This window comes from Streptomyces sp. NPDC079020 (assembly GCF_044542225.1).
Lineage (GTDB): Bacteria > Actinomycetota > Actinomycetes > Streptomycetales > Streptomycetaceae > Streptomyces.
This window is the reverse complement of record NZ_JBITUB010000002.1, coordinates 651,319-708,989: the sequence shown is the minus strand read 5'-3', so window position 1 is coordinate 708,989 and position 57,671 is coordinate 651,319. Positions and strand designations below refer to the sequence as shown.

Annotated in this window: 40 protein-coding genes and 1 pseudogene (1 of these 41 running past the window's edge); 15 read left to right on the top strand and 26 right to left on the bottom strand. The window is 71.2% G+C overall.

What is annotated here, in order from left to right; genetic code table 11:
• The 3 genes from ACIGJO_RS07010 to ACIGJO_RS07000 form a co-directional block, all read left to right on the top strand.
• Positions 1-1,289: the 3' portion of a PhoH family protein gene (locus ACIGJO_RS07010; protein ID WP_399953161.1), read on the top strand. It extends 34 nt beyond the left edge of the window; 1,289 of the gene's 1,323 nt are visible here — the last part of the coding sequence; the start codon falls outside the window, past its left edge; its stop codon occupies positions 1,287-1,289.
• A gap of 391 nt (positions 1,290-1,680) precedes the next feature.
• Entirely contained in the window at positions 1,681-2,385 is a 705-nt protein-coding gene (locus tag ACIGJO_RS07005; RefSeq protein ID WP_329946322.1) for a lytic transglycosylase domain-containing protein, read from the top strand.
• A 144-nt stretch (positions 2,386-2,529) separates the two neighbouring features.
• Positions 2,530-3,939: an AI-2E family transporter gene (locus ACIGJO_RS07000; protein ID WP_399953157.1), complete on the top strand. Its 1,410-nt coding sequence runs from the start codon at positions 2,530-2,532 to the stop codon at positions 3,937-3,939.
• Between the two features lie 109 nt (positions 3,940-4,048).
• Here ACIGJO_RS07000 and ACIGJO_RS06995 read toward each other — a convergent pair whose 3' ends face one another.
• Positions 4,049-4,582 (bottom strand): alkyl hydroperoxide reductase, encoded by a 534-nt coding sequence (locus tag ACIGJO_RS06995; protein WP_399953154.1) that lies wholly within the window; start codon positions 4,580-4,582, stop codon positions 4,049-4,051.
• A 12-nt stretch (positions 4,583-4,594) separates the two neighbouring features.
• Positions 4,595-5,149: a peroxiredoxin gene (locus tag ACIGJO_RS06990; RefSeq protein ID WP_003966619.1), complete on the bottom strand. Its 555-nt coding sequence runs from the start codon at positions 5,147-5,149 to the stop codon at positions 4,595-4,597.
• Between the two features lie 132 nt (positions 5,150-5,281).
• Here ACIGJO_RS06990 and ACIGJO_RS06985 point away from each other — a divergent pair, with 132 nt between their 5' ends.
• Positions 5,282-6,247 (top strand): hydrogen peroxide-inducible genes activator, encoded by a 966-nt coding sequence (locus ACIGJO_RS06985; RefSeq protein ID WP_399953152.1) that lies wholly within the window; start codon positions 5,282-5,284, stop codon positions 6,245-6,247.
• A gap of 56 nt (positions 6,248-6,303) precedes the next feature.
• On the opposite strand, the gene ACIGJO_RS06980 is transcribed toward ACIGJO_RS06985, so the two are convergent.
• From ACIGJO_RS06980 to ACIGJO_RS06960, 5 genes and pseudogenes are all read right to left on the bottom strand, one after another.
• Positions 6,304-8,697 (bottom strand): ABC transporter permease, encoded by a 2,394-nt coding sequence (locus tag ACIGJO_RS06980; RefSeq protein WP_399953149.1) that lies wholly within the window; start codon positions 8,695-8,697, stop codon positions 6,304-6,306.
• Entirely contained in the window at positions 8,694-9,380 is a 687-nt protein-coding gene (locus ACIGJO_RS06975) for an ABC transporter ATP-binding protein (protein WP_399953146.1), read from the bottom strand. The genes ACIGJO_RS06980 and ACIGJO_RS06975 overlap by 4 nt, the downstream gene beginning before the upstream one ends.
• Complete coding sequence (locus ACIGJO_RS06970) at positions 9,377-9,901, bottom strand: PadR family transcriptional regulator (RefSeq protein WP_399953143.1); 525 nt, start codon at positions 9,899-9,901, stop codon at positions 9,377-9,379. The genes ACIGJO_RS06975 and ACIGJO_RS06970 overlap by 4 nt, the downstream gene beginning before the upstream one ends.
• A 240-nt stretch (positions 9,902-10,141) precedes the next feature.
• Positions 10,142-10,402, bottom strand: a pseudogene (locus tag ACIGJO_RS06965) (hypothetical protein); the annotation flags it as partial.
• Entirely contained in the window at positions 10,399-11,379 is a 981-nt protein-coding gene (locus ACIGJO_RS06960) for an SPFH domain-containing protein (RefSeq protein ID WP_399953141.1), read from the bottom strand. The gene ACIGJO_RS06960 and the pseudogene ACIGJO_RS06965, both read right to left, overlap by 4 nt.
• 222 nt (positions 11,380-11,601) lie before the next feature.
• On the opposite strand from ACIGJO_RS06960, the gene ACIGJO_RS06955 reads away from it, so the two are divergent.
• Complete coding sequence (locus tag ACIGJO_RS06955) at positions 11,602-13,839, top strand: transglycosylase domain-containing protein (RefSeq protein WP_399953138.1); 2,238 nt, start codon at positions 11,602-11,604, stop codon at positions 13,837-13,839.
• A 69-nt stretch (positions 13,840-13,908) separates the two neighbouring features.
• Here ACIGJO_RS06955 and ACIGJO_RS06950 read toward each other — a convergent pair whose 3' ends face one another.
• From ACIGJO_RS06950 to ACIGJO_RS06935, 4 genes are all read right to left on the bottom strand, one after another.
• Complete coding sequence (locus ACIGJO_RS06950) at positions 13,909-15,372, bottom strand: catalase (RefSeq protein ID WP_399953135.1); 1,464 nt, start codon at positions 15,370-15,372, stop codon at positions 13,909-13,911.
• Between the two features lie 189 nt (positions 15,373-15,561).
• Positions 15,562-17,493, bottom strand: a complete 1,932-nt coding sequence (locus ACIGJO_RS06945) for a SpoIIE family protein phosphatase (RefSeq protein WP_399953133.1) — start codon at positions 17,491-17,493, stop codon at positions 15,562-15,564.
• A 370-nt stretch (positions 17,494-17,863) separates the two neighbouring features.
• Positions 17,864-18,550, bottom strand: coding sequence for a DUF402 domain-containing protein (locus tag ACIGJO_RS06940; protein WP_399953130.1), 687 nt, complete (start codon positions 18,548-18,550; stop codon positions 17,864-17,866).
• A gap of 173 nt (positions 18,551-18,723) precedes the next feature.
• Positions 18,724-20,127: a class II fumarate hydratase gene (locus tag ACIGJO_RS06935; protein ID WP_399953126.1), complete on the bottom strand. Its 1,404-nt coding sequence runs from the start codon at positions 20,125-20,127 to the stop codon at positions 18,724-18,726.
• 106 nt (positions 20,128-20,233) lie between these two features.
• Here ACIGJO_RS06935 and ACIGJO_RS06930 point away from each other — a divergent pair, with 106 nt between their 5' ends.
• Positions 20,234-21,769: a ricin-type beta-trefoil lectin domain protein gene (locus ACIGJO_RS06930; RefSeq protein ID WP_399953123.1), complete on the top strand. Its 1,536-nt coding sequence runs from the start codon at positions 20,234-20,236 to the stop codon at positions 21,767-21,769.
• Between the two features lie 113 nt (positions 21,770-21,882).
• On the opposite strand, the gene ACIGJO_RS06925 is transcribed toward ACIGJO_RS06930, so the two are convergent.
• Genes ACIGJO_RS06925 through ACIGJO_RS06905 form a run of 5 tightly spaced genes read right to left on the bottom strand, consistent with a single transcriptional unit; the run spans position 21,883 to position 34,484 of the window.
• The gene (locus tag ACIGJO_RS06925) at positions 21,883-22,605 is read right to left on the bottom strand and encodes a thioesterase II family protein (protein WP_399953120.1); all 723 of its coding nucleotides are present in this window, start codon (positions 22,603-22,605) and stop codon (positions 21,883-21,885) included.
• 57 nt (positions 22,606-22,662) lie between these two features.
• Positions 22,663-23,964 (bottom strand): M18 family aminopeptidase, encoded by a 1,302-nt coding sequence (locus ACIGJO_RS06920; protein WP_399953117.1) that lies wholly within the window; start codon positions 23,962-23,964, stop codon positions 22,663-22,665.
• Positions 23,961-29,915 (bottom strand): MupA/Atu3671 family FMN-dependent luciferase-like monooxygenase, encoded by a 5,955-nt coding sequence (locus ACIGJO_RS06915; RefSeq protein ID WP_399953114.1) that lies wholly within the window; start codon positions 29,913-29,915, stop codon positions 23,961-23,963. Before ACIGJO_RS06915 ends, ACIGJO_RS06920 begins: the two co-directional genes overlap by 4 nt.
• Positions 29,912-33,280, bottom strand: a complete 3,369-nt coding sequence (locus ACIGJO_RS06910; protein WP_399953111.1) for a type I polyketide synthase — start codon at positions 33,278-33,280, stop codon at positions 29,912-29,914. Before ACIGJO_RS06910 ends, ACIGJO_RS06915 begins: the two co-directional genes overlap by 4 nt.
• A complete protein-coding gene (locus ACIGJO_RS06905) occupies positions 33,225-34,484 on the bottom strand; it encodes an MFS transporter (protein WP_399953260.1) in 1,260 nt (419 codons plus the stop codon). The genes ACIGJO_RS06910 and ACIGJO_RS06905 overlap by 56 nt, the downstream gene beginning before the upstream one ends.
• Positions 34,485-34,893: 409 nt before the next feature.
• On the opposite strand from ACIGJO_RS06905, the gene ACIGJO_RS06900 reads away from it, so the two are divergent.
• Positions 34,894-35,904, top strand: coding sequence for a LuxR C-terminal-related transcriptional regulator (locus ACIGJO_RS06900; RefSeq protein WP_399953108.1), 1,011 nt, complete (start codon positions 34,894-34,896; stop codon positions 35,902-35,904).
• A gap of 124 nt (positions 35,905-36,028) precedes the next feature.
• On the opposite strand, the gene ACIGJO_RS06895 is transcribed toward ACIGJO_RS06900, so the two are convergent.
• On the bottom strand, positions 36,029-37,696 hold the full coding sequence (locus ACIGJO_RS06895) for a fumarate hydratase (RefSeq protein ID WP_399953105.1): 1,668 nt from the start codon (positions 37,694-37,696) through the stop codon (positions 36,029-36,031).
• A 255-nt stretch (positions 37,697-37,951) separates the two neighbouring features.
• Here ACIGJO_RS06895 and ACIGJO_RS06890 point away from each other — a divergent pair, with 255 nt between their 5' ends.
• A complete protein-coding gene (locus tag ACIGJO_RS06890; protein ID WP_399953103.1) occupies positions 37,952-38,632 on the top strand; it encodes a DUF1707 domain-containing protein in 681 nt (226 codons plus the stop codon).
• A 157-nt stretch (positions 38,633-38,789) separates the two neighbouring features.
• Positions 38,790-39,161 carry a WhiB family transcriptional regulator gene (locus ACIGJO_RS06885; RefSeq protein ID WP_399953101.1) on the top strand — a complete coding sequence of 124 codons (372 nt, stop codon included), beginning with the start codon at positions 38,790-38,792 and terminating at the stop codon, positions 39,159-39,161.
• 106 nt (positions 39,162-39,267) lie between these two features.
• Here the strand turns inward: ACIGJO_RS06885 and glpX are convergent, their stop codons facing one another.
• Complete coding sequence (glpX, locus tag ACIGJO_RS06880) at positions 39,268-40,299, bottom strand: class II fructose-bisphosphatase (protein WP_399953099.1); 1,032 nt, start codon at positions 40,297-40,299, stop codon at positions 39,268-39,270.
• 160 nt (positions 40,300-40,459) lie between these two features.
• Between glpX and ACIGJO_RS06875 the strand changes: the two genes are divergently transcribed.
• Positions 40,460-40,990, top strand: a complete 531-nt coding sequence (locus tag ACIGJO_RS06875) for a DUF4245 domain-containing protein (RefSeq protein ID WP_399953097.1) — start codon at positions 40,460-40,462, stop codon at positions 40,988-40,990.
• A gap of 169 nt (positions 40,991-41,159) precedes the next feature.
• Here ACIGJO_RS06875 and ACIGJO_RS06870 read toward each other — a convergent pair whose 3' ends face one another.
• The 4 genes from ACIGJO_RS06870 to ACIGJO_RS06855 all read right to left on the bottom strand — a co-directional run bounded on the left by ACIGJO_RS06870 (position 41,160) and on the right by ACIGJO_RS06855 (position 45,118).
• Complete coding sequence (locus ACIGJO_RS06870; protein WP_399953095.1) at positions 41,160-41,750, bottom strand: malonic semialdehyde reductase; 591 nt, start codon at positions 41,748-41,750, stop codon at positions 41,160-41,162.
• A gap of 213 nt (positions 41,751-41,963) precedes the next feature.
• Complete coding sequence (locus ACIGJO_RS06865; protein ID WP_399953093.1) at positions 41,964-42,218, bottom strand: exodeoxyribonuclease VII small subunit; 255 nt, start codon at positions 42,216-42,218, stop codon at positions 41,964-41,966.
• Between the two features lie 43 nt (positions 42,219-42,261).
• Positions 42,262-43,473, bottom strand: a complete 1,212-nt coding sequence (gene xseA, locus ACIGJO_RS06860; protein WP_399953091.1) for an exodeoxyribonuclease VII large subunit — start codon at positions 43,471-43,473, stop codon at positions 42,262-42,264.
• Positions 43,474-43,684: 211 nt separating this feature from the next.
• Positions 43,685-45,118: an APC family permease gene (locus tag ACIGJO_RS06855; RefSeq protein WP_399953257.1), complete on the bottom strand. Its 1,434-nt coding sequence runs from the start codon at positions 45,116-45,118 to the stop codon at positions 43,685-43,687.
• A gap of 60 nt (positions 45,119-45,178) precedes the next feature.
• Between ACIGJO_RS06855 and ACIGJO_RS06850 the strand changes: the two genes are divergently transcribed.
• A complete protein-coding gene (locus ACIGJO_RS06850) occupies positions 45,179-46,168 on the top strand; it encodes a 4-hydroxy-3-methylbut-2-enyl diphosphate reductase (RefSeq protein ID WP_399953089.1) in 990 nt (329 codons plus the stop codon).
• A gap of 38 nt (positions 46,169-46,206) precedes the next feature.
• Positions 46,207-46,944, top strand: coding sequence for a polyphosphate--glucose phosphotransferase (ppgK, locus tag ACIGJO_RS06845; protein WP_399953087.1), 738 nt, complete (start codon positions 46,207-46,209; stop codon positions 46,942-46,944).
• A gap of 54 nt (positions 46,945-46,998) precedes the next feature.
• Here the strand turns inward: ppgK and ACIGJO_RS06840 are convergent, their stop codons facing one another.
• Positions 46,999-47,655 carry a DUF6542 domain-containing protein gene (locus tag ACIGJO_RS06840; RefSeq protein WP_399953085.1) on the bottom strand — a complete coding sequence of 219 codons (657 nt, stop codon included), beginning with the start codon at positions 47,653-47,655 and terminating at the stop codon, positions 46,999-47,001.
• A gap of 288 nt (positions 47,656-47,943) precedes the next feature.
• Between ACIGJO_RS06840 and ychF the strand changes: the two genes are divergently transcribed.
• Positions 47,944-49,032, top strand: coding sequence for a redox-regulated ATPase YchF (gene ychF, locus ACIGJO_RS06835; protein WP_266923379.1), 1,089 nt, complete (start codon positions 47,944-47,946; stop codon positions 49,030-49,032).
• Between the two features lie 1,310 nt (positions 49,033-50,342).
• Here the strand turns inward: ychF and ACIGJO_RS06830 are convergent.
• Positions 50,343-50,606 carry a type II toxin-antitoxin system RelE/ParE family toxin gene (locus ACIGJO_RS06830; RefSeq protein WP_399953083.1) on the bottom strand — a complete coding sequence of 88 codons (264 nt, stop codon included), beginning with the start codon at positions 50,604-50,606 and terminating at the stop codon, positions 50,343-50,345.
• Positions 50,599-50,865 carry a type II toxin-antitoxin system Phd/YefM family antitoxin gene (locus ACIGJO_RS06825; RefSeq protein ID WP_266923385.1) on the bottom strand — a complete coding sequence of 89 codons (267 nt, stop codon included), beginning with the start codon at positions 50,863-50,865 and terminating at the stop codon, positions 50,599-50,601. Before ACIGJO_RS06825 ends, ACIGJO_RS06830 begins: the two co-directional genes overlap by 8 nt.
• Positions 50,866-51,497: 632 nt before the next feature.
• Between ACIGJO_RS06825 and ACIGJO_RS06820 the strand changes: the two genes are divergently transcribed.
• Together ACIGJO_RS06820 and ACIGJO_RS06815 are read left to right on the top strand one after the other, a co-directional pair.
• The gene (locus ACIGJO_RS06820) at positions 51,498-52,541 is read left to right on the top strand and encodes a helix-turn-helix domain-containing protein (protein ID WP_399953080.1); all 1,044 of its coding nucleotides are present in this window, start codon (positions 51,498-51,500) and stop codon (positions 52,539-52,541) included.
• A 337-nt stretch (positions 52,542-52,878) separates the two neighbouring features.
• Positions 52,879-56,268, top strand: coding sequence for a S8 family peptidase (locus ACIGJO_RS06815; protein WP_399953077.1), 3,390 nt, complete (start codon positions 52,879-52,881; stop codon positions 56,266-56,268).
• A 78-nt stretch (positions 56,269-56,346) separates the two neighbouring features.
• Here ACIGJO_RS06815 and ACIGJO_RS06810 read toward each other — a convergent pair whose 3' ends face one another.
• Positions 56,347-57,468, bottom strand: coding sequence for a PP2C family protein-serine/threonine phosphatase (locus ACIGJO_RS06810; protein ID WP_399953074.1), 1,122 nt, complete (start codon positions 57,466-57,468; stop codon positions 56,347-56,349).
• Positions 57,469-57,671 lie beyond the last annotated feature (203 nt).

Here is a 57,671-nt window from a genome sequence, read left to right as displayed (position 1 = left end):
GGCGCACCTACGTTCTCGACACCAGCGTCCTGCTGGCCGACCCCAACGCCATGGCCCGATTCGACGAGCACGAAGTCGTGCTGCCGATCGTGGTGGTCACGGAGCTGGAGGCCAAACGGCATCACCCCGAACTCGGCTACTTCGCCCGGCAGGCCCTGCGCCTGCTGGACGACTTCCGGGTCCGGTACGGCCGGCTGGACGCCCCGATCCCGCTCGGGGATCTGGGCGGGACGCTCCGTGTCGAACTCAACCACTCCGATCCCGGCGTACTCCCCGCCGGCTACCGGTTGGGGGACAACGACTCACGGATTCTCGCGGTCGCGCGCAACCTCCAGGCCGAGGGGTACGACGTCACGGTCGTCTCCAAGGACCTGCCGCTGCGGATCAAGGCGTCCTCGGTCGGCCTTCTCGCCGAGGAGTACCGCGCCGAGCTCGCCATCACCGACTCCGGCTGGACCGGCATGGCCGAACTGTCCATCGCCGGGGAGCAGGTGGACCTGCTGTTCAGTGAGGAGTCGCTGTACGTCCCCGAGGCGGCCGAGCTGCCCGTGCACACCGGGCTGGTCCTCCAGTCCGAGCGCGGCAAGGCGCTCGGCCGGGTCACGGCCGAGGGTCTCGTCCGGCTGGTGCGCGGCGACCGGGAGGCCTTCGGGATCCACGGCCGCAGCGCGGAACAGCGGATCGCCCTGGACGTCCTCCTCGACCAGGACGTCGGCATCGTGTCGCTGGGCGGCCGGGCGGGTACCGGAAAGTCGGCCCTGGCGCTCTGTGCCGGTCTGGAAGCGGTGCTGGAGCGGCAGCAGCACAAGAAGGTGATGGTCTTCCGTCCGCTCTACGCGGTCGGCGGTCAGGAGCTCGGCTATCTCCCCGGCAGCGAGGCCGAGAAGATGAGCCCCTGGGCACAGGCCGTCTTCGACACGCTCTCGGCCGTCGCCGGGCGCGAGGTCATCGAGGAGGTGCTGGGGCGCGGGATGCTGGAGGTTCTGCCGCTCACCCATATCCGGGGCCGTTCGCTCCACGACGCGTTCGTGATCGTGGACGAGGCGCAGTCGCTCGAACGGAACGTCCTGCTGACCGTGTTGTCCCGGATCGGGGCGAATTCACGGGTGGTGCTCACGCATGACGTGGCCCAGCGGGACAACCTCAGGGTCGGCCGTTACGACGGAGTCGTCGCCGTGGTCGAGAAGCTGAAGGGCCATCCGCTCTTCTCCCACATCACGCTCACCCGCTCGGAGCGGTCGCAGATCGCCGCGCTGGTGACCGAAATGCTGGAGGAAGGTCAGATCTGACCTGGCTTGACCCATGGATGCCGCCCGGCGAGCCAAGGAGCTTAGCCGGGCGGCATCGTGCTGCGCCGTCATTTCCGAAAAACGGTTGACCCGAACGAGGTGTGAGCTTTCACACTCGGCACAGAATTGCCTCACGGTGTGCCTGTCCGGCAGAGTCTTGCTTCCGTCAGGCCCCGCATACGGCACATGGGCACCTCAAGAGGCGCCACGCACCACACAACTCAACAATCGCCGTCCGTATGCCGCCCGCGAGCACCACGCGGCACTCCTCCCAGGGGGAGTCGCCCACCGGGCCCGTGCCTCCCGTGACCCAAGCAGTAGGGAGGCCAGTGTCAAGGGCACGATTGCGCCCGCGAGGTCACCTAAGCGGGCGATGCTGGAAGGACACCGTGTGAGCCGGATCTCGGTCCGGGGGTTCGCCGTGGCATCTGCCACTGCGGTCACCACCGTAGGCGCCGTCGTAGGCGTTGCTTCGGGCAGCACTCCCGCTGCCGACGACAACAACTTCGAGGCGACCGCAGCCGACACCACGCTGCTCGCAGACATCCCCGCGGGCCAGCAGGCCCAGGTGCAGACTGCTTCGCTGACGCAGCAGGCCGATGCCCAGGCATCCGCCGCCGACGCCGCCGCGAAGAAGTCCGCCGAGGAGACGGCCCGTATCCAGGCCGCCAAGGACGCCAAGTCGAAGAAGGCGGCGGCCGAGAAGCGGGCCGAGGCCGAGCGCCAGGAGAAGAAGGACCGCGCCGAGCGCGCGAGCCGTTCCTCCGTCCGCGACGCGTCCTCCTTCTCCGCGAAGGGCTCGTACAGCGTGGCCGAAGTCCAGGCGATGGCACGGCAGATGGTCCCCGCGGACCAGTTCCAGTGCTTCAGCAACATCGTGAACCACGAGTCGACCTGGAACTACCGCGCGAGCAACCCGTCCTCCGGGGCGTACGGGCTCGTCCAGGCACTCCCGGGCTCCAAGATGTCGTCCGCCGGCGCCGACTGGCAGACCAACCCGGCCACCCAGATCAAGTGGGGCCTCAGCTACATGGACGGCCGTTACGGCAGCCCGTGCGGCGCCTGGTCCTTCTGGCAGGCCAACCACTGGTACTAGGGGGACGGGCGGAGCCTTCCGAGGCTCGGCTCCCCACCCCGCGAAGCCCTCCACCGTCCAGCGGTGGGGGGCTTCGCGCGTGTACGGTCACCATCGGGCGCCCCGGGGGAGCGATGGGGCGAACGGACGGGGGAAAGGGAAGACATGTCGAAACTGCCCGGTTGGCTCGGCCGCGTCGGCGCCGAACTGACCGATCTGGGCGCACGCCTGGACGAACGGCGGGCGCAGGCCGAGTCGGACGACGACGAGCGCGTGTCACGCGGTCGGGCCGAGGCCGCGGGCGGACCGGCGGACGCCGGGGGCGGCTCCTCGGTACCGGCACCGCCCGCGTACGCCCCCGCCGTCGCCGCCAAACCCGATCCGGTCGCGGCGATTCCCTGGGGGATGCGGGTCGCGGCCGAGGCCGGCTGGCGGCTGCTCGTGCTGGCGGGCACGCTCTGGGTGCTGATGCGGATCATCAGTGCCGTACAGCTCGTCGTACTGGCCTTCGTCGCGGCCCTGCTCGTCACCGCGATGCTCCAGCCGACCGTGGTCCGGCTGAGGCGGCTCGGGCTGCCGCGCGGCCTGGCCACCGCCGTCACCGCCGTACTGGGCTTCGTCATCATGGGGCTGGTCGGCTGGTTCGTGGTGTGGCAGGTGATGGACAACCTCGACACGCTCTCCGACAAGGTCCGCGACGGTATCGACGAGTTGAAGCGCTGGCTGCTCGACAGCCCCTTCCATGTCACCGAGTCGCAGATCAACGACATCGCCAAGAACCTCAGCGACACCATCGGCACCAACACGGAGGAGATCACCTCCGCCGGACTCCAGGGCGTCACCGTGATGGTGGAGTTCCTCACCGGGATGCTGCTGGCGATGTTCTCGACGCTCTTCCTCCTGTACGACGGCAAGCGCATCTGGCACTGGGTGCTGAAGCTCGTGCCCGCCCAGGCCCGGCCGGGTGTCGCGGGCGCCGGGCCGCGCGCCTGGCGCACCCTGACCGCCTATGTACGGGGCACGGTGCTCGTCGCGCTGATCGACGCGATCTTCATCGGGCTGGGGATCTACTTCCTCAATGTGCCGATGGCGGTCCCGCTGGCCGTCTTCATCTTCCTGTTCGCCTTCATCCCGCTGGTCGGCGCCGTGGTCTCCGGGGCGCTGGCGGTGGTCGTCGCGCTGGTCACCGAGGGCGTGTTCACCGCGCTGATGGTGCTCGTCGTGGTGCTCGCGGTGCAGCAGATCGAGGGCCACATCCTCCAGCCGTTCATCCTGGGACGCGCCGTCCGGGTCCATCCGCTGGCCGTGGTGCTCTCGGTCGCGGCGGGCGGCATGATCGCGGGCATCGGCGGTGCGGTGGTCGCCGTACCGCTGGTCGCCGTGACCAATACGGTGGTCGGCTATCTGCGGGCGTACGGCCAGGACGAGGCCCGGCGCCACTCGGCACCGCCGCGTGGCGCCCCGGCTCTCGCGGTGGCCCCGATCCCGGCACCCGGGGCGCCCCCGCAGGACCCGGACGGGGTTCCCGCGGACGCGGCGGACGCCCACGGCGGTCCGCCGCAGCCGGAGAAGTAAGACACGGCCGCCGGGGACCGAGGCCCCCGGCGGCCGGAGAGACGAAAAGAAGGGCCCCGCGGACGGTCGGTCGTCCTCGGGGCCCTTCTCGTTCAGGGGTACCGCTGTGTCACTCGGCGAGCACGGCCTCGGCTTCGAGGGTCACGCCGACCGCCTGGATCACCGAAGCGATCTTGACGGCTTCCTGAATGGTCTCACGATCCACGCCGGCCTTGCGCAGCACCTGCTCGTGGGAGTCGAGGCACTGGCCACAGCCGTTGATCGCGGAGACGGCGAGCGACCACAGTTCGAAGTCGACCTTCTCCACGCCCGGGTTGCCGATGACGTTCATCCGCAGGCCCGCGCGGAGCGTGCCGTACTCCGGGTCCGACAGCAGGTGCCGGGTCCGGTAGAAGACGTTGTTCATCGCCATGATGGCCGCTGCGGACTTCGCCGCGGTGTACGCCTCGGCGGAGAGCTCCGCCTTGGCCTCCGGCTCCAGCTCGCGCAGCACCTTCGGCGAGCGCGAGGCGATCGCGCAGGCCAGGACGGTGCCCCAGAGCTGCTGCCGCGGAAGCTCGCTGTTCCCGATGACCGAACCGAGGTTCAGCTTCAGGTCCTTGGCGAAGTCCGGTATGGCGGCCTTCAGTTCGTCGAGTGCCATGTCTGTGTCAGCTCACTCGCCCGAGAGGAGGGCGACCGGGTCGAGGGTGTTCTCGCCCTTGGTCCAGTTGCAGGGGCACAGCTCGTCGGTCTGCAGGGCGTCGAGGACCCGCAGGACCTCCTTGGGGTTACGGCCCACGGAACCGGCGGTCACCATCGTGAACTGGATCTCGTTGTTCTGGTCGACGATGAAGACGGCGCGCTGCGCGAAGCCGTCCTCGCCCTCGATGCCGAGGTCACGCATGAGCTCGTGCTTCGAGTCGGCCAGCATCGGGAAGGGCAGGTCGGTCAGGTCCGGGTGGTCCTTGCGCCAGGCGTGGTGCACGAACTCGGAGTCACCGGAGAAGCCCAGGATCTGCGCGTCGCGGTCGGCGAACTCCTCGTTCAGCTTGCCGAAGGCGGCGATCTCGGTGGGGCACACGAAGGTGAAGTCCTTCGGCCACGCGAAGACGATCTTCCACTTGCCCTCGTAGGTCTTGTGGTTGATCTGCTCGAACTCCTTGCCGCTCTCCAGCGAAACACAAGCAGTCAGGTCGAACTCGGGGAACTTGTCACCGACAGTGAGCACGCGCTCTCCTTGCAGCGTAGGAATTCCCCTTTTGAGGGAGTTCCTGAGGGTTGGACGAGTCCTACCTTGGCACAGAGTGCATTGATCGCGGAAATAGCTACACTCGGTTGTGATGATCGGAGGTGCCTATCAGTGGCCCAGGGTAATCAGGGCATCAGGCCCAAACAGCCCAGTCTCTCGCAGCTGCGTGCCTTCACTGCCGTGGCGGAACATCTGCACTTCAGGGACGCGGCGGCAGCAATCGGGATGAGTCAGCCGGCACTCTCCGGAGCCGTGTCGGCACTGGAGGAGGCACTGGGTGTCCAGCTCATCGAGCGTACGACGCGCAAGGTACTGCTCTCGCCCGCGGGGGCGCGGCTCGCGGTGCGGGCCAGGGCGGTGCTGGAGGCCGTCGGTGAGCTGATGGAGGAGGCGGAGGCGGTCCGGGCGCCCTTCACCGGGGTGCTCCGGCTCGGTGTGATCCCGACCGTCGCCCCGTATCTGCTGCCGACCGTGCTCCGGCTGGTCCATGAGCGCTACCCGGACCTCGACCTCCAGGTCCACGAGGAGCAGACCTCCTCGCTGCTGGAGGGGCTGGCCGCCGGACGGCTGGACCTGCTGCTGCTCGCCGTGCCGCTGGGCGTGCCCGGGGTGACCGAGCTGCCGCTGTTCGACGAGGACTTCGTCCTCGTCATGGAGAGCAAGCACTGGCTGGGCGGCCGGGCCGACATTCCGCGCGAGGCACTGCGCGAGCTGCCGCTGCTCCTGCTCGACGAGGGGCACTGCCTGCGCGACCAGGCCCTGGACATCTGCCGGGAGGCCGGGCGCAAGGAGGGGGCGCCGGTGACCACCACCGCCGCCGGGCTCTCCACCCTGGTGCAGCTGGTCGCGGGCGGACTCGGAGTCACCCTGCTGCCGCGCACCGCGCTGATCGTGGAGACCGGGCGCAACGAGGCGCTGTCGACCGGGTACTTCGCGGACCCGGCCCCCTCGCGGCGGGTGGCCCTCGCGATGCGGAGCGGGACGGCGCGGCGCGGGGAGTTCGAGGAGCTCGCCGCCGCGCTGCGGGAGGCGATGGCGGCGCTGCCGGTACGGGTCCCGGCCGCCGGACACGGCTGAGGGGCGGCCCGCCCTTGCGCGGCCCGCCCCGTTCCCGTCCGGTGACCCGGGGCGGGCTACTCCGTACGCAGCCCGTCCGGGCGCATCAGGCGCCACAGCGAGGGCAGCGACAGCAGCGTCACCAGCAGGATCAGCCCCGCGCCCGCCCCTGCCATCGGCAGGAACAGGAACCAGTCGGAGACCGTCTTCTCGATCATCCAGGTCAGCATCGCCCCGAGCGCCAGTCCGCCCAGGACCGCCACCGTGAGCCCCAGCGCCACCGGCACCGCGGTCTGCCACAGCACCGACCAGCCGAGCGTGGTACGCCGGGTGCCGAAGGCCACCAGGACCGACAGCAGCCGCTTGCGCTCCCGCAGCTGCTCCAGCTGGGAGACCAGCATGGACGCGGCGATCAGCAGCAGCGTCGCGGTCGCGCCCACCTGGAGGCCGGTCTGGATGCTCGCGTACTGCCGGTTGCGCTCCACCGATTCGATGGTGACGAAGCGCATGGCGGGATCGATCCTGGCCGCCGTGTTGCGTACGTACTCGGCGACGTCCGGAACGCTCTTGTCGACCCGGATCTGGGCGGTGATCGTCGCGCCGGGCAGCTTGCCCGCGTCGATCGCTCCGGTCGTGGCCATGATCCCCCAGTGGACCGTGCCCATCGGGTCCTTGCGGCCCTTCACGGTCGGGGAATCGGCGGGCAGCGTCCACCGCACCGGCTTCGCCTGCCCGGAGCTGATCTCGACCTCCTTGCCCTTGCGGGCGGTCTTGTCGATCCAGGCGGACATGTCCTTGTCGCCCGCCGGGTGGACGACGAACGTGTCGCCGTCCTCGCAGGCGCCGATCCTGGCCAGTTCGCGCAGGGTGTCGCAGGTGCCGACCGTCAGCGAGGTGGTGGGCTCGATCTCGTCCTCGGAGTAGACACCGGGCCTGGTCGCGTACGCCTCCACCGAACCGATGACCACGTCCACGCCCTTGGTGGCGCGGAACTGCTCGATGGCCGAGGTGGCCGCCTCGCCCGTGACCTTCTCGGAGAAGCCGGCGAACTGGGCCCGCGTGGGGTCCTGGCCGGTGATCCGGTTGAAGTCGGCGTTCATCGCGGCGAAGAGCATCTGCAGGGCGATGGCTCCCGCCACCGCCACCGTGACCCCGCTGACCGCGCGTGACGCGGACCCGCTGCTCAACTGGAGCCTGCGGGTGGCGAGCTGCCAGGGCACCGGGCCACCGCGCAGCCGGTTCACACACGCCTCGACCAGCCAGGGCAGCAGCAGCGCGAGCCCGATCAGCACCAGTACGGCACCGGCTGTGATCGGAACCGGGTTCACAGGCTCGTACGCCCCGACCCGGCCCGTGAATCCGAGCACCGCCAGCCCTGCCAGCGGCACCGGCAGCCGCCACCACAGGCGGCGCCCCCGCTCACGGCCCCGGCGTACGACGCCCAGGGGCTCGATCACCACGGACCGCATCGCCGTCAGGGTGACGAGCACGGCGGTCAGCGGCACCGCCACCACGATGAGCGCCACCAGCAGGGGATCGGGCACCAGGTCGGCCGGGAACGCGCTGACGTCCCAGATCTCCACCGCACCGACGAACTGCCTCCCCACCAGGAAGAACCCCAGGCCGATCAGCAGCCCGAGCAGCGAGCCGAACAGCGCCTCCCCGGCCGCGATCCGGCGGGTCGTCCGGATGTCCGCGCCCACCAGCCGCAGTGCGGCCAGTCTGCGGTCGCGGCGGTCGCCGCCGAAGCGCACGGCCGTCGCGATGAAGATCCCGACCGGGACGAGCAGCACGACGCAGACCATGATGCTCAGCAGCACGAGAAGGGGCGAGAACGGCTCGCCCGGACGGTCGTCGCCGTAGCCCGCGATCCGGTACCCGCCATTGGCGGGAGTCAGTGTGCCGCTGCCCGCGTAGTACCGCAGCTCCCCGGGGGAGACCAGGCCCGCGTCCCCGATCGTGCCGATGGTCCGGTACGCCAGGCGTTCCCTGAGCAGGGTGTTCTCCGGTGCGGCCAGCAGTTTTCGCAGGGCGGGCGAGACCAGCATCTCGTCCGGCCCCGGGAAGCGGCCGACGCCCGGCGGCAGGGCCGGGTGCGCACCGTCCGCCCGCATCAGATGACCCGAGACGGTGCGGTCGTGGTACTCGGTCCCGGCCTCGGCGGTCACCACCGAGGTGTCCGACTTCTTCGCCTGGGCGTCGGGGGAATCCGACACCGGGGCCTCGGTCCGGGCCTGTTCGCGGCCGGACCGCTGTTCGAGCATGTGCGGCACGGCGGAGGCGGTCAGCAGCAGTGCGACACCGAGGCCCACCCCGATCCCGGTCAGCAGCGTCCGGGCCCAGCCCTCACGGCCCCCGGCGGCGGCGAACCGGATGCCGAGGCCGAGGTCGCGGAGCGTCGCCGCGCCGCGCGAGGGCGGGGTGGGACGCGGTGGCACCGCGGTGCCCCGCTTCTCGTCGAGCAGTGTCATACGGAGTGCTCCAAGTCGCGGGCCCGGCCGTCGCGCACGGTGACATCACGGTCGGAGTAGGCGGCGACCCGGGTCTCGTGCGTCACCAGGACCACGGCGACGTTGGCGGACCGGGCGGCCTCGGTGAGCAGCTCCATGACCCGCTCGCCGTTCAGGGAGTCCAGCGCGCCGGTCGGCTCGTCCGCGAAGATCACCTTCGGGGAGGAGGCCAGCGCGCGGGCCACGGCGACGCGCTGGCCCTGACCGCCGGAGACCTCGCCGGGACGCTTGGCGCCGAGGTCGTCGACCTCCAGGCGCTCCATCCATTCGAGGGCGGTGCGCTCGGCGGCCTTGCGCTTGACCCCGTCGAGCCGGAGCGGCAGCGCGACGTTCTCCACGCAGGTCAGCTCCGGGACGAGCTGGCCGAACTGGAACACGAAGCCGAAATCGCTGCGGCGCAGGGCGCTGCGCTCGGCGTCGGACATCGCCGTCAGCTCACGGCCCGCGTAGGTGATGGTGCCCGAGTCGGGTGTGATGATCCCGGCGAGGCAGTGCAGCAGGGTGGACTTCCCGGAGCCGGAGGGGCCCATCACGGCGACGACCTCGCCGGGGTGGATGGAGAACGAGGCGCCGTCCAGGGCGGGCGTCGAACCGTAGGTCTTGCGCAGGTCGTGGGCGGCGAGCAGGGAGCCTTCGGGGATCACTTGGCCACCACCTCGGCGAGCCGGTCGAGCCGTGCCGCGGTCAGTTCCAGCCAGCGCAGGTCGGCCTCCAGATGGAACAGCGCGTGGTCGCAGATCAGCTGGTCGGCGAGGTCGCCCCGCCGCTTGCGGTCGGTGAGGATGCGCATCAGGCGCAGGTGCTCCGCCCGCTGGGTGTCGAGCATCTCGGCGGCGCTGCGGCCGGTCAGGAGAGCCAGCACGACCTTGGTGTAGAGAGTCGACTGAAGGTAGGGTTCCGGTTTCTCCGGCTGGGCGAGCCAGCTGGAGACATCCGTGATCCCCGCGTCGGTGATGGCGTACCGCTTGCGCTCGGGACCGCCGTCGCTCTCGACCCCGTCGACGACGACGAGGCCGTTCTTGAGCAGCCGGGACATGGTCGAGTAGACCTGCCCGTAGTGCAGGGGGCGGTCGTGGCCGAACTTCTCGTCGAAGGTCCGCTTGAGGTCGTAGCCGTGGCGGGGGCCGGACTCCAGGAGTCCGAGCAGGGTGTGGCCGATTGACATGCCGAGCACTCTACATGGTGTGTATACCCCGGGTGTATACCCGGGCGTCCGAGGCCCCCGCCGCCCGGGAGCGGGCAGGGGCCTCAGTCCTCAGTCACCGGCGGGACCCGGTCCCGAAGGGCCCGGACCGTCCTGCGGCCCCGGACCGGACCGGGGGCCGGTCCGGGGCTGCGGGCCGGGCCGCTCCTGGGCTCCGGTCCGGGGCTGGGCTCCGGTCCGCTCCTGCGCTCCCGGTCTGTCCCGCGGACCGGGTCCGTCCTGCGCGGCGGCCTTCGGCGGCCGGCCGCGGCGGGCGATCGGGGCGGCCGAGCCGGGCAGCCGGCCCGCCTCCGCCAGCGCCCGGCGCAGCAGGAACTCGATCTGCGCGTTCGCGCTGCGCAGCTCGTCGGAGGCCCAGCGGGCCAGCGCGTCGTGCACCGCGGGGTCGAGCCGCAGCAGCATCTGCTTGCGCTGCTGCGGCCGCGACGCCGGTGCGCGCCGGGGAGGCGTCTGTTCGGTCACTGGTAGAGCGTGCCCGTGTTGAGGACCGGCTGCGCCGCACGATCACCGCACAGCACCACCATGAGGTTGCTGACCATGGCCGCCTTGCGCTCGGAGTCGAGCTCGACGATGTCCTGCTCGGCGATCCGGGTCAGGGCCATCTCGACCATGCCGACCGCTCCTTCCACGATCTGCTGACGGGCCGCGACGACCGCGCCCGCCTGCTGGCGCTGGAGCATCGCGGACGCGATCTCGGGGGCGTACGCGAGATGGCTGAAGCGCGACTCGATGATCAGGACGCCCGCCGCCTGCACCCGGGCGGTGAGCTCGACGGCCAGCTTCTCGGTGATCTCCTCCGCGTTGCCGCGCAGGGAGAGGCCGTCCTCGTCATGGGCGTCGTAGGGGTACTCGATCGCGATGTGCCGGACGGCGGCCTCGGTCTGGGTGGCGACGAACTCCAGGAAGTCGTCCACCTCGAACAGTGCCTGCGCGGTGTCCTCGACCTTCCAGACGACGATCGCCGCCAGTTCGATCGGGTTGCCGTAGGCGTCGTTGACCTTCAGGACGGCGGTCTCGTGGTTGCGGACCCGGGTGGAGATCTTCCGGCTGGTGGTCAGCGGGTTGATCCAGCGCAGCCCGTCGGCGCGGATCGTGCCGACGTACCGGCCGAAGAGCTGGATCACCCGGGCCTCGCCCGGAGCGACCATCTTCACACCGCTCATGCAGAAGAAGGAGGCGATGACGAGCAGGGCCCCGAGGATGAGGAGCGGGATGCCGATCCCGTTGTGCCCGTTCGCGCCCAGTACGGCGCCGAGGATCACCAGGCCGACGCCGAGGAACACGCCCAGCACCGTCAGCAGCAGGCCGACACCGCCCGGGATGGAGTGCGCCGTGACCTCTCTGACCTGCGGGGCGGGCATCTCCGGGGCGTCCGGGACGAGGCCGGGGGGTGCGGTGGCCGGGGCGTCCGTGCCGGGGCGGTCGTGCTGTTCGGTCATGGGGTCCCCCGTTTCGTGCGGCGGTGAGCCGCGCTATCAATGTGATTTCACATTAACGGTTTTCGCAACCCTGTGCACCTCTCGGGAGTCGGTTCCTACGGGAACGGGTGCTGATTGTCACGTCCGGAAAAGACCAAATCACTCGCTTTTCGCTCTCGCCGACGGTGTTAGCTGGCTGGGCTGAGCGGAGCTGGTCGAGCAGAGAAACAGGGAGCAACACCGATGGGTCGAGCGGATGCGCGACGAGCCCCGGCGCGAGGATCGCGCCGGGCTGCGAAGAGCGGCGGCATACGCGGACTCTTCACCTGGAAGAAGCTGCTCGGCACCTTCTTCGGGCTGTGCCTGCTGGTCATGGGGGCCTTCGTGGCGCTCTACGTGTACGTGGACGTGCCCGAGGCCAACGCCTTGGCCGAGCGGCAGAGCAACGTCTACAAGTACAGCGACGGCACGCTGCTCGCCCGGGACGGCAAGGGCGTCAACCGCCAGATCGTGGACCTCGCCGTCGTACCGAAGGCGGTCCAGCACACCTTCGCCGCGGCCGAGAACAAGACCTTCTACGACGACAAGGGCGTCGACCTGAAGGGCACCGCCCGCGGCCTGTTCAACACGCTCAGCGGCAAGGGCAAGCAGGGCGGCTCGACCATCACCCAGCAGTACGTGAAGAACTACTACCTGACCCAGGACGCGACGGTGAGCCGCAAGCTCAAGGAACTCGTGATCTCCCTCAAGGTCGACCAGAAGAAGAGCAAGGAATACATCCTCGCCGGGTACATCAACACCGCGTACTACGGCCGCGGAGCCAGTGGCATCCAGGCCGCCGCGCAGGCGTACTACGGCGTCGACGCCAAGGATCTCGACGTCGCCCAGGGCGCCTACCTCGCCTCGCTGCTCCAGGCCCCCAGCCAGTACGACTGGGCCGTCGCCAGCGAGACCGGCAAGCGTCTGGTGTCCGACCGCTGGGAGTACACCCTCGACAACATGGTCGAGATGGGCTGGCTCGACGCCGCCGAGCGCGCCACGCTGAAGTTCCCCGTCCCGCAGAAACCCAAGCCCGCACCCGGGATGGAGGGGCAGACCGGCTACCTCGTGGAGGCGGCCAACCAGGAGCTGCGGAAGCAGGGACTGAGCGACGAGGCCCGGGAGGCCGGCGGCTGGACCTTCACCCTGAACATCGACAAGAAGCGCCAGAAGCAGCTGGAGAAGTCGGTCGAGGACCAGCTGGAGTCCAAGCTCGACCGCGAGGGGAACAAGGTCGACGCCACCGTCCAGGCGGGCGCCACCTCCGTGAACCCGAAGAACGGCGCCGTGGTCGCGCTGTACGGCGGCGTCGGAGCCACCCAGCACTGGATATCCAACGCCACCCGCCAGGACTACCAGCCCGCCTCCACCTTCAAGCCCCTGGTGCTGGCCTCCGCCCTGGAGAACGGGGCGAAGACCCAGGACGGCGATCTGATCGGGCTGAACACGGTCTACGACGGAACCAGCAGACGCCCCGTCGTCGGCAGCGACACCCCGTTCAAGCCGCAGAACGAGGACGACCGGTCCTACGGTCCGATCTCCGTCCAGAAGGCCCTGAACAGCTCGGTCAACTCGGTCTTCGCGCAGATGGTCGTCGATGTCACCCCCGCCGCCGTGAAGCGGACCGCGCTCGGCCTCGGCGTGCCGGACAAGAACTTCCCCGAGCGCCCCGCGATCACCCTCGGCACGATGAACGCCTCGACCTGGGACATGGCGGGCGCGTACGCCACCCTGGACAACCACGGCAAGCAGGTCACCCCGCACATCGTGAAGTCCGCCGAGCACCGCGACCTCACGGCGAAGACGGTCGACGGCATCGGCAAGCAGGTGATCAGCCGCAAGTCGGCCGACACCGTGACCTCCGGGCTCACCGGGGTCGTCGACGCCGGTTCCGGCCGGGCGGCCAACACCTCCGCGTACGACGCGGCGGGCAAGACGGGTACGTCGGAGGACAACAAGTCGGCCTGGTTCGCCGGCTACACCCCGGAGCTGACCACGGTCGTGGCGCTCTTCGGGGAGTCCGCCAAGGACGGCGGCGGGCAGGTCAGCCTGACCGGCACGGCCAACTCCGGCCGGGCCAACGGCGGTGGCTTCCCGGCGGAGATCTGGGCGGACTACACGCTCAGCGCACTGGGCGGCGGTTCGAACGCACAGTTCGACCTGGAGGACGTCGAGCGCGGCGAGGTGACCGTGACCGAGAGCCCCTCCTCGACGCCGTCCGAGTCCACGAAGCCCGAGGAGACCCCCTCGGCCCCGTCGCAGTCGCCGTCCGGGACGCCCAGCGGCCCGCCCACGGGCGCGACCACCCCGCCGCCCACGCCGACCACGGCCCCGCCGACGGCTCCCACCGAGTCGCCGATCCTGCCCACGGACCCGGGAGACGGCGAGGGCAGGCCCGGCGAGGGGCAGGGAAGCAACAGCAACGATCGCCCCGGACGGTGACGGCCTCCGGGTGAGGACGGGGAGAGGGGCGGTGCCGGCCGGCACCGCCCCTCTCCCCGTCCCGGCGGATCAGCCGCCGTTCACCTTCTTCGCGATCCGGTCGCCGAGGTCCTTGTCCACATTGCGCCAGTACTGGAGCGAACGGTCCAGGACCGGGCGGCTCACCCCGTCCAGCAGATGGCCGGAGGCGTTGGAGACCAGCCGCTCGCGCGCCGCGTCGTCCATGACCTCGCGCACCAGCGTGCCCGGCTGGCCCCAGTCGTCGTCCTCGCTGTGCAGCTTGTACGCCTCGTGGACCATCTCGCCCGCCGTGGCCCAGCCCGCCGGGTCGCCGAACTGCGCGGTGTCGGCCGCCGGACCCCCGTACGAGTTCGGTGCGTACACCGCGCCCGTCCGGGCCGGCTCGTACCGCATCGGGCCGTCCTTCGCGTACGAGCTCCGCCCGAAGCGCGGCCGGTTGGGCGGCAGCTGGGCGTAGTTCGGGCCGATCCGGTAGCGGTGGGTGTCCGGGTACGAGAACAGCCGGCCCAGCAGCATCTTGTCGGGCGACGGACCGATGCCGGGCACCAGGTTCGACGGCTCGAAGGACGCCTGCTCGATGTGGACGAAGAAGTCCTCGGGATTCTGGTTCAGCGTCATCCGGCCGACCTCGATCAGCGGATAGTCGCCCTGCGGCCACACCTTGGTGAGGTCGAAGGGGTTGAACCGGTAGTCCGGTGCCGCGTCGAACGGCATGATCTGGACCTTCAGCGTCCAGCTCGGGTGGTCACCGCGCTCGATCGAGTCGAACAGGTCGCGGCGGTGGACATCGCCGTCGGTCCCCGCCATCGCGTCCGCGTCGGCCTGGGTGTAGAACTCGATGCCCTGGTCGGTCTTGAAGTGGTACTTCACCCAGAACCGCTCGCCGCCCGCGTTCACCCACATATAGGTGTGCGAGCTGTAGCCGTTCATGTGGCGGTACGTCTTCGGGATGCCCCGGTCACCCATCAGCCAGGTGACCTGGTGCGCGCTCTCGGGGGACAGCGACCAGAAGTCCCACTGCATGTCGTGGTCGCGCACCGCGCTGTCCGGGCGGCGCTTCTGGGAGCGGATGAAGTCCTGGAACTTCATCGGGTCGCGTACGAAGAAGACCGGCGTGTTGTTGCCGACCATGTCGTAGTTGCCGTGCTGGGTATAGAACTTCAGTGCGAAGCCGCGCGGGTCGCGCCAGGTGTCGGGGGAGCCCTGCTCACCGGCGACCGTGGAGAAGCGGGCCAGCATGTCGGTCTGCCTGCCAGGCTGGAACAGGTCCGCCTTGGTGAACTGGCTGATGTCGTTCGTCACCTTGAAGGTGCCGTACGCGCCGGAGCCCTTGGCGTGGACCACCCGTTCGGGGACCCGTTCACGGTTGAACTGGGCCATCTTCTCGATGAGGTAGTGGTCCTGGAGCAGGATCGGGCCGTCGGATCCGACGGTGAGCGAATGTTCGTCGCTCTCCACCGGGATCCCGGCATTGTTCGTGGTGTACGGAAGCTGCGGGGTTTCCTCGGTCACGAGCGTCCTCCCGTCGGTGGGGGGTATCGGTCAGGTCGCCTCGTTCACACATGCAGTCAACTCCGGCGATTCCGGACCGGCAACATTTCGGTCCGGTGCGGTGATCCGGTCACCGCACCGGACCCACGCGCCCCAGCACGAAGCGCCGCCCGCCCCTCGGGGCGGACGGCGCCGGATGCCGGACAGGCCCTACTGCCCCCGCGTCGCCATCTCGAACCAGACCACCTTGCCCGTGGAGAGCCGGGTCGCCCCCCAGCGCCTGGCCAGCCGGTTCACCAGGAACAGACCGCGTCCGCCCTCGTCCGTCTCGCGGGCGCGGCGCTGCCTCGGCAGCTGCGGGGAGTCGTCGCCGACCTCGCAGCGCAGGATGTCGGTCCGCAGCAGCCGCAGCGTCACCGGCCGCTCCGCGTACCTGACGGCGTTGGTGACGACCTCGCTCACGAGCAGCTCGACCTCGTCCGAGAGGTCGTCCAGGCCCCACCGGCTGAGCGCCCGGCGGGCCAGCCTGCGGGCCCGTCCCGGGGCGGCGTCCTCCGGTTCCAGGAACCAGTACGCCACATCGCTCGGCGCGATCCCGTCGAAGCGGGCGGCCAGCAGTGCGATGTCGTCGTCCCGGTCACCCGGGCCGAGCATGTCGAGCACGTCGTCGCAGAGCGCCTCCAGCGGCGGCGAGTGGTCGGGGCCGGTCAGCTGGGCGGTGGCGGCGAGGCGCTCGCGCAGCTGCTCGATGCCCGTCCAGACGTCGCGCAGCCGGGACTCGACCAGGCCGTCGGTGTACAGCAGCAGCGTGGCGCCCGCGGGCGCGTCCAGCTCCACGGCCTCGAAGTCGACACCGCCGACCCCGATCGGCGCACCCGGCGGTACCCGCAGCACCTCCGCGCGCCCGCCCAGGTGCAGCAGGACGGGCGGCGGGTGACCGGCGTTGGCGATGGTGATCCGGTGCGCGACCGGGTCGTACACCGCGTACAGGCAGGTCGCCATGCGGTCGCTGCCGAGCCGCTGCGCCTGTTCGTCCAGATGGTGCAGCACCTCCTGCGGCGGCAGATCGAGACCGGCCAGGGTCTGCGCGGTGGTGCGGAGCTGGCCCATGATCGCCGCGGAGGTCATCGAGTGGCCCATCACGTCGCCGACGACCAGGGCGACCCGGCTGCCGGGCAGCGGGATCGCGTCGTACCAGTCGCCGCCGACCCGGGCCGTCTCGGCGGCCGGGAGATAGCGGGAGGCGAGCCGGACACCGGTGGGCTGCGGCAGCGAGTCCGGCAGCATGGTGCGCTGGAGCTCGTCGGCGATGTAGGCCTCGCGCCCGTACAGCACGGCCTTGTCGATGCCGAGCGCGGTGTGGGTCGCCAGCTGGGCCGCGACCAGCAGGTCATTGGCCTCGAACGGGGGCCGCTCGGTCCCGCGCAGGAAGACGGCGGCCCCGATCACCCGGCGCCGGCCGCGCAGCGGGGCGAGGATCGCACGGTGCCCGGTGGGCACGGTGTGACCCGCCCCGAGCAGTTCGGGCAGCGCCGCGCGGGCCGCCGCGGAGTCCCCGAACACCGGCCGTACGCCGCGCAGCACCTCGGCCAGCGCGCCGCCGGGGCGGACCTCGCACAGCTCGGCGGCGGGCAGCAGACCGGCCTGCGGGTCGGTGACGGGCAGCCGCAGGCGCTCGGTGTCCGGGACGCCCTCGCTCTCCTCGTCGGTCAGCCGCAGCCGGTCGCTGCGGCGCAGCCGCAGGACGAACGGGACGACCGGCCGCTCGTCCCCGACGGGCAGCGGGTCACGGAGGTAGACCAGGATCGCGTCGGAGAACGTCGGCACGCTGGCCCGGCACAGCCCCAGCACGATCTCGTCCAGGTCTATGCCGCGGGCGATGCGCCGGGTGGCGGCGCCCACGAAGCGCAGCCGGTCGCCCTCGCGCCGGGCGGCCGCCTGGTGGTCGGTGACGGCCGCGGGGCCGGGGATCGCGTTCGCGGCGGTCCGCGGACCCGGTCCGGGCGCGGCGGCCGGGCCGGGGATCGCGGCGGTGGCAGGGGCTGCCCCCGCCGCGGCGTCCTGCTGCCGCGGCCGGGTGCGTTCCTGCGGCCGGGCCGCGAGGGGCTGCCGGCCTTCGTGGGAGGTGGGGTGCTCCGTCACGCGTGGGATTCCGTCCGTCCGGGCCGGTTGTATGAGGCAGTCACCTCGTGGGGCGCTACTGTGCCCCGGCAAGAGCGGTAAGAACAACGGCTGTCACCGGATGCCCGCATTCGCGGGGCCGAAACCGAGCGTCCGCACGGTGGCCGATTGACAACGTTTCCAGGGACGGGGCAGCGGACAGCGAGCATGTCTCCACCCCCTCGTAGTGGTTCCTGCGGCCGTACGTTCCGTCCGGGTCCGTGTCCCGTACGGTCCGCGCGGCCGTTGCGATGACTTGTGGTCAGGTCCTGTGCCGTGCCCGCCGGTTGTGGTGGCGGGGCCCCTGAGGGGGACGATCCTACGGTCCGCCCCCTGGGGTGTTCCAAGGGTCTCACGACGGCATACGCGCAGGGGTGCGGTCCCAGTCATCCGGCAGCGGCGGCACCTGCCACCGCGGGTCGGGCCGCCAGTCCTCCCAGCCGTCACGGAACGGCGCGCCCCACTCCTGGATCACCTGGACGGCCGCACGGCCCGCCGCCCGCACCCGCGCGGCGGTGGCCGCGTCCATCAGGCCGACCCGCTGCGCCTGGGCGAACTCGTCCTCGTCGAGCCACTTCCAGCTCCGGTCCGGGTGCACGGAGATGTCGAGAAAGTGATCCTCGGAATCGACCCCTCCGGCCCAGCGGGTACGGGGCTCCTCCAGGTTGACGTACCAGTTGCGGAAGAGCCATCCGCGGTCCCAGAAAAGCCACACCGACCAGGGGTCCCCGGGCCTGGCGAGCTTCAGCACGCCCGAGCCGAACCAGGTCGAGCGGGCGGTCGTGCGCGGCGCGGTGTAGCGGGTGGCGAGGGGCTCGGCCTGCACCGGGGTGCCGTCGGCGAGAACCGGCCGTACGCACTCGGTGCCGGGCGCCATCCAGACGGCGAGCAGCGTCTCGGAGTCCTCGACGACGGTGACCGGGCGGCAGATGTGCACGGGGCGGACGGCAGAGTCCCCGCAGGCCCGGCCGTTGTCGCGGTAGCGCCAGAGGATCCGGTCCCCCGGCGACCAGCGTGCGTGCTCTCCCGTGTCTGTCATGGAGGGATCTTACGGACGGGGTCCGCCCGCCCGCTGCGATACGCGTCACCCGCCTGCCTTACGGGGGACGCGGTACGCGGCACGCCACGGCACGCACCGCCCGAGCCGTACGCCGCGCCGCGCGGGCGGCGTACAGGGGGCACGGGCGGCGCGGGCGGCGCGTCAGCGGGACATCACGGCCGCGTCATGCGCAGGACGTCCAGGGCTTCGTCGAGCTGCTCGACGGTGAGGTCGCCGCGCTCGACGTAACCCGAGGCCAGTACCGTCTCGCGGATCGTCGTGCCGTCCTTGAGGGACTTCTTGGCGACCTTCGCCGCCTCCTCGTAGCCGATGTACTTGTTCAGCGGGGTCACCACGGACGGCGAGGACTCCGCGTACGCGCGGGCCCGCTCGACATGGGCGGTGATGCCGTCGACCGTGCGGTCGGCGAGCAGCCGGGAGGCGGTCGTGAGCAGCCGCACCGACTCCAGCAGGTTCTTCGCCATCACGGGCAGCATCACGTTCAGCTCGAAATTGCCCGCCGCGCCCGCGACGGCGACCGTCGTGTCGTTCCCCGTCACCTGGGCGGCCACCATCAGCACCGCCTCCGGGATGACCGGATTCACCTTGCCCGGCATGATCGACGAGCCCGGCTGGAGGTCGGGCAGGCTGATCTCGGCCAGTCCGGTGCGGGGGCCCGAGGCCATCCAGCGCAGGTCGTTGGAGATCTTGGTCAGGGAGACCGCGATCGTCCGCAGCTGACCGGAGGTCTCCACGAGTCCGTCCCGGGCGCCCTGTGCCTCGAAGTGGTCGCGGGCCTCGGTGAGCGGCAGCCCGGTGGTGGCGGCGACCTCGGCGATCACCGCGGCCGGGAAGCCGGGCGGGGTGTTGATCCCGGTGCCCACCGCCGTACCGCCCAGCGGGAGCTCGGCGAGGCGGGGGAGCGAGGCGCGCAGCCGCTCGACGCCGTAGCGGATCTGGGCCGCGTAGCCGCCGAACTCCTGGCCCAGGGTCACCGGGGTGGCGTCCATCAGATGCGTACGGCCCGACTTGACGACCTCCGAGAATTCGGCCGATTTCCGCTCCAGGGCGTCCGCCAGATGGCCCAGCGCCGGGATGAGGTCGGCGGTGACGGCGGCGGTCGCGGCGATGTGGATGGAGGACGGGAACACGTCGTTGGACGACTGCGAGGCGTTCACATGGTCGTTGGGGTGGACCTCACGGCCCAGGCGCTCGGTGGCGAGCGTGGCGATGACCTCGTTGGTGTTCATGTTGGACGAGGTGCCGGAGCCCGTCTGGAACACGTCGACGGGGAAGTGCTCGTCCCACCGGCCCCCGGCGACCTCCGCCGCGGCCTCCCGGATCGCTCCGGCGATGTCCGCGTCCAGCACCCCGAGCTCCGCGTTGACCTTGGCGGCGGCCGCCTTGATCCGGGCCAGGGCCTCGATGTGGGCGCGCTCCAGCCGCTGTCCGGAGACCGGGAAGTTCGCCACGGCCCGCTGGGTCTGGGCACGCCACTTGGCGTGCGCCGGGACCCTCACCTCACCCATCGAATCGTGCTCGATGCGGTACTCCGTGGTGCCTGACGACTCGTCCATGGTGGGTAAACCTCCTGAAAAAGTTGAGCACTTGTCTTGTTCTATGTATTCCCTTGGCGGCTACCGACCAGTAAATACCGGGGGTAACAACTCACCAGGAGGCGCAATGAGGCGCACCAGGCCCAGCTTTCGCGGGCTTCGCTGTACGGTCGCGGCAGCCGCCGCCCTCGCGGCGGCCGTCGGCGGTATGGCCGCCGCCGGACCGGCAGGCGCGAGCGAGTCCCGTACCACCACTACCGCATCCACCCCGCTCCCGCCCGAACTGGAAGCCGTCCGGGCCGCGGAAGCCACCCAGCTGTACGGCAGCCCCGCCGAGCGGCCGCTCGCCGACCGCAAGACCGGACTGATCTCGCTGGGCGACAGCGAGATCTCCGGCGAGGGGGTCGGCACGTACGAGCCCGGCACCAATGGCCCGGACAACTGGTGCCACCGGTCGCCCGACGCCGCCATCCACCGCACGGGCATCGCGGCGGACGTCACGTACAACGTCTCGTGCTCCGGCGCCTATACCGGGAACATCAAGATCGGCGGATCCAAGCAGTACGCCGATGAAATCGTTCAGAGCGACAGCCTCGCCGTGAAGGCGCGCAACACCCGTATCAAGATGATCGTGCTGGTGGCCGGGGCCAACGACGACCTCCAGTTCGGTCCGGTCATGACCGACTGCGTGGTGCGCTACATCAGCCTCCAGGGCCCCTGCGAGCCCAAGTACGCCGGTGGCTGGCAGGCACGCGTGGACGCGCTCGTCCCCAAGGTCGAGCAGACCGTCCGGGACCTGCGCACCGTCATGACGGGCGCGGGCTACGCCAACAGCGACTACAAGCTGGTCGTCATGGGCTACCCGAGCCCGATCGGCCCCGACTTCCGCGACAACCCGGACTTCCCCGGGAAGCTCGCCTGCGGCGGTCTCGGCTACGACTCCGACACCGTCTGGGGCCGCAACACCGCCGTCCCCGCGTTCGAGGTCGGCATGCGCAAGGCCGCGGCCTCGACCGGAGCCGTCTTCCTCGACAACTCCCGGCTCTTCCACGGCCACGAGGTCTGCACCCAGCAGACCTGGGCGCGCGGGCTCTACATCGACCTCACCAAGCCGGGCACACCGGACGAGAACTCGGTGCGGCAGTCCTTCCACCCCAACGCGGCCGGCCACGGCGCCTTCGCGTCCTGCCTCACCCAGATCTACAACTCCGGCCTGCGTGAGGCCGGCTGCGCCGACCCGGGCAGCACGGGCAGGCCGGTGCTCCAGCCGGCCGCCTGGGACGACGTGTTCGGGCCGCTGAGGAACGAGGCCACCGGCACCTGTGTGGACGTCCCCGCCTCGGAGACCCGCAACGGCACCGCGATCGGCGGCTGGGACTGCCACGACGGCCGCAACCAGGGCTGGTGGTACGACTCCACCGAGCGGACCGTCCGCAGCGAACTGAGCCACGACCGGTGCCTGGACGTGCCGGGCGCCAAGTACGCCGCGGGCACCACGCTCGTCGTGTGGGACTGCTCGGGCGCGGCCAACCAGAAGTTCGTCCAGCAGTCGGGCACCCTGCGCCCCGCCGCGGCGACCGGGCTCTGCCTGACCCTGGCCGGGGCCAAGGACCCGCTCAGGCTCCAGGCGTGCGACGGCAGCACGAAGCAGCGGTTCGTGTAGGAACACCCCTCCCGGCCGCGGACGCCGGGAAGGACAGAGGCGCAGCGAACGCGGGGGAAGGGGTGGCCGCGATGCCGTGGCCACCCCTTCCCCCGCGGACCGGACGGCGGGTCTCAGCCGTCCCGGGCGGTACGCAGCCCGGCGGCCACCAGCTTCAGCAGCGCGGCGGGCTGATCGGCCAGATACATGTGCCCGCCGTCCAGTTCGGCCACGGTCAGCACACCCGTGGTCGCCCGGCACCACTGCGCCGCGTCCCCCGGCCCGACCAGCGCGTCCGTGCGGCCCCGCACCGAGGTGACGGGCACCGACAGCGGGCGGTCGGAGGAGGGAACGTACGTCTCGTGGAGCCGCACGTCGGCCCGGAGCGCGGGCAGCAGCAGCTCCCGCATCTCCGGGTCCTCCAGTGCCGGATGGGCGTACCCGGCGAAGCTCTTCACCCGCGCCGTGAACTCCTCGTCCGGCAGGCCGCCCGCCCGGTCCGTCCGGGCCGTCCACGGGCCGGGGGACCCGCTGACCACCAGCGACTCCAGCCGCGGGCCCGCCGGGCCGGCGGCCTGCTCGATCCGGTGCGCCAGCTCGTACGCGAGCACCGCGCCCATGCTGTGACCGAACAGGGCCACCGGCCCGCCGTCCCCGAGCGCGGCGGTGACCTGCGCGTACGCGTCGTCCACGGCCGGAGCCACCGAGGTGTACGCGGGTTCGGCGAACCGTTTCTCACGGCCCGGCAGCTGCACCGGGAGGATCCGCAGACCCGTCGGGGCCAGCGCCTGCCACGGAGCGTAGAACGACGGACCCGCCCCGGCGAAGGGCAGGCAGATCAGGACGGTCTCTTCCACGGTCTCTCGGTCCTTCTTCCGGTCCGGCGGTACGAACGGGGCGCCCGGGGACCCGGGTCAGCCCCCGGTCATGATCGCGCCCAGGATGGCCGCCAGATGGGCCGGGTCGTCCGCACCGCACAGTTCGCGCGCCGAGTGCATGGACAGCCCCGGCACCCCCACGTCGACCGTGGTGACGCCCAGCCGGGCAGCGGTGAGCGGGCCGATGGAGGTGCCGCACGGCATCGCGTTGTTGGAGACGAACGGCTGCCACGGAGCGCCCGCCCGCTCGCACGCCGCCGTGAACACCGCGATACCGGTGCTGTCGGTGGCGTACCGCTGGTTCACATTGACCTTGACCGTGGGCCCGCCGTTGGGCAGCGGCCGGTGGTCCGGGTCGTGCCGCTCCGCGTAGTTGGGGTGGACGGCGTGCGCCATGTCCGCGGAGACGCAGAAGGCACCGGACAGGGCCCGCGACCAGTCCTCGCCGCTGCCGCCCCGGGCCGCGACGGAACGCGACAGGACCCGCTCCAGCAGCGGGCTCTGCGCACCGGTCTCCGAACCGCTGCCGACCTCCTCGTGGTCGAAGGCGGCCAGCACGGGGACGTAGTCCGGCTCCTCGACGCCGGTCGCCGCACCGACCAGCGCCGTGACCCCCGCGTGCACCGAGATCTGGTTGTCCAGCCGGGACGCGACCACGAACTCCCGGTCGACGCCCAGATATCCGGGCGGCTGGATGTCGTGCAGCATGAGGTCCCAGCCCAGCACATCGTCCGGGTCCTCCTCGGCGGCGGCCGCCACCCGGCGCAGCAGCGCGCCCTCCTGCGGATCACCGAGCGCCCAGACCGGGGCGAGGTGCCGCTGCCGGTCGAGCGCCACACCCTCGTTGACCGAGCGGTCCAGATGAATGGCCAGCTGGGGCACCCGCAGCAGCGGTTCGTCGATCTGGACGAGCCGGTTGCGCGGGGTGCCGTCCGGGCCGCGCAGGGCGAGCCGGCCGGAGATGCCCAGGTCACGGTCGAGCCAGGTGTTGAGCGGGACACCGCCGTAGATCTCCACGCCGATCTGGCGCCAGCCCGCCGTCCCGGTGTCGGGCGACGGCTTGATCCGCAGGTTCGGCGAGTCGGTGTGGGTGCCGACGATCCGGAAAGGGGTGTGCGCCGGAGCGCCCTCGGGGACGTACCAGGCGATCAGCGCACCGGCGCGGATGACGAAGCAGCCGCCGGTCGCCCCGGTCCAGTCGTCCGTCCCGCGCAGCTCGCGGAATCCGGCCTTCTCCAGGCGCTGGGCGGCGCTCGCCACCACGTGGTACGGCGAGGGGCTGGCCGCGATGAAGGAGAGCAGGTCGTCGGTGTGGCTGCGGTGGTTGGCCGGCGTCATACGGCGTCCGCCTTTCCGGTGTTCGGCAGTGACTGCGGGGGTGAGGGTGCTGCGGATGCTTCGGTCGGTACGTCGGTCAAGGCGTGGGTCTGCCCGTCGACCGGTTCGCCGGTCGCCTCGCCGGGCGGTCCGAGCAGTTCGCGGACCGGCCGGTCGGGCCGGGCACAGAACTCCGCGAGCAGTCCGGTGTACGAGGTGAGCAGTTCCTCGGCGGTCTCCCGGTTCCAGAGGTCCGAGGAGAACTCCAGGAACGTTCGATAACCCATCGCAGGGTCCCGGCGCGGCGCAAGCCCGAAGCACAGCTCACTGCGGGAAAGAGGCGGTGCCAGATCGGCCACCTCGACACCGAGGCCGGGGATCTCGATGTCCGTGTCGACGGAGTTCTGGAACGCCAGGACGTGCGGGACCCGGTCCGGGACGCCCTGCGCGCCCGCGTCCCGCATCGCCTGCATGATGCGCGCGGTCGGCAGGACATGTGCCATGGCGCCCATCGCGCCCGCGCCGGTCCGGGCCGCGAACTCCGCGCAGGTCTCCGCGAGATTGGCTGAATCCAGTCGTACGCGAACCATCACGGCGGTCGACGTCATCGCGACGAGCGACTCGGAATCGGTGCCCCGGCGATTGGCGTACGGCACGCTCAGCAGGATGTCCGGCTCCCCCGACAGCCTCGTCAGGAACACCCCGAGGGCCGCCGCCGCGACCGCGAACGGTGTGGTGTGCCGGGAACTCGCGAACTCCTCCACCGCCGCCCTCACCTCGCCGGACGCGACCCCGCGGATCGTGTCCCCGTGCCCGCTCAGCTTCTCGGGGCGGGGACGGTCGGTGGGTACGGGAACGGCGGACGGCACCCCGTCCAGGTACGCGGCACAGTACGCGGCCCTGGCCGCTTCGGTCTCCGGATCGTGCTCGGCACGCTGGCGGCGGGCGTACTCCGGGGCCTGCAGGGCCGGTGCCGGCAGCGTGTGCGGGACGCCCGCCGCCGCCGCGGTGTACAGCTCGGCGATCTCGGCGAGCAGCAGCGACAGGGACCAGCCGTCGGCGGTGATGTGGTGCAGCACGAACATCAGCGTCCAGCGGTCCTCCTCGACACGCAGCAGCCGCAGCCCCGGCAGCACGGACCGGCTCAGGTCGAAGGCGCGGGCGGCGGTCTCCCTGCACAACGCCTCGGCCCGCGGCTCCCGTTCGGCGGGCGGGAGCCCGGTGAGGTCCTCCACCGGCAGCACCGGCGCAACCGGCGCGAGAACCTCCTGCCACCAGGGCCCGTCCGGCGCGCTCCCCTCCGGCACGAACCGGGTCCGCAGCGAGTCGTGCCGGGCGGTCACCTCGGCCAGCGCGGACCGCAGCGCCTCCGGATCCAGCGGGCCGGTGAACGTGATCCGGGTCGGTACGTTCCACACCTCCGCGTGCGGGACGGCATGGTGACCGGCGATCATCCGCGCCTGCTGGTCGCTCACGGGAGCGCGGTCGAGGACCGTCTCGGCCACCGCGACCGGCCCGTCCTCGGCCACCGCGACCGGCCCGTCCTCCGGCGGCAGCGCGGCGGGCCCGCCCGTGAACTGCTCCGTCATGGCCCGCAGGGTGGCCTCGGAGAAGAAGTCCGCCAGCGGGTAGTCGACGCCGAGGGTGTCGCGCACCCGGTTCACCAGCCGGATCGCGGCGATGGAGTTGCCGCCGAGATCGAAGAAGTTGGCGTCGTCGGGGAAACCGCGCACATCGAGCACGGACTCCCAGACCTCCCGCAGAACGGCGCCGGTGCCGGGCGCCCCGCCGGCACCGGCCTCCCCCCGCTCCCCCCGCTCCCCGGGCGCCTCGGGCGCCTCGGGTCCGGACGGCTCCTCCGGGTCCCGGGTGCCGGTCATCGTCCGCAGGGTGTCGTCCAGTTCGGCGAGATACCCGCGCGCCGTCCCGGCGTCGAACAGGTCCGCGTCGTAGCGCAGCCGCAGCCGCAGGCTCCCCGACATCGTGCGGGTGACCATCAGGGCCAGCTCCAGCGGCGCCGACTCCGTCCCGGCCGCCACCTCCTCCGCGCGCAGACCGGGCAGGTCGATGCCGGTGAGCGGCGCGGTCCCGAGGTCGGCCGACACCGTGATCAGCGGTCGCGGACCGGCCGCGGCCGGTCGGACGGCGGCGAGCAGGGCATCGAGGTCCACCCGGCTGTGCGCGTCCGCCTCGAACAGGGCGCGCCCCGTGGCCCGTACGGCCTCCCGCACCGGTGTCGCGTCCGTCGCCGTCAGCCGCAACGGCAGCAGCGCCACATGGAAACCGACCGTGTCCAGGGTCTCCGGCGGGCGCCGCCCGAACGTCGTGCCGAGGAGGAAGTCGTCCTGCCCCGAACGCCGGCGCAGCACCAGCTGCCAGGCCGTGCAGAGCGTGGCGAACAGGGTGACCCCCCGCTCCCCGCTCCACTCCCGGAGCAGATCCGCCCGCTCCTGGTCCAGGCCGCGGGTCTCCGCCCCGCCGCGCCCCGCCACCCGGCGCCCGCGCGGCCGGTCCGTGGGCAGCTCCAGTACGGGGGGCCGCTCGCCCAGCCGCGTACGCCACCAGGTCAGATCGGCGTCGTCGCAGGGCGGTTCGGGGGCGCCGAGAGCCGTCCCGGCGGGCCTGTCGAACACGGCGGGCCGGCCCTCGGCCGCCGCCCGGTACAGCTCCTGGAGGTCCGCCGCGAGCAGTCCGGCCGAGTGCGCGTCCGTGATGATGTGGTGCAGCCCGAAGACCAGTACGTGGTCGTCGTCGGCCAGCCTGAGCAGCCGGGGGGTGAACAGCGGCCCCTCGGCCAGGTCGTAGGCACGGGTGCTCTCCTCGGAGAGCGCCGCCCCGATCGCCGCGTCGGGCAGCTGCCCCCGGGCGTCGGTGACCCGGAGCGGAACGCGCTGCCCGGACCGGACGACCTGCAGCACGGACTCCTCGCCCGGTCCATCGCCCCGCCCGGCCCGGAACACGGTCCGCAGCCCGTCGTGCCGTTCCACCAGACCGTCCACGGCGGTGCGCATCGCCGCCTCGTCCAGCGGCCCGCGCAGCCGTACCGCCTGGGTCTCGTTGTACGCGGCCCGGTCGCCGAGCAGCCGGGAGGACAGCCAGAGCCGGCGCTGCGCGGCGGTGGCGGGCGCGGTGCTCTCGCGTGCCCGTTCCTGCGTGCGGCGGCGCAGCAGATCCAGCTGACCGAGCCCCGCGCGCAGCTGTTCCGCGCTCATCCCGAAGTCGACGAGCGCGGCGATCTCGTCGACGCCCGCCCGGTGCAGCGCGTCGACGAGCGGCGCGACACCCTCCGGCGAACCGATCAGGGCCCGCTGGTCGCAGTACCGGTCGTAGGCCCGCCGGAACAGATAGTCGAGGTCCTCCTCGCCCGAATCCGCGACGTCCCGCGGGCCGTGGCCGAGCGCGGTGGCGGCCGACCGCATCAGCAGCGACGAGCGCAGATAGCGGACCATCGGCTCCAGCGCCTCGGCCCGCGCGGTCCCGTGATCCGTACCGAGGTACGTGTGCACCAGGACGGTCACCCGGCCGGTCTCCGGGTCCAGCCCGCACTCCGCGCGCACCTGCCGGTAGTACGCGATGTGCGCGGCCAGCTCCTCCACGGTCTGGCTCATCAGATTGGTGACCACACCGAGCCCGCGCCGGGCCGCCTCCCCGTAGGAGGCACGCCGCCCGGAGGTGGCGAGGAACATCGGCGGCTCCTCCTGCACCGGGCGCGGCCGGATGCGTACGTCGGTCTCGGCGCCCTCGCCCGTACGCCGCCGGACGGCCTCCCCGCGCCACAGCGCGCGGACCTCGTCCAGGTGGGCGAACGCGATCTCGCGGCGGTCGGCGAACCGGTCGGGGTGCAGCGCGAAGTCCTGGGCGTGCCAGCCGGTGGCGCACCCGATGCCGACCCGGCCGCCGGAGAGGTTGTCGACGACCGACCACTCCTCGGCCACCCGCACCGGGTCGTGCAGTGGCAGGACGACGGAGCCCGCGTTGATCCGGATCCGGGTGGTCTCGCGGGCGAGGGCGGCGGCCAGGACGGCGGGATTCGGGAAGAGACCGCCGAAGGAGTGGAAGTGCCGCTCGGGCAGCCAGAGCGAGGAGAAGCCGTGCTCGTCGGCGAAGCGGGCGGTCTCGAAGACCGTCCCGTACGCCTGGGCGGCGGCCGACGCGGTGTCCGGACCGTCCGTCGCGGGGCGGGCGTTCCCCGGGTGGCTGTTCCGGGGGCCGCCGCTCTGCGGGGCGTCGCTCCGAGGGGCGCCGTTCTCCGGGGTGTCGCTCTGCGGGTGGTCGCCGAAGAAGTACACCCCGAAGTCGGGGGCGGGGCGCACCGGCCGTACCGGCGGGCGCACGGGCTCGGCCGCGGGTGCCGTACGGGGGAAGAACCCGCCCTCGCGCAGCTCGCGGAGCGAGCCCTTCACCGCGTCCGCCACCGCCGCCACGTCCTCGTCGGTGTGCGCGGTGGAGAGGTAGAAGCTGCGCCACTCCCAGACGTACACCCCGCGCAGCTGGAGGTGGTGGTAGAGCAGCTCCATGTCGGCGCGGTGGGTGAAGCGGAACATCGACCCGAAGTGTGCCAGTTCCAGCGGGAACTCCTCGTCCCGGAAAAAGGCGTTGAGCTGTCCGGCGAGCGCCGAGGTGCGGGCGTTGAGCCCCTCCTGGAGCCCCGGCCCCTGGTCCCTGAGATGGGTGAGCACCGCCTTCGCCGCTGCCATCGACAGCGGGTGCTGCATATACGTGCCGCCGATGAAGGTGGTCTCGCGGGTGGGCCGGCTGCCGTCCCCGTACTGCCAGAAACCGCCGTCGACCCCGTCGAGCAGATCGGCCCGGCCCGCCACCGCCCCGATGGGGAAGCCGCTGCCGAGCGCCTTCCCGTACGTGGCGAGGTCGGGGACGACACCGAAGTGGTCCTGGGCGCCGCGCGGGTGCGGGCGCAGTCCGGTCAGCATCTCGTCGAAGAGCAGCACGATGCCCCGGCGGGCGGTCAGTTCGCGCAGGGAGCGCAGGAAGTCCACCGGCCGCAGGGCGGGAGCGCGGCACTGGACGGGTTCGACGAGGACGGCCGCGATGCGGTCGCCCAGCGCGTCGATGGCGTCGAGGGACTCCTGGTCCCCGTACTCCAGCACGATCAGGTCGGCGACGGCGCTCGCCGGGATGCCGCGCGAGACGGGGACGGCGTGCCGGTCGGGGCCGCCGGGGCGGCCGAGCACGGAGTCGATGTGCCCGTGGTACGAGCCCCGGAACATGACGATCTTGTCGCGCCCGGTGGCGGCGCGGGCCAGCCGGACGGCCGCCGAGTTCGCCTCCGTACCGGACCCGGCGAAGGCCACCCGCTCCAGCCCCGTCAGCCCGGCGAGCAGCGCCGCTGCCTCGCCGGTGTCGGGGGAGCGGGGGCCGAAGCGGAGGCCCCGGGAGAGATGGCGCCGGACGGCCTCGGTGACGAACTCCGGTTCATGACCGAAGAGCAGGGCACCGAAGCCCATGGTGATGTCGGTGTAGTCGTTGCCGTCGACGTCGGTGAGCCGGGAGCCGTGCGCCGAACGCGCGGCTATCGGGTACAGCATCTCCTTGGTGGCGTCGCGGAACCCCACGACGGCCCGGCTGTCCGCGAGGACGGAACGGTGCTGCTGGGCGAGCCGCTTGGAGGTGCGGGTCCGCTCGGTGAACCTGCGGACGAGCGTGTCGGTGTGGGCCCGCTGCGCGGCATCGGCCCGGCCCGCCCCGGTCATCCCGCCCGCCGCGTCGACGACGAGGCGGGGGCCGTGGGGCGGGACGGCCGGGGCAGCGGGGTGCTCCCGCGGCGGCTGCGCTCGCGGAGGTGTGGGCCGTCGGTCGGACGAGGGCGTGGGCCGGAGTGCCTGCGGTGGCGTGCTTCCGGCGCGGTCACGGGCGGCGGCCGCGAGCTGCCGGGTCAGCTGCCGGGAGAGCTCCGCCGCCCTGTCCACCGCTTCGGCCGTCGCGTCCCGGCCGCCGGTGTGCGGGGCGCTCATCGCTCCGCCGCCCCGGTGCGGCCGGTCAGCAGGGCGACCGCGTCGGAGAGCTGGGTGAGCATCGCGGCCTGGGTCTCGGCCAGCAGGCGTATCTGGCGGGACAGTTCCTCGACCTCGGCGCGGGTCGCGAGGGCCGGCTCCCGGTCCGCGGCGGACACCGGCGCCGGCACGGGAGACCGTACGGGTACCGGCTCGGGCACCGGGTCCTCCGCCGGCACCGTCGACGGTTCGTTCGCCTGGTGCGTCGCCGTGCGGCCCGCGATCAGCCGGGCCGTCAGCCTCGGGGTCCCGGCCTCCTCCAGGATCTCCCGCACGGCCAGCTCCGTGCCGAACTCCGCCTCCAGCTGGCGGACCATGCCGATCAGCTGGAGGGAGTCCGCGCCCATCGCCACGAACGTGCGGTCGGCGTCGGCCGCCGAGGGCCGGTGGCCCAGATGACGGGCGGCCAGTTCCAGCACCCGGTCCAGTACGGCCTGTTCGGTCATGCCATCCTCCGTCGTGCGTGCGGATATGTGCTGCGGGGGCGCGGGGATACGGACCGGCTCCGGACCCGCCCAGTAGGACCGATGCCGGAACGGGTACGTCGGCAGCGGCACCCGCCGGCCGCCGCTCCCGGCCAGCAGCGCCGGCCAGTCGAGGGCCACTCCCGCGCAGTGGAGCCGGGCCACCGCGTGCTCCCACTGCCGGGTCGGTACCCGCACGGCGTCCGGCAGGGCCCGGCGGACCAGCCCGGTCAGCGTGGCGGACGGCCCCAGCTCCAGCAGGACGGGGGCGTCGCCGAGGGTGGCCAGTACGGCGGCGAAGTCGGCCCGCCTCCGCGCCTGCCGGACCAGGTGATCGGCGTCGGGCAGCCATCCGACGGGCCGTACGGACCCGTCGAGTCCGCTGACGAACTCCGTGCGCAACGGCCGGAGTTCCGTCCTGGCTACGAGGACCCGGAGCTCGTCGAGGACCGGGTCGAGCAGCGCGGTGTGGAAGGCCCGGTCCAGGGCCAGTGGCTCGTACGCCTCGCCCCGTTCCGCCAGCAGGGACCGTGCGGCCGCGACCACCGCCGGGGGGCCGGCGAGGACATGCAGGGCGGCGCCGTTGACCGCGGCGAGCTCCAGGCCGTCGACCCCGGCCAGCAGCTCCCTTACCCGCTCGCGTGACACGAAGGCGGCGAGCATGGCCCCGGGCGCCACGTCGTTCTGCATCAGCCGGCCGCGCCGGCACACCAGCCGCATCGCGTCCTCGACGTCCATCGCCCCGGCCACGCACAGCGCGGCGTACTCGCCGACGCTGTGTCCGGCGACCCGCGCCGGAGTGACGCCGAGCTGTTCCCAGAGCCGGGCCTGGGCGATCTGGAGGGCGAAGAGCGCGGGCTGCGCGAAGGCCGTGTCCCAGCGGTCCGGCCCCCGGCCGTCCACGACCCGCGCCAGGAAGTCGCGGTGGCCGGTCTCCTCCTCGTACAGCCGGGCGCAGAGAGCGAGTGTTCCGGCCACCACCGGGAAGCGCGCCGACAGTTCGGCGCCCATGCCGGGGCGGGTGCTGCCCTGCCCGCTGAACAGGAAGACCGGCGCCACCGCACCGCCGCGCTCCTCCACCACCCCGGTCACATACGTCCCGCTTGCCGCCGCTCCCGCCGTGCCCTTTCCGCCCGCCGTATCCGCTGTGCCCATGTCGCCCGCCGCGCCGTCGCGCAGGAACGCGTCGAGCCCCGCCACCGGGTCCACCGCCGTGACGACCAGCCGGTGCGGCAGCAGCCGGCGTCCCAGCGCGGTGGTGACCAGCAGATCGGCGGGGGAGGTTTCGGGGTGGCGGACGAGATGGTCACGCAGCGAGCGGGCGTACGCCACGAGCGCGTCCGCACTCGCGGCGGACACCGGAAGCAGCGCGGGCGACGGGAGCGGTGCGGGCGTCGGAAGCGTCATGGGCGTCGGGAGCGGCGCGGGTATCGGGAGCGGCGCGGGCGACGGAAGCGGCGCGGGCGTCGGCGGGGAATCCGGGTGTGACCCCTCGGCACGGCGGGACGCTCCGGCCGCACGCCGGGGCATCCGCTCCGTACGCCGGGGTGCGTCGGGCGCCTGTTCCATGATCACGTGCGCATTGGTACCGCCCATGCCGATCGAGTGCACACCGGCTCGCCGCACTCCGTCCACCGGCCAGTCCAGCTCGCGGTCCGGCAGGACGAACGGGCTCGCCCCGACCGCGAGCGCCGGATTGGGACGGGAGAAGTTCACCAGCGGAGGGACGACCCCGTGCCGCAGCACCTCGATCGCCTTGATCAGTCCGGCGAGCCCGGCCGCGCTGTCGAGATGGCCGATCGCGGGCTTCGTGGAGCCCAGCGCGCAGAACCCGGTCCGGCCGGTGTGCCGGCGGAACGCCTCCGTCAGGGCGGCGAACTCGATGGGGTCGCCCTTGAGCGTGCCCGTACCGTGCGCTTCCACATAGCCGACCGACTCCGCGGACACCCCGGCCGCGCGCAGCGCCCCGAGCACGGCGTCGCGCTGCCCGGCGACGCCCGGTGCGGCGAACCCCGCCTTGTCCGCCCCGTCATTGGTGACGGCCGACCCCAGGATCACGGCGCGCACGGTGTCCCCGTCGGCCAGCGCGCGCTCCAGCGGCTTCAGCAGGACGGCGGCGACCCCGTTGCCGCCGACGGTGCCGTCCGCGTCGGCGTCGAAGGCCCGGACCGTACCGGTGGGGGAGAGCGTCGAACCCTTCACCGGGCGGTGCCCGGTGATCTGCGGCAGATGCAGGGCCGCGGAGCCCACCAGCATCAGCTCCGCGTCCCCGGCCCGCAGCGCCTGGCAGGCCAGATGTACGGAGACCAGCGCACTCGAACAGGCCGTCGCCACGTTCACCGCGGGACCGGTCAGCCCGAGCCGGTACGCGGCCCGGTTCGCCGTGAAATCCGGGTAGTTGCCGACCTGCACCTGCTTGGCGGTCATCCAGTCGCCGGAGCGGGACTCCGCGCCCAGATTCTCCGCGAGATAACTGTGCAGCGAGTACAGCCGGTAGCCCGCGCTCCCGTACACCCCGATCCGTACCGCTTCGTCCGGCCGCGCGTACCCGCCGTCCTCCAGCGCGTGGAAGCAGCACTCCAGGAACAGCCGCTGCTGCGGATCGGTGAGCGCGGCCTCCCGCCCGCTCATCCCGAAGAAGGCGGCATCGAAGCCGTCCACGGAATCCAGCAGCGCGCTCGCGCCGACGTACCCGGGGGTGCCGTACTCCGACTCGGGCACTCCCGCCGCCGCGAACTCGGCGTCGGTGAAACGGCGTACCCGGCTCACACCGGCACGGATGTCGCGCCAGTACGCCTCGGTGCTGTCAGCTCCGGGAAACCTCAGCGCCGTCCCGATCACCGCGACGCGGTTCTCCTTCAACTGCTACTCCCCTCCGCAGCCCCGCCACCCGCAGCAGGAATGCCAGGGCGACCACGATGGCAGCCCCATGGGACCACGCGACCACGGTGAAGGAGGTGTACCGGTCGAGGGCGGCGGCCACCAGGATCATGCCGACCCCGAAGCCGAGGTTCTCGAACGTGGCGGAGAGCCCGAAGGCATGACCGCGCAGGGCGGTCGGAAGAGTCTGGAGATGCGAGGTGTACGACACCTCGGTGAGCCCGTCCGCGGCGCCCGCGACCAGCGCGATCACCGCCGTCACGCCCAGCGGGAACCCCGCGAAGGCCAGGATGAACGCCGCGGACATCACGATGGTCCCGTAGCCGAAGCCGAGGGCCCCCACGGACCGCCCGGCGCGCTTCGCGTACCGCTGGATCACCTGCTGCGCGGCGATGTTGCCGACCGCCCACACACACCAGAAGGCGGAGACGAACACCGCGGGGTTGGACGCGTCCAGCTCGGTGGAGTAGATCGGCAGCGCCGCGTTGTGGGAGGACGAGCCGAACGCGTCCACCCCGCGCAGCGCCACCATCAGCCCCATACCGGGCGCGGCGGCCAGCGCCAGGACGGCGACGGGCATGCGCCGCCGTCCCGGCTTCCGGGCCGCCGCGCCCTCGCCGGGCGCTCCCGCCGGCTCCCCGTCCGCGCGCCCACCGGAATCCCCCTCCGAATCCGGCGTGGCGCCCGTACCCCTGCCGCCCCCCGCGATCGGCAGCAGCGCCACCGTCACCGCGCAGGTCACAAAGGTCGCCATGTCGACCACGAACGCCGCGGTGTACCCGACCAGGGACACCACCACACCCGCCGAGGCGAAGCCCGCCACCATCGCCAGCGAACGTCCCGTGATCGACAGGGAGTTCGCCCAGGGCCGGCGGTCCTCACGGACCATCTCCGGGATCGAGCTGCGCAGCGAGACCATGAACAGCGTTCCGCACGCGCCGATCACCACCGAGACGGCCATCAGCGAGGCCGTCCGCAGACCGTCCGGGGCCACGATGAGCAGCAGCATCACCGCCGCCTGCGCGACATTCGTCCACAGCATGACGCTTTTCGCCGTGAAACGGGCGAGCAGCCCGCCCGCGACCAGTCCGGCGACAAATCCGGAAGCCAGGCGTACGGCCATGAACAGCCCCATGGCGAGTGCTCTGCCCGTCGTCTCATAGACGAAGAGATTGAGCGCCACCATATTCAGGAACGTGCCGTACGAAGAGACCGCGTAACCGGCGACGAGGAATCGATAACGCCGCTCGGAACGCGCCGTGTCGCCCGCGCTCCCGGCCACGATCCGTGTATCGATGTCCGTTTTCCTGTCCGCTTCCCTGCCCGCCTCGTTCTCCGATGGACTGTTCGATTGGCTGTCGGTGCCGTTGATACCGGGCGTCACCCGCACATACTCGTCCAGCCGCGGCGCTCACCGATGTCGCCCCGTTTGTACAAAGGTAATCTGCATACTTGTGCAGCACGATCATTCCCTCCCACCGGTATGTGATTGCCGCGAATCGTCGCCGGACCGACCGAATCCGGAGCGGCCCTGCGAGGCGTCACTCGCGACCTACCGGCGCGCCCTCATCGAGGGCAGCCTGCCGCAGGACGAGGTGGCCGATTGTCTGCGTGCCCTGCACCTGATGGTGGCCGACCGGGAGTCACCCGGCTTCATGATCCCCGTACCGCCGGAGACCGCCTCGTTCGCCGCACTCGCCCCCATCGAGGAGGCGATCCTCGAAGGGCGCCGCACACTCCGCTCGGCGCGCGCCACCCTCGCCGCCTTCGAGGGTCTGTACGCCGATGTGCACCGGCTCGAACAGCCCGCCCTCACCCGGCTCTCCGGCCAAGCCGTCATCAGCAAGGCGCTCGACGCGGGGGTCAGCGGCTGCCGGGAGTCGGTACGCACCGCCCACCCGGGCGGCGGACGCCCGGCAGACGTCCTGGCGGAGTCGCTGCCCCGGGACCTGCGCAATCTGCGGCGCGGCATCCGGCAGCGCACGATCTACCAGCACACCGTCCGCTCGGACCGCACGACGCTCTCGTACATCGAGCAGGTGACCGCGGCGGGCGCCGAGATCAGGACGCTCCCCGAAGTCGTCGACCGGATCATCGTGTTCGACCGGGACCTCGCGTTCATCCCGTTCTCCGACGAGCCCAACCACGCGCTGCGCATCCAGCATCCGCCCCTGGTCCGCTTCCTGGTCCGGCACTTCGACGAGGCGTGGGCCCGCTCGGTCCCCGTCCGCCCGGAACGCGCGCCGCTGCGCACCCCCGTCATCACCTCCGACCTCCAGCGCACGATCCTGCGGGCGGTCGTCAACGGCGAGACGGACGCGGCGATCGCCCGGCGCATCGGCATGAGCCGGCGCAGCGTCGCCGAGCACATGCGCAAGGTCTCCGAGCAGCTGGGGAGCAACAGCAGGGCCCAGCTCGGGTATCTGGTCGCCACATCGGGCCTGCTGAACGGCTCGGACGTGCCGGGTGGCCCGGGGCCGCTGGGCACGGAGGCGCGGCAGGACGGGGCGGGCCGCGCCGGCCGGTTCGGCGAGGGCGGTTCGGACGGCGAGGGCAGCTTGGGCGGCGAGGACAGCCGGTACGGCGAGGGCGGCGGGGACGGCTGAGAGCGTGCGACGGGGGCGCTCCGTCCGGAACGCCCCCGTCAGTGCGTCAGCCCGCCGGGCCTCGACCCGCCGGTCGGTCAGCCCGCAGGCCGACAGCCCACCGGCCCGTCAGCCCACCGGCCCGTCAGCCGAGGCCGGGACCCCGTACCGGAATGCTGGTGAAGGTCGGCGCCGGGGCGGGCTCGGTGAAGAAGTCGTTGCCCTTGTCGTCGACCACGATGAACGCGGGGAAGTCCTCGACCTCGATCTTCCAGACCGCCTCCATGCCGAGCTCCTCGTACTCGACGACCTCGACCTTCTTGATGCAGTCCTGCGCGAGGCGTGCCGCCGGGCCGCCGATCGAGCCCAGGTAGAAGCCGCCGTGCGCGTCGCACGCGTCGGTGACCTGCCGGGACCGGTTGCCCTTGGCCAGCATGACCTTGGAGCCGCCCGCCGCCTGGAACTGCGCGACATAACTGTCCATGCGGCCGGCCGTCGTGGGGCCGAAGGAGCCGGAGGCGTACCCCTCGGGCGTCTTCGCCGGGCCCGCGTAATACACCGGGTGGTCCTTCAGGTACTGCGGCATCTCCTCGCCCGCGTCCAGCCGCTCCTTGATCTTGGCGTGCGCGATGTCGCGCGCCACGACCAGCGGGCCGGTCAGCGAGAGCCGGGTCTTGACGGGGTACTTGGTCAGCTCGGCGAGGATGTCGTCCATCGGCCGGTTCAGGTCGATCCGGACGACGTCCGCGGCCTCGTCCAGGTGGTCGTCGGTGGTGTCCGGCAGGAAGCGCGCCGGGTCCTTCTCCAGCTGCTCCAGGAAGACGCCCTCGGCGGTGATCTTCGCGGTGGCCTGGCGGTCGGCGGAACAGGACACGGCGATGGCGACGGGCAGCGAGGCGCCGTGCCGGGGGAGCCGGACCACGCGCACGTCGTGGCAGAAGTACTTGCCGCCGAACTGCGCGCCGATCCCGATCTTCTGGGTCAGCTCGAAGACCTTCTGCTCCAGCTCCTGGTCCCGGAAGCCGTGCCCGGCCGGGGAGCCCTCGGCGGGCAGTTCGTCCAGGTAGTGCGCGGAGGCGTACTTCGCGGTCTTCAGCGCGAACTCGGCCGACGTACCGCCGACGACGATCGCCAGGTGGTACGGCGGGCAGGCCGCAGTCCCCAGCGAACGGATCTTCTCCTCCAGGAACTTCATCATGGAGGCCTCGTTCAGGACCGCCTTGGTCTCCTGGAAGAGGAACGACTTGTTGGCCGAGCCGCCGCCCTTCGCCATGAAGAGGAACTTGTACGCGCCGCCGTCGGTGGCGTACAGCTCGATCTGCGCCGGGAGGTTGGAGCCGGTGTTCTTCTCGTCCCACATGTTCAGCGGGGCCATCTGCGAGTAGCGCAGGTTGAGCTCGGTGTACGCGTCGAAGATGCCGTGCGACAGGGCCTCCTCGTCACCGCCCGAGGTCAGCACGTTCTGGCCGCGCTTGCCCATGACGATCGCCGTACCGGTGTCCTGGCACATCGGCAGGACGCCCGCGGCGGAGATGTTCGCGTTCTTCAGGAGGTCGAGCGCGACGAACTTGTCGTTCGACGAGGCCTCGGGGTCGTCCACGATCCGGCGCAGCTGCGCGAGGTGGGCGGGGCGCAGGAAGTGCGAGATGTCGTGCATGGCCTCGGCGGCGAGCGCGCGCAGGGCCTCCGGCTCGACCTTGAGGAACGTACGGCCGTCGGCCTCGAAGGTGGAGACACCCTCGGCGGTCACCAGACGATAGGGCGTGGTGTCCTCTCCCAGGGGGAGCAGATCGGAGTACGCAAACTCTGGCATTACGGCCATTCCTCACTCGGCGACGGTGGCTGGCCTCCCTTGGACAGCGCACCCACCAGGGTAGAACCCTGTACGGCTCCCGATCCTGTGAGGTAAGGCTCACCTGGAGGACGGCGGGGCGTCCCCGAAGAGGCGCGGCGGAGCACTCCCGGCGGGGCACGACGGGGCGTGGTGGACGGAACGCGGCGGGCGGATTGGCCGGATCGCCGGGACGGCCCCTAGTCGCGATCTATCGCGTTTGGGTAGGCTGGTTCGGTGGACCTCGAAAAGCAGCCCCAGCAGCCCGTCGCCCCGGCTGAACCCGCGCCGGCCGGCATCCGGGCCTCCGACGCCGACCGCGACCGGATCGCGGACATTCTCCGGGACGCCATGGCCGAGGGCCGGCTGACCGCCGAGGAGCACGCCGAGCGGATCGATCTGGTCTACCGCGCCAAGACGGTCGGCGAACTCGAACCCCTCGTCCGTGATCTGCCCGCGACCGGTGCCACCGCCCCGCAGGCCGGTTCGCAGGCCCGCCCCTACGCGTACGGCCCCGAGGCCCCCGCCGGGCCGGCGGACAACCTGGTGGCGGTCTTCAGCAGCTCGACCAGGAAGGGGCGTTGGCGGGTCGGCGGCCGGACGAACGCCTTCGCGCTGTTCGGCAGCGTGGAGATCGATCTGACGGAGGCGCTTTTCGGCCAACGGCTCACCGTCGTCAATGCGACGTCCATCTTCGGCAGTGTCGAGATCAAGGTGCCGCAGAACATCTCGCTGCGCGGCAGCGGGACGGGTGTTTTCGGTAATTTCGAAGTGTTGACGCTGGAATCCGCCGACCCGGAAGCACCGGTCGTCGTGGTGAACGGCTATTCCGTGTTCGGGAACGTGGAGGCAAAGCCCAAGCGGGGCAAGTTCATTGCCGACCTCCACGACCAACTTCGCAAACACCTGGGCCGCTGAGCGGGGCGGCGGGCGGGCTTCTGGTTCCGGCCAAAGTGCGCGCCGGGTGCAATTTCGTGCTCCGGAAGCCGGTGCCACGCAGGGCTTAGGCACGCGCACAGCGGGTAGGGAATGCTGCATCGTCTCTTGCTCGCGAAGCCGTCGTCAGGAGTAGGCCGTGCTGCAACCGCCGCATCAGACTCTGCAGGTCGCCGCCGTTCCTTCCCAGCGCACTCCCGCTCGGGAAGACCAGGCGGGTCCCTGGCATTCGGAGGCGGTGTGCCGCCGGGACGAAGCCGGGCTGTTCTTCGCCCCGTCGAAGGAGCCGACTGCTGCCCGACTGTCCCGCGAGGAGGCCGCCAAGCGGGTCTGCGCCCGCTGCCCGGTGATGGAAGCGTGCCAGGAGCACGCCCTGATGCAACCCGAGCCGTACGGGGTGTGGGGCGGACTGACCGCCGCCGAACGCCGCGTGGTGCTCGCCAGGCGCCGCAGGCGGGACATCGAGATCAAGTCCGCGGCGCCCACGGGACAGATAGCCGCGGCGGGCTGAGGCCGCCGGGGCAAGGGGGAGGGGCCGCCGGACCGGCGGCCCCTCCCCCTTGCCCCGACTGCTTGACGCCTACCGCCACGCGTGGTTCCCGCCGCTGCGCGTGGTGCTACTTCGCGCGGTCGAAGTCGATCGCGCTGTAGGCGCGCAGTTTCGACAGCCGGTGGGTCGAGTCGATCTTCCGGATCGTGCCCGACTTGGAGCGCATGACGATCGACTCGGTGGTCGCCGTCTCCGCGCGGTACCGCACACCGCGCATCAGTTCACCGTCGGTGATTCCGGTCGCCACGAAGAACACGTTGTCGCCGCTGACCAGGTCGTCGGTCGACAGCACCCGGTCCAGGTCGTGCCCGGCGTCCAGCGCGCGCTGACGCTCGGCATCGTCCTTGGGCCAGAGCTTGCCCTGGATGACACCGCCGAGGCACTTTATGGCGCACGCCGAGATGATGCCCTCGGGTGTGCCGCCGATGCCCATCAGCAGGTCGACGCCGGTGCCCTCCCGGGCCGCCATGATCGAGCCCGCGACATCGCCGTCCGAGATGAACTTGATCCGGGCGCCCGTCTCCCGGATCTCCTTGACGATGCCCTCGTGGCGGGGGCGGTCGAGGATGACGACGGTGACGTCCTCGGGCATGGAGTTCTTGGCCCGCGCGACACGCCGGATGTTCACTGCCACGGGCGCGTTGATGTCGACGAAGTCCGCGGCCTCGGGGCCGGTGACCAGCTTGTCCATGTAGAAGACGGCGGACGGGTCGAACATGGCGCCGCGGTCGGCGGCGGCCAGGACGGCGATCGCGTTCGGCATGCCCTTGGCGTTGAGCGTGGTCCCGTCGATCGGGTCGACGGCGATGTCGACCTCCGGGCCGGTGCCGTCGCCCACGCGCTCGCCGTTGAACAGCATGGGGGCTTCGTCCTTCTCGCCCTCACCGATGACGACGACGCCGTTCATCGAGACGGTGGAGACGAGGGTGCGCATGGCCTTCACGGCGGCGCCGTCGGCGCCGATCTTGTCGCCGCGGCCCACCCAGCGCCCGGCGGCCATGGCGGCGGCCTCGGTGACCCGGACCAGTTCAAGAGCCAGGTTGCGGTCGGGGGCCTCCGGGGAGACCTCCAGTTGGGACGGCAGATGATGCTCGGACATCGGAGCGCACCTTTCTGTACGACGACGACCGGAAAAGAGGGTGCTGTGACTCTATCGGTAGGTCGATAAAATGAGCAGAGCGGGTCACGTATGAGCGCCCGGTGTCGGGCTGGGTGCGAGTGGCCGCCCAGTGGCCGGACGGGCGGGGCCTCATGCCACCATGGAGCACGTGGCGAGCAAGCGAGGCAAGCAGACGGTCCGGGACATGTTCCTGTCGATGATGGTGATCACCGCGGCCGCGGGGGTCATTTACGTCTTCGTTCCGCATGACGAGAAGGCCGACCCCGTCAAGGCCGTCGACTTCCGGGTGGAACTCGCGACGGCCAGGCGCGCGGCACCGTATCCGGTGGCCGCCCCGGGCGACCTGGGGAAGGGCTGGAAGTCGACCTCCGTCTCGTACGAGGGAGCGGCGGGCAACAACTGGCACCTCGGCTTCCTCGACCCGGACAAGAAGTACGTCGCGGTCGAGCAGTCCACGTCCCCGGCGAGGAAGTACGTCGCCCAGGTGACCCGGAACGCGAAGAACACCGGGCGCACCGAGGACGTGGCGGGCCGCACGTGGCAGCACTGGGAGGGCCCGAAGTACGACGCCCTCGTGCTCCATGAGAAGGGCTCGACCACCGTGGTCACGGGCTCGGCGCCCAAGGCGCGGCTGGTGGAAATGGCCGCCGCCCTGCAGACCACCCCCTGACGGACGTCGGAGCGCACACGCGAGAGCGCCCGGCCGGGAATGCCCGGCCGGGCGCTTTCGTATGTCATTTCCGCCGGAGCGGCCGCGGATCCGGAGGGATCGAGCGGTGCCGGGGCCGACGGTACTGACGGTCCAGCAGCACCGGACCCGTCCGTGGGCCCCGGACGGCTCAGACGGTCGTGACGACCTCGTCGTACGACAGGCGCGGCGAACGCGGGAACCAGGCGTCCTCGCCCGGCTTGCCGATGTTGACGACCATCAGCGGGGTGTGGTCGTCGTCCAGGAACTCCTTCTGGATGCCCGCGGCGTCGCAACCGGTCATCGGGCCGGCGGCCAGACCGGCGGCGCGGACACCGATGATGAAGTACGCGGCCTGGAGCGCGGCGTTCAGGAGGGCGGCCGACTCGCGGACCGGGCGCTCGGAGAAGAACGCGTCCTTGGCCTGCGGGAAGTGCGGCAGCAGCGCCGGGAGCTCCTCGTGGAACTCGTTGTCGGCGGCGAGGATCGCGACGAGCGGGGCGGTGGCGGTCTTCGCCTGGTTGCCCTCGGCCATGTGCTGGACGAGGCGCTCGCGGCCCTCGGCGGAGCGGACCAGGATGACGCGCAGCGGCGACTGGTTGAAGGCGGTGGGGCCGAACTTGACCAGGTCGTAGATCGCCTGGACCTGCTCATCGGTCACCGGCTCGTCGGTGAACGTGTTGGCGGTACGGGCCTCACGGAAGAGGAGGTCCTGGGCGGCGGGGTCAAGAGCGAGGGGCATCTTGCGGATTACCTTCCGGAGGAACAGGGGGGATCAAGCGATGTCGCCACCGTAGTGGAGAAGTAGGTTAACTTTCAACTAAACCGCTTCCGGAGTGATCCACTCCACAGGGCGGGAGGCCGCACCGGGCGGGCCGAGTACGGGGCCCGCCTGCCGCTTCCTCCGCGTCCGCCGCCGCGTTCACCGTTCCCCGCCGCCGTACCGCCGCACGGTTCAGTCGTCGGCGCCCGGGGCCTGGGCGGGCTCCTCCGGGCGGGCCAGGGCCGCGTCCAGCCGGGCGCGGGCGCCCTCCAGCCAGTGCCGGCAGATTTTGGCCAGCTCCTCGCCCCGCTCCCACAGGGCCAGCGACTCCTCCAGCGTCGTGCCGCCCGCCTCCAGGCGCCGCACGACCTCGATCAGCTCGTCGCGCGCCTGCTCGTACCCGAGCGTGCCTGTCGCGGCGGCCGTCGCCGTCCCGTCGTCCGTCATGTGATCCACCCTATTCGTGAGCTGGGAAAACAACGTGAGGGGCTCACCCCTCCACCCGTACGGTGAACTCGCCCTCCGACACCCGCGCCCGCAGCGGCTCGCCGGGCGCACCGGCGTCGGCGGGGGAGCGCACCACATGGCCGTCCGGCCGCTGGAGCACGGCGTAACCCCGCTCCAGCGTCGCGGCGGGCGACAGCGAGACCACCCGGGCCCGGGTGTGCGCGAGCTCCGAATCGGCGCGGTCCAGCAGATGACCGAGCACCCGGCGGCTCCGCCCGACGAGCGCGTCCACCTCCGCGGCCCGCTCGTCCACCAGCCGGTGGGGACGCTCCATCGACGGGCGGCCCAGCGCATGGGCCAGCCCCCGCTCCTCCCGGTCCAGGACGCCCCGTACGGTGCGCAGCGCCCGGTCCCGCAGCTGCCGCACCCGCTCCAGCTCCTCGCCCACGTCCGGGACGACCTTCTTCGCGGCGTCCGTGGGCGTCGAGGCCCGCAGATCCGCCACGAGGTCCAGCAGCGGGGAGTCCGGCTCGTGCCCGATCGCGGAAACCACCGGCGTACGGCACGCGGCCACCGCCCGGATCAGCTGCTCGTCGGAGAACGGCAGCAGGTCCTCCACGCTGCCGCCGCCGCGGGCGACGACGATCACGTCGACCTCGTCCAGGGAGTCCAGCTCCTCGACCGCCTTGACCACCTGATTCACCGCGTGCACGCCCTGCACCGCGGTATTGCGCACCTCGAAGCGCACCGCGGGCCAGCGGCGGCGGGCGTTCTCCAGGACATCGCGCTCGGCCGCGGAGGCCCGCCCGCAGACCAGACCGATCAACTGCGGCAGGAACGGCAGCGGCCTCTTGCGGTCCAGCGCGAAGAGCCCCTCCGCGGCGAGCGACTTCTTCAGCTGCTCCAGCCGGACCAGCAGTTCCCCGATCCCGACCGGCCGTATCTCCGTCGCCCGGAGGGAGAGCTGCCCCCGGGGCGCGTACCACTCCGGCTTGGCGAGCACGACGACCCGCGCACCCTCCGTCACCACATCGGCGATGCGGTCGAAGACCTGCCGGTAGCAGGTCACGCTCACGGAGATGTCGTGCGACGGATCGCGCAGGGTCAGGAAGACGACCCCGGCACCGGGCCGCCGCGACAGCTGAGTGATCTGCCCCTCGACCCAGATCGCACCGAGCCGGTCGATCCACCCCCCGATGAGCCGGGACACCTCGCCGACGGGCAGCGGTGCTTCCGCGGACGTATTGAGAGCCATGCGAAGGAGCGTATCGGCAGGCGCCGACAGGAAGGGGCGGACAGGCACTCGGGCCCGCTCACACCCCACCACCCCCGCTGCTTCCACCACCCGCCCCCCGCTGCTTCCACCCCACCGCCCCCGCTGCTTCCACCACCTGCCCCCGCTGCCTCCACCACCCCGCACCGCTGCCTCCACCACCCACACGGCTCCCCCGGCTACCCCTCGTGCCTCAGCTCCCTCCGCCGCCTGCGTTCCCACCGCTCCCGCCGGAGCTCCCCGCGCTCCCGCCAGCCCCGGGGCGCCGCCCCCACTGCACCGCGAGCACCACCAGCCCCACCGCCAGCCAGCACAGCCCGACCACCTGGGCGCTCGCAGTCGCCTCCACGATCACCGCGATCAGCACCGCGGCACCCACCACCGGGATGACCACATGGAGCCACCAATTGGGCGGCCCTTCCATCCGGCGTACGGCGAACCAGCCGACCACCGACGCGTGCAGCAGCACGAACGCCGTCAGCGCGCCCACGTCGACGACCGACACCAGATGGTCCAGCCCGTCGTCGCGCCGGGCCGCCCACACCGCGGCCACCAGCGTCACGACGGCCGCGCCCAGGATCGCGACCCGCGGCACGCCGGACTTCGGGTCGACCCTCGCCAGGAACGGCGGCAGTCGCCGCTCGCGCGCCATCGCGAACACCAGCCGCCCGGCCGCCGCCTGCCCCGCCAGCGCGGCGAACGCCGCACCGATCGCCTTGCTGACGGCCACCAGATCGTGCAGCCAGGTCCCGACCGAGGCGTCGACCGCGTCGTAGAACGCGGACCCCTGCTTCGCCGGATCGGCCGCCAGCTCCGCCGAGCTGACCGGCTCCAGCAGCGCGGCCAGATAGGACTGGGCGATGAACAGCACCCCCGCGAGCACCAGGCAGAACAGCACCGCCCGCGCCACCTTCGCCGAACCGCCGGTCACCTCCTCGGCGAACGAGGCGATGGCGTCGAAGCCCAGATACGAGAGCACGGCGACCGACACCGCCCCCAGCACCGCCGTCATCGAGAACCCGGAATCGCCGGTGAGCGGCGAGAGCCAGCCGCGCTGCGCCCCGTCGCGCACGAGCACCACCACCGCCGACACCAGGAACACCAGCAGCACCGCGATCTCCATGGCCAGCACGGCGAAGCCGACCCGGGCAGCGGCCCGTACCCCCCACAGGTTGAGCAGTGTGGTCAGTACGACCGCCATGGCCGTCCACACCCAGCGCGACACCTCGGGGACCAGCGCGTTCATCGCGATCCCGGAGAAGAGGTAGGCGACCGCGGGGATCAGCAGATAGTCGAGCATCGCCATCCACCCGGCGATGAATCCCGGCCCTTCCCCGAGCCCCTTGCGGGCATACGCGAACACCGAACCCGCCAGTGGGGCGACCCGCACCATCTGGGCGTAGCTGAAGGCGGTGAACGCCATGACGACGGTCGCCGCGATGTAGACGAGCGCGACCGCGCCGTCGGACTTCGCGTCCAGCGTCCCGAACACACCGACCGGCGCCATCGGAGCGATGAACAGCAGCCCGTAGACCACCAGATCCCGGAAGCCGAGCGTGCGCCGCAACGTGGCCCGCTCCGTGCTGCTGCCTCCCGACATCCGACCTCCATCGCCGTCCGTGCACATCAACGTCGCCAACAGTCTCCCGACCCGGCAGGACCGGCGCCTCTTCGGTACGGCCTTACGATGGGACGCATGACTGCAACTCCTGCCCGCCGTGTCCTGCTCGCCGCTCCCCGTGGCTACTGCGCGGGCGTGGACCGTGCCGTGATCGCCGTCGAGAAGGCCCTGGAGCAGTACGGGGCCCCGATCTACGTGCGCCACGAGATCGTGCACAACAAGTACGTCGTGCAGACCCTGGAGAAGAAGGGCGCGATCTTCGTCGACGTCACCGCGGAGGTCCCCGAGGGCTCCATCGTGATGTTCTCCGCGCACGGTGTCGCGCCGACCGTCCACGCCGAGGCCGCCGAGCGCAAGCTCGCCACGATCGATGCCACGTGCCCGCTGGTCACCAAGGTCCACAAGGAGGCCGTCCGGTACGCCAAGGAGGACTACGACATCCTCCTGATCGGTCACGAGGGCCACGAGGAGGTCATCGGCACGAGCGGCGAGGCCCCGGACCACATCACGCTGGTCGACGGCCCCGAGGACGTGGCGAACGTGAAGGTCCGCGACGAGTCGAAGGTCGTCTGGCTCTCGCAGACCACGCTCTCGGTCGACGAGACGATGGAGACGGTCGACGCCCTCAGGGGCAAGTTCCCGAACCTTCTCTCGCCGCCCAGCGACGACATCTGCTACGCCACGCAGAACCGCCAGATCGCGGTGAAGAAGCTGGCCCAGGACGCCGAGCTGGTCATCGTCGTCGGCTCCAAGAACTCCTCGAACTCCATCCGCATGGTCGAGGTCGCCCTCGACGCGGGCGCCCCGGCCGCCCACCTGGTCGACTTCGCGAGCGAGATCGACGAGGCCTGGCTGGAGGGCGTGACCACGGTCGGCCTCACCTCCGGCGCCTCCGTCCCCGACGTACTGGTGGACGGCGTGCTGGAATGGCTGGCCGAGCGCGGCTACGGCGATGTCGAGACGGTGAAGACGGCCGACGAGTCGATCACCTTCTCGCTGCCCAAGGAACTGCGCCGCGACCTGCGCGCCGAGGCGGCAGCCCTTTCCGCCGAGTAGGCGGGCGCGGTGTCCGGCCTGCCCGTACGGTGGATTCCATGCAGATCTTCGGCGTGGACATCGGCGGATCCGGGATCAAGGGCGCTCCCGTGGACCTGGACCGCGGAGACCTGGCGCAGGAGCGCCACAAAGTACTGACACCGCAGCCGGCCACGCCCAAGGGCGTGGCCGACTGCGTGGCCGAGGTCGTCGGCCACTTCGACTGGTCGGGCCCGATCGGCATCACGTTCCCCGGGGTCGTCACGGACGGTGTCACCCGTACCGCGGCCAATGTCGACAAGGGCTGGATCGACACGGACGCGCGCACCCTGCTGGGCGACCGGATCGGGCAGCCCGTCACGATCCTCAACGACGCCGACGCGGCGGGAGTCGCCGAGATGACCTTCGGCGCGGGGCGGGGACGCAAGGGCACGGTCATCATGCTGACCTTCGGTACGGGCATCGGCAGCGCGGTCTTCACGGACGGCCGCCTCGTCCCCAACACCGAGCTCGGCCACCTGGAGCTGCACGGCCACGACGCGGAGAAGCACGCGTCCACGAAGGCCAAGGAGGACGAGAACCTCAGCTGGCACCACTGGGCGCACCGGGTGCAGAAGTATTTGGCGCACGTGGAGATGCTGTTCTCGCCCGAGCTGTTCATCATCGGCGGCGGCGTCAGCCGTAAGGCGGAGAAGTTCCTGCCCCTGATCGAAAACGTACGGGCCGAGATCGTCCCGGCGGAGCTGCAGAACAACGCGGGGATCGTGGGCGCGGCGATGGCGGCGGGGGACAAGTAGTCCCCGCGGCAGCAGGCCCCCCGCAACAGCCCCGCGGGCCGTCTGCCCGCGGCGCTACGGGCGCGGGGCGCGGCGCGCGGCGCCCGCGACGGACTGTCCGGTACGGGCGGCGGCCTGGGCGGCCTGGGCTCCCTGCGCGGCGCGGACCGGCTGGACCGCCGGGACCGGATGCCGCCGCTTGGCCCGCATGTGCCGGACCTTGCGCACGGTGGCGATGAGCCCGGCGACGAGAGTGCCGCCGTACAGCCAGCCGGCGTGCACGGCGAGCGCGGTGACGACGGCCATCGTCTGACCGCCCAGGCCTCCGGTGCCCCCGGAGACCGGGATGACACCGACGGCGAAGGCGATCGGCACGCTGATCGGCGCGGTGACCAGGTCGGCGGGGCGCACCCAGAGCGCGGTGAGCGCGCTGACCGGCAGGAACAACAGCCCGTAGACGATCTCCGAGCTGTCGAACAGCAGCCGGTCGAGGCAGGCCAGGACGAACATGGTGACGGCGGCGAAGAGCCCCGCCCCGATGCCGGTCAGCCGGGGGCTGGGGAATCTGCGCAGTGCCGCCACCGCGGGCGGCAGCGAGCGGGTCCGGTCTCCCGGCGCACCCGTCACCCGGTAGACGGCGGCGCTCTCGCCGAGGGCGCCCTGCGGGGACGGGGCCGGCGGGGCCTGCTGAGGCTGCCTGCGCTGCGGGGGTCGTGTCCTGTGCTGCTCCACCTGCACAACGTAGGTCGCGAGGCGGGAGGAATCAGGCGTTGGACACGCCCTTTGGCCGACCTTGGGGTTGAGTTCGATGTCACACGGCCGAATACCGACCTGATCGGCCCTGCCGAGCGGCCCGGCGGGGACCTCCGGCAGACCTCCGGCAGACCTCCGGCAGACCTCCGGCGGACCCGTGCCGGGCCGCCCGCCGCCGCCCGTAAACTGGAGAATCGGTCTCCACTCCGAGGCCTGGCCCGAACAGCACGACCCCTCCTCACCTCCTCACTCCAGGAAGTCGCCAAAGTGTCGCTCACGATCGGAATCGTCGGTCTGCCGAATGTCGGCAAGTCGACCCTGTTCAACGCCCTGACCAAGAACGACGTGCTGGCGGCCAACTACCCGTTCGCCACGATCGAGCCGAACGTCGGCGTGGTCGGCGTCCCGGACCCGCGCCTGAACAAGCTCGCGGAGATCTTCAACTCTCAGAAGCTTCTCCCCGCCACCGTCGACTTCGTCGACATCGCGGGCATCGTCCGCGGCGCGAGCGAGGGTGAGGGCCTGGGCAACAAGTTCCTCGCGAACATCCGTGAGTCCGATGCGATCTGCCAGGTCATCCGCGCCTTCAAGGACGAGAACGTCGTCCACGTCGACGGCAAGGTCTCGCCCAAGGACGACATCGAGACGATCAACACCGAGCTGATCCTGGCCGACCTCCAGTCCGTCGAGAAGGCCGTCCCGCGCCTGACGAAGGAGTCCCGCCTCCAGAAGGAGAAGGTGGCGGTCCTCGCCGCCGTCGAGGAGGCCCAGAAGATCCTGGAGTCCGGCGAGACCCTCTTCGCCGCGGGCATCACCGCGTCCACCGAGAAGGGCCGGCTCCTGCACGAGCTGCACCTGCTCACCACCAAGCCTTTCCTCTACGTCTTCAACGTCGACGAGGACGAGCTGGTCGACGAGGACTTCAAGAACGCCCAGCGCGCCCTGGTCGCCCCCGCCGAGGCCATCTTCCTGAACGCCAAGATCGAGTCCGAGCTGATCGAGCTGGACGACGACGAAGCCCTGGAGCTCCTCCAGTCCATGGGCCAGGAAGAGCCCGGCCTGGCCACCCTCGGCCGCGTCGGCTTCGACACCCTGGGCCTCCAGACCTACCTCACGGCAGGCCCCAAGGAAGCCCGTGCCTGGACGATCAAGAAGGGCGCCACGGCCCCCGAGGCGGCCGGTGTGATCCACACCGACTTCCAGAAGGGCTTCATCAAGGCGGAGATCATCTCCTTCGAGGACCTGGTGGAGACCGGCTCGGTCGCCGAGGCCCGCGCCAAGGGCAAGGCCCGCATGGAGGGCAAGGACTACGTCATGCAGGACGGCGACGTGGTGGAGTTCCGCTTCAACGTGTAGTCGTGTGCACTGCACGTGACTTGATTGGTCAAGCGTGCAGGTGGGAAGGGGTCGGACTCCGTCGGGTCCGACCCCTTTGGCGTCACCATGCTGGATGGGCGCTGGATGTTCTGACGTATGGGCAGCGGTTGATCAGGTGTCGTAAACGGTGGACCGACGTACCACGTGAACGACCCCCAGACCGCCAGTTGCTCAGGAGATGGTCGTGGCGAGGGCCGCCGTGGAGGCGATTTGTCGGGGTCGGCCTCGCCCCAGCGGCGGGCGAGCCGCACCAGCTCCGGTCCCGACCAGGTGCGCGGTTCCACCCGGGTCTTCGCCTGGGCGAGCAGCAGCGGTCGTCCCCGCGCGTCCCTCACCTCGAAGTCGATGGCCTCGTCGGCGCCCTCCACCCGGAAGGTCTCTGCCTCCGGATACTGGTCCGGAGTGCGGATCAGCTGGAGAATGGCGCACGCTGTCTGGAACCCCATGCCCCGTGCCGTGTCGACTCCACCCATGTGGTGCATCCCCCTTGGCCTCAGCTCGCCCTCCAGCATGCAGGGCGCCACTGACAGCCCCCTGTCGCGAGCCATCAAATGCGCGCTATAGCTGATGACTTGTTGTATGCGACTTTAGGGTCACAACAGCACCAGAAGTCACGAGATCGTCCCGCGTCTTCCAGGGGGAATGGGCGGACCCGCAGATCGTCGCAGTAGCCGGTGCGGCTGGCACTGCCATCGTTTCGGTAATGGCTACGGATGGCTGGCACCGTGCGAGGGACAGCGTCGTAGCGCTCTGGCCACGGTTCCGACCCGAGTCCGCCGACGCGGTCCATGCGGATTTCGAAGGGAACCGGAGGGTCCTCGTCGATTCTCTGCCAGCGGGTGACGAACACAAACGCGCCGCACTGATCGCCGCATGGAACGGGTACTTTCTCGGGTTACTCGTCGCACAGCCGAACGCTCTTGACGCCCTCAGGCACCTCAGCACGGTCCTCACACAAGAGAACACCAGCGGTCCCCCTTCCTCCCTGAAGATGACAGCCCATGCGAGCGGCAAAGCACACGTGTTCCAGGCCGGGCGTGACCAGAAGATCACCCAGTCGTGACTCCGCCCCGGCGTGACGATGGGATGAACGAGCCCTGGTCGATGCGGGCCGATGCCTCCGATGCCGCTCGGGTGCATCAGGCGGGTAGAGATCAGCACTTCGTTCAGAACCAGTTGAATGTGCGGGTCGGAAGGGGTCCGCCTCCTCGGAGGCGGGCCCCTTCGTTTTCCCGTGCTGGATCGGTGCTGGATCGGTGCTGGATATTCGGATTCTCCGTCAGGGCGATTCAGGTGTCGTAGATCGTGGAGCGGTGTCCGACGCGGATGACCCACACGATCAGTTCGCCGTTTTCGACGGTGTAGATGACGCGGTAGTCGCCGATTCTGAGACGGCGGCGCTCGGGCTGGGAAACGAGCGCGGTGGTGTTGAAGCCGAACGGGTCGGTTTCCAGTTCCGTCAGCTTGGTCAGGATGCGGAGCGCGGTGTCGCGCGGAACCTTGCGGAGTTCGGCTCGGGCTTCCGGGTGGAAGACGGCGCGGTACTCACTCACTTCGCGCCAGCGTCTCCTTCATGACGTCCTCGATCGGGATGCCGGCCGACCGGGTCGCCATGCGCTCGTCGATGAGGCGGTTGATCTCGCGCTCTTCCCATTCCTGGTACTTGCGGAGCACCTCTATCGACACGACGGCGGCAACTTCTTTGCCTCGTCGCGTGATGACTGTGGGCGTGTCGTCGCGATCGGCGCGTTCGACGACCTCGGCCAAGTGTGCGCGGACGTCGCGGATGGACTCAATGGGCATCTGCGTCATATGCTCAAAGGTACCGGATGTCTCATGTGTACACAATGGCTACTGGTCTTGGGTGAACCCCGGGCCGTGCTGGATGGCTCTTCATCGTGCTGGATGCGTGCGGGGCAGGAGCTTCGAAACTAGCGTTTCCGTAGATGGGAGCCCTGTGTTGAATGTCCCCCTTCTGCTTGTAATCGTCCGCATGCTGTGCGCGCTGATCGGCTAAATGTGCAGGTCGGAAGGGGCGGGGCGGTGTTGAGTCCGGCCCCGGGTCACCGCTGCTCGTGCTGTTGGTCGTCCCGTCGTCACTGTGCCTCCGACTCGCCGCATTCGCTTCGTCATGGACGTAGGCCATCAGCTCTTCTCCTCGGAGCCGCCCACGGTCTTGTCGAGCACGCGGTGACCGCAGCAGGGGAGCAGGGGGGAATGGTCCACCTGTGCGGTCCCGTCGGTGTGCCATGGATTTCTCCGCCCTGGCGCACCCGGCCGGTCCGCGGCGAGTTCGCGACATCCGGCAACGGCCGTCGCGGACCGGCCGGGTGAACGGCCGATGGCGGCCTCCTGGCGGAGGCATAGGGTTCGGCCGAGAAGATCCGCTCGGCGCGGGCGAGTTGCGCCGGGGCGGTACGGTGGCCGCCCCGAGGAGGAGCCGGATGCTGCAGGCGCTGGGACTGGGACCGGGCGAAGAGGTCATCTATACGGCGCTGCTGGCCACACCCACCGGTTCCGCGCGGGACCTGGCCCGGCAGACCGGACTCGACGAGGCCGAGAGCGTCCGGATCCTCGATGACCTGGCGGCGCGGGGCCTGGTGGCCGTTGTGGCGGAGGCCGCGAGCGGGTCGCCCGAACCCGCCGAGGGCGAGGCCGGCCCGCCGCCCGCCCGCTATCGGCTCACACCGCCCTCGGTGGCCCTGGCTCCGCTCCTTGTCGAGCAGCGCAACGCGCTTCACCACGCCGAGACCGCCTTCTCGATCCTGAGCGAGCAGTACCGCAGTACCGCCGCACAGACCGCGGGGGGTGTCGTGGAGGTGGTCGTCGGTGTGGAGCAGGTCGCGCACCGGTTCCACCAATTGCAGAGCGGGGCCCAGCGGGAGTTGCTCGTCTTCCTCGTCGGCGCGCCCATCGCGGTGCCGCGCGAGGACACCGACACGGCGGAGAGTTCCGCGTTGGATCGCGGAGTCGACTTCCGGGTCGTCGCCGCCAAGGACTATCTGGACGGTCACGACATCGTGCGGGACGTGCGGACGGCTGTCATGGCGGGCCTCGACCTGCGCCTGGTCGACTCGCTGCCGCTGAAGATGGTCGTGTCGGACCGGGAACGCGCCATGGTGCCACTGGACATGGCGGACTCCGGTGGTGAGCCGAGCGCGATCGTGGTGCACCGCAGCGGCCTGCTGACGGCCCTGGTCCATCTCTTCGAGAAGGAATGGGCCCAGGCCCGGCCGATGTACACGACCACGGGGGCGCCCGAGGAACCTGCGGCCGATCAGCCGACCGAGGGGGAACTGGAGGTCCTCGCACGGCTGTTGGCGGGCATCTCGGACCGGCGGACGGCGTCCCAGCTCGGTCTCTCCGTGCGTACGGTGGAGCGGCGGATACGCCGTTTGATGGACCTCGCCGGAGTGGACTCGCGCTTGCAGCTCGGCTGGCACGCGGCACGTGCGGGCTGGCTGTGCCCGCCCTCTCCGTCTGTCTGAGAGCCGAGGACTCCGGTACCGGCGCCGGCAGTTCCTGGCAGCCCCGGGACGGCCGGCGGCGGGCGGCGTCGCCCCACGGCGTCGCCCCACAGCGTCGCGGCCCCACGGCGACGTTCCGGCGGAGGGCGTCCGGCGGAGGGCGTCGGGCGGAGGGCGGCCGCGCCCCGCGACCGTGCGAGGCGGCGGTTCCCGACGGTGACGAGCAGTGGAGGTGACCGCGTGACGGAATGCCGTCACGTGGGGAACCCGCCATGCGTGGCACGCCTACGCGCTCCGTATGTCTGCCAGGATTCAGCCGCAAGCCTGGCATGTTCACGGCGTCAAGTAGGGGAGACTCATGCATCCCATAGCGCGCATAGCCTTGGGCGCGGCGACCGCCGCAGTCCTGGGCGTCACCGCTGTCGCACCGTCCGGGGCGGCGACCACACCGCCTGACGGTGCTTCGGGAGAGAAGCCCATCGTCGGTGGCGGGACCCCGCCGGCGGGCGGCAAGCAGGTGACGGTCACGCTCGTCACCGGCGACAAGGTGCTGGTCACCACAGACCCGTCGGGCCGCAGCTCCGCGGCCCTGCTGCCCCACGAGGACGGCACGCAGCCGCTCGTGCAGACCTTCCAGCTGGGCAAGGACCTCTACGTCTATCCGGAGGGCGTTTCCCGGGCGATCGCCGAAGGCAGGGTCGACGAGCAGCTGTTCAACGTCACCGGCCTGATACGTCAGGGATACGACGACACGAACACCGATGCGCTGCCGCTCATCGCCACGTACCAGAACCGTGTCGATGTCGCCGACAGCCTGCCGGTGGCTCCTCGCGGGTCGAAGCGCGGCCTTGAGCTTCCCGCCGTGAACGGCGTCGCGCTCAAGGCGGGCAAGGACACCGCCGCCGCCTTCTGGCAGGACATCACCGACACCCGTTCGCGTGCTGCCTCCACGTTGAAGAAGCTGTGGCTGGACAGCAAGGTCGAGGCCACGTTGGACCGGTCGACCAAGCAGGTGCACGCGCCGGAGGCCTGGGCCGCCGGCTACGACGGCAAGGGCACCAGGGTCGCCGTGCTGGACACCGGCGTGGACGCCGAGCACCCGGACCTGGTGAACCGGATCGCCGCGTCCAAGAACTTCACGGACTCCCAGAGCACCGCGGACCGCCAGGGGCACGGCACTCACACCGCGTCCACCGTCGGCGGCTCCGGAGCCGCCGACGACGGCCGCAGGAAAGGCGTCGCCCCCGGGACCTCCCTGCTCGTCGGCAAGGTCCTCAACGACTCGGGGTCCGGCGAAAGCTCCTGGATCATCGCCGGTATGCAGTGGGCCGTCGACCAGAAGGCCGATGTCGTCTCCATGAGCCTGGGCAACCCGGCCATCGGCACCTGCTCCGACCCGCTGGCGGAGGCCACGAAGGAGCTCTCGCGGAACACGCGCACCCTGTTCGTCGTCGCCGCGGGCAACGCCGGTTCGGGCATCGAGACCGTTTCCTCGCCCGGCTGTGTGCCCGGCGTGCTCACCGTCGGCGCCGTCGACCGTGACGACACCACCGCGTGGTTCTCCAGCCGCGGCCCGGTGGCCGTCACGCATACCCTCAAGCCCGAGATCGCCGCCCCCGGCGTCGGTATCTCGGCCGCCAGCGCGGGTGGACGCGGCCCCTACGCCTACCGGGAGATGTCGGGCACATCCATGGCGACCCCGCACGTCGCGGGCGCCGCTGCCATCGTCCGCCAGGCCCACCCGGAGTGGACCGCGCAGCAGATCAAGGCGGCCCTCGTCTCCTCCGCCCGTACCGGCGGGAAGGTCGCCGGTGCCGACCAGACCGGGGCGGGCGTGCTCGATGTGTTCGACGCGGTGCGCCAGAAGGTGCTGTCCGCACCGGCCGTCCAGGGCGGCAGCTACAACTGGCCGCAGGACACCTCCGACCGCACCACCGTGCAGGTGCCCTTCACCAACACCGGCACCGACGAAGTCACCCTGAAGCTCGGGGTGAGCGGTGTGCACGGCAACGACGGCAGCGATGTCAGCTCCGGCATCATGAGGCTCGAACACAGCAAGGTGACCGTTCCCGCGGGCGCCACGGTCAACGTGCCGCTGCGTATCGACCCCACCGCCCGGCTCAAGGCCTCCCAGTACGGGGCCGTCACCGGCCGCGTCATCGCCACCGGCGGCGACGCGCATGTCAGTGTGCCGGTCACGCTCCACGTCCAGCCGGAAACGGTCACCCTCCGGGTCAAGGTCGTCGACCGCAACGGCAAGCCCGCGGACGGCGCCTCCTCGCTGGACCTGGTCAGCCTCGACACCGACCGGGGCGAGCGCCGCAGCAACGAGGGCGCCGCCGAGCAGATGTACCGCGTGCGCCCTGGTGACTACGCACTCGCCGGTTTCGTGGCCACCTACGACGCGGACAACGCACCCGAATCGATCGGCTACCTCGGCCGCCCGCAGCTGCGGATCACCGGTGACACCACCGTCGTCCTCGACGCCCGCAAGGCACACCGGCTCAGCCCGCGGACCGACCGTCCTTCCAAGGTGAGCAGCACCACGCTCAGCTACGGCCGTACGTGGGACGACACCTGGCAGCTGAACGGATCGCTCTCTTCCGGCAGCAACGTGCAGAAGTTCTACGCCTCCGTCGAAGGGCGGGCCCGGAAGGGCTTCTTCGAGTTCCGGCCCACCTGGCGTGCCACCGGTTCGCAGGGCGGCTCGTCCTACGTCTACAACCTCTCGTTCCCGACCGGGGGGCCGCTGCGGTCCGACCGGGTCTACCGCCCGAGTGATGCCGGGCTGGCCCGGGTCACCGAGAAGTGGAACGCCCTCGGCAAGGAGGCCGACTACCTCGACGGGCTGTTCATCCTCCCCGCCTGGAACACGAACACCGCCATCCCGGTGAGCCTGCTCGCTCCGGTCAAGGTGCCGGGCACCCGTACCGCCTACTACACGACCGGCGACGACACCTGGCTCCACGGCGCGATGACCAGCTTCCCCTTTGCCGCGTTCATGTCCGACCAGTACCGCGTCCACCGGCCCGGTGACCGGCGTACCGAGGAGTGGTACGGCGGCCTCCTGCGGCCGGCCGCGGCGCGCGACACCGACGGCGACCTGGCGCTGGCCGCCGAGCGGCAGGGCGATCTGATCGGCTTCCAGAGTGCGCTCTGGCTCGACGGCTCCGGCGACCACTGGTCCTACGGCGGGTCGTTCGGCGACCTCGGCAACCTGTTGCTGAAGCGCAACGGCGAGGAGATCGCCAGAAGCACCTACCCGTACGACGCGTTCGAGGTGCCGGCCGAGGACTCCGCGTACGAACTCACCCAGAACCTGTCCAAGATCGACACCTCGGACCGGAACTGGCTGCGTTCCACCGCCGTCACCACCACCTGGAGCTTCCGCTCCCACCTGGAGCCCGATGTCTACTCCCGCGGCATACCGATCCTCTTCCCGGCGTACGACCTGCCGGTGGACAGCGTGAACACGCTGCCCGCGCGGAGCGGTATCAAGGTCGGTCTGTCGGTCGAGGGTCACGCCGGGTACACCCCGGGCAGGATCACGGAGGCCTCCGTCTCCTACTCCTACGACGGCGGCACCACCTGGACCCAGGCGCCGACCGAGCAGCGGGCCGGCAGGTGGACGGCCACGCTCGACCACACCGGTGCCACCGGCGAGCAGGTCATGCTGAAGACCACCCTCACGGACTCCGGCGACAACGCGGTCACCCAGACCATCACCCGCGCCTACGACGTCCGATAGCCACACGGCAGGGCCGGGCGGGTCTCCCTCCACAGGGGGACCCGCCCGGCCCTTTCCCGCTGTCTGCCGGGCCGCGGCTCAGTGCAGCGGTGAACGGCGGACGGACAGGACCGCGACGTCGTCGTGCTGGCTGCCGTCCCCGGCGAATGCGCGCGCGTTGTCGTAGAGGGCGCGCGGCAGGTCGGTGGGGGAGAGCGAGACACGCTCGGCCAGCCGTTCGGTGATGGGGTAGAACGTGCCGTCGGCGGCGCGGGTCTCGGTGAGTCCGTCGGTGGTCAGCAGGAGCGTCGCGCCGGGCGGGAAGGCGAACCAGTCGACGGTCGCGGGTTCGGTGGCGAGTTCGGCCAGGCCCAGGGGGACACCGGATGCGAGGGCCGGGGTGCTGACCGCGGCGTCGTGGAGCAGCTGCGGCGGAATGTGGCCGCAGTTGATGACCTGTACCTCGGTGTGCGCGTCGATGTTGACGACGAGGGCTGTGACGAACCGCTCGTCGTCCCCGGTCTGCGCGGCGTAGGAGTTGTGCCGTACGACGGAGGCGTCGAGCGCGTCGGCGAGCGCGGTCAGGGTGGGCTCCCGGTGGGCGGCCTCGCGGAACGCGCCGATGACGGCGAACGCGGCGCCGACCGCGGGCAGGCCCTTGCCCTGGACATCGCCGATCAGGACCCGGGTGCCCCACGGGGAGGCGACGACGTCGTAGATGTCACCGCCGACGAGCCGGTCCTCCTGCACGGGCTCGTACACGCCGTCGACCAGGGCGTCATCGGTGAGCAGAGGCAGCGGGCGCAGGATGTGGCGCTGCATCGCCGCGGCGGTGGAGCGGATCCGCAGCATCTCGTGCTCCCGGCGGATACGGCGACCGCAGGCGTAGACGGAGGCCGCGCCCAGGGTGAGCGTGAGCAGCATCATGAGGGTCCTGTCGACCCACGACGCCCCGTCACCGTGGCGGATCACCACGGTGACGATGACCGCGACCGTGGTCCATGCGGAGACGAACAGTGTCTGCCGTACGGTGCACAGCGCCGAGGCCGTCCCCGGCAGAAACACGAGAAGCCCCAGAAGCCACACCAGTGAACCGGACAGGGCACCGAGGACCAGCACCAGGACGGTCATCGACACCACACCGATCACGACTTCGGCGTTGCGCGGCGGCTCGATGGCCTCGGAGGGAGGTGTGAATCTCTTCGCACGGGTACGGGGCACGGGACCTCCTGGCAGGTGGTGTGTTCCCCCGTACGTTAGGCAGGCGCCGCCGCGACCGAGCCGCGGCCCCCCCGCCGGGGGGCGGGGGGGGGCGGCCGGGGGGGGGGGGGGGGGGGCGCCCCCCCCCCGCCGCCCCCGCGGGATTGGCCGCCGTTTACGGGGGCACACTGGCCAGGCAGAGGGCGCGGGGGGGGGGGGGGGCG

Coding starts and splice junctions, on each gene's coding strand:
- ACIGJO_RS07000 (WP_399953157.1), top strand. CDS start 2,530: ATGTCGAAACTGCCCGGTTGGCTCGGCCGCGTCGGCGCCGAACTGACC.
- ACIGJO_RS06995 (WP_399953154.1), bottom strand. CDS start 4,582: ATGGCACTCGACGAACTGAAGGCCGCCATACCGGACTTCGCCAAGGAC.
- ACIGJO_RS06980 (WP_399953149.1), bottom strand. CDS start 8,697: ATGACACTGCTCGACGAGAAGCGGGGCACCGCGGTGCCACCGCGTCCC.
- ACIGJO_RS06970 (WP_399953143.1), bottom strand. CDS start 9,901: ATGTCAATCGGCCACACCCTGCTCGGACTCCTGGAGTCCGGCCCCCGC.
- ACIGJO_RS06960 (WP_399953141.1), bottom strand. CDS start 11,379: ATGACCGAACAGCACGACCGCCCCGGCACGGACGCCCCGGCCACCGCA.
- ACIGJO_RS06955 (WP_399953138.1), top strand. CDS start 11,602: ATGGGTCGAGCGGATGCGCGACGAGCCCCGGCGCGAGGATCGCGCCGG.
- ACIGJO_RS06940 (WP_399953130.1), bottom strand. CDS start 18,550: ATGACAGACACGGGAGAGCACGCACGCTGGTCGCCGGGGGACCGGATC.
- ACIGJO_RS06935 (WP_399953126.1), bottom strand. CDS start 20,127: ATGGACGAGTCGTCAGGCACCACGGAGTACCGCATCGAGCACGATTCG.
- ACIGJO_RS06930 (WP_399953123.1), top strand. CDS start 20,234: ATGAGGCGCACCAGGCCCAGCTTTCGCGGGCTTCGCTGTACGGTCGCG.
- ACIGJO_RS06920 (WP_399953117.1), bottom strand. CDS start 23,964: ATGACGCCGGCCAACCACCGCAGCCACACCGACGACCTGCTCTCCTTC.
- ACIGJO_RS06915 (WP_399953114.1), bottom strand. CDS start 29,915: ATGAGCGCCCCGCACACCGGCGGCCGGGACGCGACGGCCGAAGCGGTG.
- ACIGJO_RS06905 (WP_399953260.1), bottom strand. CDS start 34,484: ATGGTGGCGCTCAATCTCTTCGTCTATGAGACGACGGGCAGAGCACTC.
- ACIGJO_RS06895 (WP_399953105.1), bottom strand. CDS start 37,696: ATGCCAGAGTTTGCGTACTCCGATCTGCTCCCCCTGGGAGAGGACACC.
- glpX (WP_399953099.1), bottom strand. CDS start 40,299: ATGTCCGAGCATCATCTGCCGTCCCAACTGGAGGTCTCCCCGGAGGCC.
- ACIGJO_RS06875 (WP_399953097.1), top strand. CDS start 40,460: ATGGAGCACGTGGCGAGCAAGCGAGGCAAGCAGACGGTCCGGGACATG.
- ACIGJO_RS06870 (WP_399953095.1), bottom strand. CDS start 41,750: ATGCCCCTCGCTCTTGACCCCGCCGCCCAGGACCTCCTCTTCCGTGAG.
- ACIGJO_RS06865 (WP_399953093.1), bottom strand. CDS start 42,218: ATGACGGACGACGGGACGGCGACGGCCGCCGCGACAGGCACGCTCGGG.
- xseA (WP_399953091.1), bottom strand. CDS start 43,473: ATGGCTCTCAATACGTCCGCGGAAGCACCGCTGCCCGTCGGCGAGGTG.
- ACIGJO_RS06855 (WP_399953257.1), bottom strand. CDS start 45,118: ATGTGCACGGACGGCGATGGAGGTCGGATGTCGGGAGGCAGCAGCACG.
- ACIGJO_RS06850 (WP_399953089.1), top strand. CDS start 45,179: ATGGGACGCATGACTGCAACTCCTGCCCGCCGTGTCCTGCTCGCCGCT.
- ppgK (WP_399953087.1), top strand. CDS start 46,207: ATGCAGATCTTCGGCGTGGACATCGGCGGATCCGGGATCAAGGGCGCT.
- ACIGJO_RS06825 (WP_266923385.1), bottom strand. CDS start 50,865: ATGACGCAGATGCCCATTGAGTCCATCCGCGACGTCCGCGCACACTTG.
- ACIGJO_RS06820 (WP_399953080.1), top strand. CDS start 51,498: ATGCTGCAGGCGCTGGGACTGGGACCGGGCGAAGAGGTCATCTATACG.
- ACIGJO_RS06815 (WP_399953077.1), top strand. CDS start 52,879: ATGCATCCCATAGCGCGCATAGCCTTGGGCGCGGCGACCGCCGCAGTC.